The organism is Streptomyces scabiei 87.22 (genome assembly GCF_000091305.1).
Lineage (GTDB): Bacteria > Actinomycetota > Actinomycetes > Streptomycetales > Streptomycetaceae > Streptomyces > Streptomyces scabiei.
Genome location: NC_013929.1, coordinates 2,706,839 through 2,764,168, shown reverse-complemented (window position 1 = coordinate 2,764,168; position 57,330 = coordinate 2,706,839). Strand labels below are relative to the sequence as shown.

General features: G+C 71.3%; 48 protein-coding genes and 1 riboswitch. Of the genes, 31 read left to right on the top strand and 17 right to left on the bottom strand.

The genetic code is table 11. The annotated features are described in order from the left end of the window. Nucleotides 1–800: 800 nt before the first annotated feature. The 3 genes from SCAB_RS48375 (at nt 801) to SCAB_RS11525 (ending at nt 4,249) form a co-directional block, all read left to right on the top strand. A complete protein-coding gene (locus SCAB_RS48375) occupies nt 801–2,345 on the top strand; it encodes an RNA polymerase sigma factor (RefSeq protein WP_041670560.1) in 1,545 nt (514 codons plus the stop codon). A gap of 43 nt (nt 2,346–2,388) precedes the next feature. Then, nucleotides 2,389–3,263 (top strand): IS5 family transposase gene (locus SCAB_RS44705; protein WP_397962628.1). Its coding sequence is split into 2 segments (ribosomal slippage): nt 2,389–2,778 and nt 2,781–3,263, totalling 873 coding nucleotides; the frame shifts between segments, so codons are not numbered across the junction. 170 nt (nt 3,264–3,433) lie between these two features. Beyond that, a complete protein-coding gene (locus SCAB_RS11525; protein ID WP_013000245.1) occupies nt 3,434–4,249 on the top strand; it encodes a S1 family peptidase in 816 nt (271 codons plus the stop codon). Nucleotides 4,250–4,375: 126 nt separating this feature from the next. Here the strand turns inward: SCAB_RS11525 and SCAB_RS11520 are convergent, their stop codons facing one another. Continuing rightward, complete coding sequence (locus SCAB_RS11520; RefSeq protein WP_013000244.1) at nt 4,376–4,606, bottom strand: DUF7455 domain-containing protein; 231 nt, start codon at nt 4,604–4,606, stop codon at nt 4,376–4,378. A gap of 469 nt (nt 4,607–5,075) precedes the next feature. Between SCAB_RS11520 and SCAB_RS11515 the strand changes: the two genes are divergently transcribed. From SCAB_RS11515 to SCAB_RS11505, 3 genes are all read left to right on the top strand, one after another. Next, nucleotides 5,076–7,196 (top strand): DNA gyrase/topoisomerase IV subunit B, encoded by a 2,121-nt coding sequence (locus SCAB_RS11515; protein WP_013000243.1) that lies wholly within the window; start codon nt 5,076–5,078, stop codon nt 7,194–7,196. A 222-nt stretch (nt 7,197–7,418) separates the two neighbouring features. Then, the gene (locus SCAB_RS11510; protein ID WP_013000242.1) at nt 7,419–7,952 is read left to right on the top strand and encodes a DUF485 domain-containing protein; all 534 of its coding nucleotides are present in this window, start codon (nt 7,419–7,421) and stop codon (nt 7,950–7,952) included. Next, nucleotides 7,949–9,541 (top strand): solute symporter family protein, encoded by a 1,593-nt coding sequence (locus SCAB_RS11505; RefSeq protein ID WP_013000241.1) that lies wholly within the window; start codon nt 7,949–7,951, stop codon nt 9,539–9,541. Before SCAB_RS11510 ends, SCAB_RS11505 begins: the two co-directional genes overlap by 4 nt. A gap of 34 nt (nt 9,542–9,575) precedes the next feature. Here SCAB_RS11505 and SCAB_RS11500 read toward each other — a convergent pair whose 3' ends face one another. The 5 genes from SCAB_RS11500 to SCAB_RS11480 all read right to left on the bottom strand — a co-directional run bounded on the left by SCAB_RS11500 (nt 9,576) and on the right by SCAB_RS11480 (nt 14,249). After that, a complete protein-coding gene (locus tag SCAB_RS11500; protein WP_013000240.1) occupies nt 9,576–10,256 on the bottom strand; it encodes a response regulator in 681 nt (226 codons plus the stop codon). Continuing rightward, nucleotides 10,253–12,019 (bottom strand): ATP-binding protein, encoded by a 1,767-nt coding sequence (locus SCAB_RS11495; RefSeq protein WP_049875694.1) that lies wholly within the window; start codon nt 12,017–12,019, stop codon nt 10,253–10,255. Before SCAB_RS11495 ends, SCAB_RS11500 begins: the two co-directional genes overlap by 4 nt. A gap of 117 nt (nt 12,020–12,136) precedes the next feature. Beyond that, nucleotides 12,137–13,075 (bottom strand): sucrase ferredoxin, encoded by a 939-nt coding sequence (locus tag SCAB_RS11490; RefSeq protein WP_013000238.1) that lies wholly within the window; start codon nt 13,073–13,075, stop codon nt 12,137–12,139. A 145-nt stretch (nt 13,076–13,220) separates the two neighbouring features. Continuing rightward, entirely contained in the window at nt 13,221–13,457 is a 237-nt protein-coding gene (locus SCAB_RS11485; RefSeq protein WP_037724008.1) for a hypothetical protein, read from the bottom strand. 234 nt (nt 13,458–13,691) lie between these two features. Beyond that, nucleotides 13,692–14,249 carry a DUF6082 family protein gene (locus SCAB_RS11480; RefSeq protein ID WP_013000236.1) on the bottom strand — a complete coding sequence of 186 codons (558 nt, stop codon included), beginning with the start codon at nt 14,247–14,249 and terminating at the stop codon, nt 13,692–13,694. A 720-nt stretch (nt 14,250–14,969) separates the two neighbouring features. On the opposite strand from SCAB_RS11480, the gene SCAB_RS11475 reads away from it, so the two are divergent. Beyond that, a complete protein-coding gene (locus SCAB_RS11475; RefSeq protein ID WP_041670557.1) occupies nt 14,970–16,115 on the top strand; it encodes a CobW family GTP-binding protein in 1,146 nt (381 codons plus the stop codon). Nucleotides 16,116–16,125: 10 nt separating this feature from the next. Here SCAB_RS11475 and SCAB_RS11470 read toward each other — a convergent pair whose 3' ends face one another. Further along, nucleotides 16,126–18,582 (bottom strand): DNA gyrase/topoisomerase IV subunit A, encoded by a 2,457-nt coding sequence (locus SCAB_RS11470; protein WP_013000234.1) that lies wholly within the window; start codon nt 18,580–18,582, stop codon nt 16,126–16,128. A 382-nt stretch (nt 18,583–18,964) separates the two neighbouring features. Between SCAB_RS11470 and SCAB_RS11465 the strand changes: the two genes are divergently transcribed. The 4 genes from SCAB_RS11465 to SCAB_RS11450 all read left to right on the top strand — a co-directional run bounded on the left by SCAB_RS11465 (nt 18,965) and on the right by SCAB_RS11450 (nt 23,816). After that, nucleotides 18,965–20,341, top strand: coding sequence for a M16 family metallopeptidase (locus tag SCAB_RS11465; protein ID WP_173402861.1), 1,377 nt, complete (start codon nt 18,965–18,967; stop codon nt 20,339–20,341). Continuing rightward, on the top strand, nt 20,338–21,726 hold the full coding sequence (locus SCAB_RS11460; protein WP_013000232.1) for a M16 family metallopeptidase: 1,389 nt from the start codon (nt 20,338–20,340) through the stop codon (nt 21,724–21,726). The genes SCAB_RS11465 and SCAB_RS11460 overlap by 4 nt, the downstream gene beginning before the upstream one ends. Before the next feature lie 213 nt (nt 21,727–21,939). Then, nucleotides 21,940–22,109: riboswitch (cyclic di-AMP (ydaO/yuaA leader) on the top strand. Between the two features lie 13 nt (nt 22,110–22,122). After that, a complete protein-coding gene (locus SCAB_RS11455) occupies nt 22,123–22,911 on the top strand; it encodes a M23 family metallopeptidase (protein WP_013000231.1) in 789 nt (262 codons plus the stop codon). 200 nt (nt 22,912–23,111) lie between these two features. Continuing rightward, complete coding sequence (locus SCAB_RS11450; protein ID WP_013000230.1) at nt 23,112–23,816, top strand: GntR family transcriptional regulator; 705 nt, start codon at nt 23,112–23,114, stop codon at nt 23,814–23,816. A 175-nt stretch (nt 23,817–23,991) separates the two neighbouring features. On the opposite strand, the gene SCAB_RS11445 is transcribed toward SCAB_RS11450, so the two are convergent. Further along, the gene (locus SCAB_RS11445; protein WP_013000229.1) at nt 23,992–24,273 is read right to left on the bottom strand and encodes an HPr family phosphocarrier protein; all 282 of its coding nucleotides are present in this window, start codon (nt 24,271–24,273) and stop codon (nt 23,992–23,994) included. A gap of 190 nt (nt 24,274–24,463) precedes the next feature. Between SCAB_RS11445 and SCAB_RS11440 the strand changes: the two genes are divergently transcribed. The 4 genes from SCAB_RS11440 (at nt 24,464) to SCAB_RS11425 (ending at nt 29,998) form a co-directional block, all read left to right on the top strand. Further along, a complete protein-coding gene (locus SCAB_RS11440; RefSeq protein WP_013000228.1) occupies nt 24,464–27,358 on the top strand; it encodes a bifunctional acetate--CoA ligase family protein/GNAT family N-acetyltransferase in 2,895 nt (964 codons plus the stop codon). 156 nt (nt 27,359–27,514) lie between these two features. After that, nucleotides 27,515–28,102: a DUF5998 family protein gene (locus tag SCAB_RS11435; protein WP_013000227.1), complete on the top strand. Its 588-nt coding sequence runs from the start codon at nt 27,515–27,517 to the stop codon at nt 28,100–28,102. After that, nucleotides 28,102–29,289 (top strand): alkaline phosphatase family protein, encoded by a 1,188-nt coding sequence (locus SCAB_RS11430; RefSeq protein WP_013000226.1) that lies wholly within the window; start codon nt 28,102–28,104, stop codon nt 29,287–29,289. The genes SCAB_RS11435 and SCAB_RS11430 overlap by 1 nt, the downstream gene beginning before the upstream one ends. Nucleotides 29,290–29,350: 61 nt before the next feature. Then, entirely contained in the window at nt 29,351–29,998 is a 648-nt protein-coding gene (locus SCAB_RS11425; RefSeq protein ID WP_020114136.1) for a thymidine kinase, read from the top strand. A gap of 57 nt (nt 29,999–30,055) precedes the next feature. Here SCAB_RS11425 and SCAB_RS11420 read toward each other — a convergent pair whose 3' ends face one another. Continuing rightward, the gene (locus SCAB_RS11420) at nt 30,056–30,850 is read right to left on the bottom strand and encodes a VOC family protein (protein ID WP_037724015.1); all 795 of its coding nucleotides are present in this window, start codon (nt 30,848–30,850) and stop codon (nt 30,056–30,058) included. Between the two features lie 322 nt (nt 30,851–31,172). Between SCAB_RS11420 and SCAB_RS11415 the strand changes: the two genes are divergently transcribed. Beyond that, nucleotides 31,173–32,000, top strand: coding sequence for a sulfurtransferase (locus tag SCAB_RS11415; RefSeq protein WP_013000224.1), 828 nt, complete (start codon nt 31,173–31,175; stop codon nt 31,998–32,000). A gap of 199 nt (nt 32,001–32,199) precedes the next feature. Here the strand turns inward: SCAB_RS11415 and sepH are convergent, their stop codons facing one another. The 3 genes from sepH to SCAB_RS11400 form a co-directional block, all read right to left on the bottom strand. Continuing rightward, nucleotides 32,200–33,237, bottom strand: coding sequence for a septation protein SepH (sepH, locus tag SCAB_RS11410; RefSeq protein ID WP_013000223.1), 1,038 nt, complete (start codon nt 33,235–33,237; stop codon nt 32,200–32,202). A gap of 418 nt (nt 33,238–33,655) precedes the next feature. Further along, the gene (locus SCAB_RS11405) at nt 33,656–34,975 is read right to left on the bottom strand and encodes a D-arabinono-1,4-lactone oxidase (RefSeq protein ID WP_013000222.1); all 1,320 of its coding nucleotides are present in this window, start codon (nt 34,973–34,975) and stop codon (nt 33,656–33,658) included. Continuing rightward, on the bottom strand, nt 34,935–36,176 hold the full coding sequence (locus SCAB_RS11400; RefSeq protein ID WP_013000221.1) for an MFS transporter: 1,242 nt from the start codon (nt 36,174–36,176) through the stop codon (nt 34,935–34,937). Before SCAB_RS11400 ends, SCAB_RS11405 begins: the two co-directional genes overlap by 41 nt. Before the next feature lie 150 nt (nt 36,177–36,326). Between SCAB_RS11400 and SCAB_RS11395 the strand changes: the two genes are divergently transcribed. Next, nucleotides 36,327–37,457: a ferrochelatase gene (locus tag SCAB_RS11395; RefSeq protein WP_013000220.1), complete on the top strand. Its 1,131-nt coding sequence runs from the start codon at nt 36,327–36,329 to the stop codon at nt 37,455–37,457. Between the two features lie 8 nt (nt 37,458–37,465). Then, nucleotides 37,466–38,284, top strand: coding sequence for an inositol monophosphatase family protein (locus SCAB_RS11390; RefSeq protein ID WP_013000219.1), 819 nt, complete (start codon nt 37,466–37,468; stop codon nt 38,282–38,284). A 110-nt stretch (nt 38,285–38,394) separates the two neighbouring features. Here the strand turns inward: SCAB_RS11390 and SCAB_RS47685 are convergent, their stop codons facing one another. Continuing rightward, complete coding sequence (locus SCAB_RS47685) at nt 38,395–38,559, bottom strand: hypothetical protein (RefSeq protein ID WP_005481595.1); 165 nt, start codon at nt 38,557–38,559, stop codon at nt 38,395–38,397. 418 nt (nt 38,560–38,977) lie between these two features. On the opposite strand from SCAB_RS47685, the gene SCAB_RS11385 reads away from it, so the two are divergent. The 4 genes from SCAB_RS11385 to SCAB_RS11370 all read left to right on the top strand — a co-directional run bounded on the left by SCAB_RS11385 (nt 38,978) and on the right by SCAB_RS11370 (nt 42,563). Next, nucleotides 38,978–39,631 carry a response regulator transcription factor gene (locus SCAB_RS11385; protein WP_013000218.1) on the top strand — a complete coding sequence of 218 codons (654 nt, stop codon included), beginning with the start codon at nt 38,978–38,980 and terminating at the stop codon, nt 39,629–39,631. 6 nt (nt 39,632–39,637) lie between these two features. Then, on the top strand, nt 39,638–40,900 hold the full coding sequence (locus tag SCAB_RS11380) for a sensor histidine kinase (protein WP_013000217.1): 1,263 nt from the start codon (nt 39,638–39,640) through the stop codon (nt 40,898–40,900). Nucleotides 40,901–41,302: 402 nt separating this feature from the next. After that, the gene (locus SCAB_RS11375) at nt 41,303–41,599 is read left to right on the top strand and encodes a DUF4193 domain-containing protein (RefSeq protein ID WP_005481602.1); all 297 of its coding nucleotides are present in this window, start codon (nt 41,303–41,305) and stop codon (nt 41,597–41,599) included. A 13-nt stretch (nt 41,600–41,612) separates the two neighbouring features. Beyond that, the gene (locus SCAB_RS11370) at nt 41,613–42,563 is read left to right on the top strand and encodes a hypothetical protein (protein WP_013000216.1); all 951 of its coding nucleotides are present in this window, start codon (nt 41,613–41,615) and stop codon (nt 42,561–42,563) included. 55 nt (nt 42,564–42,618) lie between these two features. Here SCAB_RS11370 and SCAB_RS11365 read toward each other — a convergent pair whose 3' ends face one another. Beyond that, nucleotides 42,619–43,080 carry a DUF3093 domain-containing protein gene (locus SCAB_RS11365; RefSeq protein WP_013000215.1) on the bottom strand — a complete coding sequence of 154 codons (462 nt, stop codon included), beginning with the start codon at nt 43,078–43,080 and terminating at the stop codon, nt 42,619–42,621. 112 nt (nt 43,081–43,192) lie between these two features. On the opposite strand from SCAB_RS11365, the gene SCAB_RS11360 reads away from it, so the two are divergent. The 7 genes from SCAB_RS11360 to SCAB_RS11330 all read left to right on the top strand — a co-directional run bounded on the left by SCAB_RS11360 (nt 43,193) and on the right by SCAB_RS11330 (nt 49,843). Continuing rightward, nucleotides 43,193–43,777 (top strand): PaaI family thioesterase, encoded by a 585-nt coding sequence (locus tag SCAB_RS11360; RefSeq protein WP_013000214.1) that lies wholly within the window; start codon nt 43,193–43,195, stop codon nt 43,775–43,777. Then, nucleotides 43,774–44,307, top strand: coding sequence for a dUTP diphosphatase (gene dut, locus SCAB_RS11355; protein ID WP_013000213.1), 534 nt, complete (start codon nt 43,774–43,776; stop codon nt 44,305–44,307). The genes SCAB_RS11360 and dut overlap by 4 nt, the downstream gene beginning before the upstream one ends. Nucleotide 44,308: 1 nt before the next feature. Further along, nucleotides 44,309–45,088 (top strand): DUF3710 domain-containing protein, encoded by a 780-nt coding sequence (locus SCAB_RS11350; RefSeq protein ID WP_013000212.1) that lies wholly within the window; start codon nt 44,309–44,311, stop codon nt 45,086–45,088. A 228-nt stretch (nt 45,089–45,316) separates the two neighbouring features. Beyond that, a complete protein-coding gene (locus SCAB_RS11345) occupies nt 45,317–47,959 on the top strand; it encodes a sensor histidine kinase (RefSeq protein WP_013000210.1) in 2,643 nt (880 codons plus the stop codon). After that, a complete protein-coding gene (locus SCAB_RS11340; protein WP_013000209.1) occupies nt 47,956–48,639 on the top strand; it encodes a response regulator in 684 nt (227 codons plus the stop codon). Before SCAB_RS11345 ends, SCAB_RS11340 begins: the two co-directional genes overlap by 4 nt. Nucleotides 48,640–48,682: 43 nt before the next feature. After that, entirely contained in the window at nt 48,683–49,081 is a 399-nt protein-coding gene (locus SCAB_RS11335) for an OB-fold nucleic acid binding domain-containing protein (protein WP_005481623.1), read from the top strand. Nucleotides 49,082–49,084: 3 nt separating this feature from the next. Then, complete coding sequence (locus tag SCAB_RS11330) at nt 49,085–49,843, top strand: DUF3159 domain-containing protein (RefSeq protein WP_013000208.1); 759 nt, start codon at nt 49,085–49,087, stop codon at nt 49,841–49,843. A gap of 81 nt (nt 49,844–49,924) precedes the next feature. Here SCAB_RS11330 and SCAB_RS11325 read toward each other — a convergent pair whose 3' ends face one another. Together SCAB_RS11325 and SCAB_RS11320 are read right to left on the bottom strand one after the other, a co-directional pair. After that, on the bottom strand, nt 49,925–50,602 hold the full coding sequence (locus SCAB_RS11325; RefSeq protein ID WP_013000207.1) for a potassium channel family protein: 678 nt from the start codon (nt 50,600–50,602) through the stop codon (nt 49,925–49,927). Then, on the bottom strand, nt 50,602–51,273 hold the full coding sequence (locus SCAB_RS11320; protein ID WP_013000206.1) for a potassium channel family protein: 672 nt from the start codon (nt 51,271–51,273) through the stop codon (nt 50,602–50,604). Before SCAB_RS11320 ends, SCAB_RS11325 begins: the two co-directional genes overlap by 1 nt. A gap of 472 nt (nt 51,274–51,745) precedes the next feature. On the opposite strand from SCAB_RS11320, the gene SCAB_RS11315 reads away from it, so the two are divergent. Continuing rightward, nucleotides 51,746–53,851, top strand: a complete 2,106-nt coding sequence (locus tag SCAB_RS11315) for an APC family permease (RefSeq protein WP_013000205.1) — start codon at nt 51,746–51,748, stop codon at nt 53,849–53,851. Nucleotides 53,852–53,960: 109 nt separating this feature from the next. Then, a complete protein-coding gene (locus SCAB_RS11310) occupies nt 53,961–55,289 on the top strand; it encodes a class I SAM-dependent RNA methyltransferase (protein WP_041669082.1) in 1,329 nt (442 codons plus the stop codon). Nucleotides 55,290–55,562: 273 nt separating this feature from the next. Here SCAB_RS11310 and SCAB_RS47680 read toward each other — a convergent pair whose 3' ends face one another. Further along, nucleotides 55,563–56,738, bottom strand: coding sequence for a hypothetical protein (locus SCAB_RS47680; protein WP_231884973.1), 1,176 nt, complete (start codon nt 56,736–56,738; stop codon nt 55,563–55,565). Between the last annotated feature and the right edge of the window lie 592 nt (nt 56,739–57,330).

Sequence of the window (57,330 nt, the reverse complement as noted above, 5' to 3'; positions counted from 1 at the left end):
GGCGGACCCGTGCCGCCGGGCCCCAGCGAATCCTCCCAGGGGTTCGGCGGGGCCCGGCGGCGCGACCGGGACGCGATTCCTCCTGGTCCGTGCGGTACCAGGACCGTCCCGAGCGTCGGACCGCGTGCATCGCCCGGCGACCGCCCGACTATCGCCCGGTGCGTCGCCGGACCGGCCACCGGGTGAATCGCCGGTGAGTCGTCGGACCGGTTCCCTCCACGGGGGTCGACAGGTGCCGGGGGATCGGCGAGAGTGGCGAGGTCCACCGGAACGGCGGGTTCGACCGGAACGGTGCGGTCGACCGGAGTGGTGAAATTCGGCGGGTGCGCCGCCCCCGGCGAGAGCACCGGGGCCGGGTGAGGCGCCGGAACCGGCCGGCCGCAGAACCGGCGCGCGAGCCCACCGAGGGGAAGCGCTCCCGCCCGGCGGCTGCCGCGAATAAGGCCCGCAGGACTTGGCCGGGACGATGATCCGGGTCACGGAGTTCATTCCGGAATCGTTCGGGTACCAGTCCTAACAGAACCGGTTGTGGCCTCGATCGATCGCCTCTGCCAGTGTCTGACCGCTTTTGCGCGCTTACGGGGTGTGACTCGGGCCACGCAGATTGGGCGTAACGCTCGTGGGAACAACGCGATGACCTAAGAGGCGACAGTCGCGGAGGGAATACGGACGCCGTTCATGGCGCTGTGCATCTCCCCGGCCCCCGCCCGCACCGTCGGCCCACTCCCAAGCCGGTGGTCGGCTCCGGTCCGTAATGGACGGGGCCGGAAGCCGTTTTCCAACGTTCCGAGAGGTTGTTCGTGTCGGCCAGCACATCCCGTACGCTCCCGCCGGAGATCGCCGAGTCCGTCTCTGTCATGGCGCTCATTGAGCGGGGAAAGGCTGAGGGGCAGATCGCCGGCGACGATGTGCGTCGGGCCTTCGAAGCTGACCAGATTCCGGCCACTCAGTGGAAGAACGTACTGCGCAGCCTCAACCAGATCCTCGAGGAAGAGGGTGTGACGCTGATGGTCAGTGCCGCGGAGCCCAAGCGCACCCGAAAGAGCGTCGCAGCGAAGAGTCCGGCCAAGCGCACCGCCACGAAGACGGTCGCGGCGAAGACGGTGACCACCAAGAAGGCCACTGCCGCAGCCGCTCCCGCGGAGCCCGTGGCCGACCCCGCCGGCGAGGACGTCGCACCCGCCAGGAAGGCCGCCGCCAAGAAGGCGGTCGCCAAGAAGGCGGCCCCCGCCAAGAAGACCGTAGCCGCCAAGAAGACGGCGGCGAAGAAGACCACCGCCAAGAAGGACGACGCCGAGCTCACCGAGGAAGAGGTCCTCGAGGAGGCACCCGCCGGCAAGCCCGGCGACGAGCCCGAGGGCACCGAGAACGCCGGTTTCGTGCTCTCCGACGAGGACGAGGACGACGCGCCCGCCCAGCAGGTCGCCGCCGCCGGTGCCACCGCCGACCCGGTCAAGGACTACCTCAAGCAGATCGGCAAGGTCCCGCTGCTCAACGCCGAGCAGGAGGTCGAGCTCGCCAAGCGCATCGAGGCCGGTCTGTTCGCCGAGGACAAGCTGGCCAACGCCGACAAGCTCGCCCCCAAGCTCAAGCGCGAGCTGGAGATCATCGCCGAGGACGGCCGCCGCGCCAAGAACCACCTCCTGGAGGCCAACCTCCGCCTGGTGGTCTCCCTGGCCAAGCGCTACACCGGCCGCGGCATGCTCTTCCTGGACCTGATCCAGGAAGGCAACCTCGGTCTGATCCGCGCGGTCGAGAAGTTCGACTACACCAAGGGCTACAAGTTCTCCACGTACGCCACCTGGTGGATCCGTCAGGCGATCACCCGCGCCATGGCCGACCAGGCCCGCACCATCCGTATCCCGGTGCACATGGTCGAGGTCATCAACAAGCTCGCGCGCGTCCAGCGCCAGATGCTCCAGGACCTGGGCCGCGAGCCCACCCCGGAGGAGCTGGCCAAGGAACTCGACATGACCCCCGAGAAGGTCATCGAGGTCCAGAAGTACGGCCGCGAGCCCATCTCGCTGCACACCCCGCTGGGCGAGGACGGCGACAGCGAGTTCGGTGACCTCATCGAGGACTCCGAGGCCGTCGTCCCGGCCGACGCGGTCAGCTTCACGCTCCTGCAGGAGCAGCTGCACTCCGTGCTCGACACGCTCTCCGAGCGCGAGGCGGGCGTCGTCTCCATGCGTTTCGGCCTCACCGACGGTCAGCCGAAGACCCTCGACGAGATCGGCAAGGTGTACGGCGTCACGCGCGAGCGCATCCGCCAGATCGAGTCCAAGACGATGTCGAAGCTGCGGCACCCGTCCCGCTCGCAGGTGCTGCGCGACTACCTCGACTAGGGTGCGTTTCAGAAGTGGATCTTGATGTGTCAAGATCCACTTCGTGGGACGGCATGATCTGACGAATGCACAATGGGCGAAGCTGGAGCCCTTGCTCCCGGCCGGCAAGAAGCCCGGACGGCCACCGGTGCACACCAAGCGGCAGTTGATAGACGGCATACGCTGGCGCACCCGCGCCGGTGCTCCGTGGCGGGACGTGCCCGAGCGGTATGGCCCGTGGGAGACGGTCTACGGTCTGTTCCGGCGCTGGCAGCGGGACGGCACCTGGCACCGCATCTTCGAGCAGCTGCAGGCCCGGGCCGACGCCGAGGGGCTGATCACCTGGGACGTCTCGGTGGACTCCACCATCGCCCGCGCCCACCAGCATGCGGCCGGTGCCCGCAAAAAGGGGATCTGCAGATCGAGCCGCCAGGTGGTGTGTTCATCGAGCCCGATGACCACGGGCTCGGACGATCCCGGGGTGGGCTGACCACCAAGCTGCACCTGGCGGTCGAGCAGGCCCAGAAGCCGATGGCGCTGGTCATCACGGCTGGACAGCGTGGTGACTCGCCGCAGTTCCAGGTGGTCCTGGGCCGTATCCGGGTGCCCCGGCTCGGGCAGGGCCGCCCGCGCACCCGGCCGGACAAGGTGCGTGCCGACAAGGCGTACGGCTCCCGCGCGAACCGCGACTACCTGCGCAAACGTGGCATCCGCTGCACGATCCCGGAGAAGCGCGACCAGATTGCCAACCGCAAGAAACGCGGTTCCCACGGCGGCCGCCCGCCCAAGTTCGACAAGGACGACTACAAGCAGCGCCACGCAGTGGAGTGCGGAATCAATCGCCTGAAACGGCACCGTGCGGTCGCCACGAGATACGACAAGCTCGCCGTCCGCTACGAAGCGACGGTGCTGGTCGCAGCCATCAACGAGTGGCTATGACCAGCACTTTCAAAACGCACCCTAGGGACGGCACGGCACCCGCCGATCCGTCGCTCCCGCAGGCCCGGTTCCCCCGAAGGGGCCGGGCCTTCGGCGTGTGTGCGGCTGCGGAAGCCGATCTGGTGGATCACTCTGGGTGTGCCATCCCTGTCCCGGAGTGAGGAGCACGCATGCGTCGATCGTTCGCCCGACTGCTGGCCGTCGCGGCCACCACGGCCGTCATACCGCTGGCGGCACCGCCGCCGGCGTCGGCCGAGGTCGTCATCGGTGGTCATCCGGTAGAGATCTCCCAGGCGCCCTGGACGGTGGCCCTGGCCAGCCGTGACCGGTTCGGAGGTACACGGGCAGGACAGTTCTGCGGCGGTGTCGTGATCGGCCGCTCGACCGTCCTGACGGCCGCCCACTGCCTCAGCGAGAGCGTGCTGGGCGGCCCTCCGGAGCGTGTCGGCGACCTGAGGGTCATCGCGGGCCGCGCCGAGCTGCAGTCCGCCGAGGGCCAGGAGATCGCGGTGAGCGGTGCCTGGGTCGATCCGGCGTACGACCCCTACACGAACGCCGGGGACTTCGCGGTGGTGACGCTGGCCTCGCCCCTGCCCGAGACCTCGGTCATCGGGCTGGCGGAGGCCGGCGACCCCGCCTACGGGCCCGGCACGCCGGCCGCGGTCTACGGCTGGGGGGACACCACCGGTGCCGGGGACTACGGCCGGAGCCTGCGGGCCGCGCCGGTGCAGGTGCTGGCCGACGAGGTCTGTGAGAAGGCCTACCCGGGCAGCGCGGACGGGCGGTACCTGTCCGGGTCCATGGTGTGCGCCGGGGAGCAGGACGGCGGCCGGGACGCCTGTCAGGGGGACAGCGGAGGGCCGCTGGTCGCCCAGGGGAAGCTGATCGGCCTCGTCTCCTGGGGGAGCGGCTGTGGGCTTGCCGGAAGCCCGGGTGTCTACACCAGGGGCTCGTACATCGCCCGGGTGCTCACGGGAAGCCGCTGAGGGGCGGCTCACGGCCCCGCGGCGGGCGGGTGCGGAACGAGAGAGGGCGGCCACCCCGTGGGTACGGGAGTGGCCGCCCGGTCACCGGCCTCGAGCCGGTGGCGGCTCGTCGTCAGGTGCGAAGCGTCAGCGCTCGTCCTCTTCTGCGGTCGCGGGAGCGGCCGTGAGCCGCTCCGTCTCGTCCTGTATCTCCGCGGCGATCTTCTTGAGCTCCGGCTCGAACTTGCGGCCGTGGTGGGCGCAGAACAGCAGCTCTCCACCGCTCAGCAGGACGACGCGCAGGTAGGCCTGGGCGCCGCAGCGGTCGCATCGGTCAGCGGCCGTCAGCGGGGTCGCGGGGGTCAGAACAGTAGTCACGTCGCCTCTTCTCTAGCTCGACGAGCTGTCGTACCAGGGTCAACATCCAACCAGGCCGAAAACGTTCCCGCTCGCGGCTTTAACTCGAAAAAATCTTTCCGGGCCGACTGTCTGCTGCCGGTTGGCGGCGAATGAGCCGTAGTGCGTGTCTTCGTGTCGTACGGGCTTCGCGCTGTCTGTCGGTGGTTCTGGTGGTCGTTCTATCGGTTGTACGGTCCTCCCGGCTGGGTTGCCGGTTGTTCAAGAGGACGTGCCCGGAGCCTAAATGGTTCATGCCTCGAAGGGAACGTGATATGTACTTCACCCCATCGAGGGATCGAACGCGTATGCGAGTCTGGACTACCCTGAGTTTCGCCACGAGGGTGGCGTTACAGCGGCTCTACCAGGGCTCGGTACCCTCGAACCGGCAACAGAGCCCGGCCCCTTACCCAAAAGGGCCTCACCTGAAATTCAGCGAGGAGCGAACCGCGTGACCGCCGATACGTCCGTGCCGTCCACAGCGCTGCTGACCGGAGCAGACCGGGACGGTTCCAACTACACCGCGCGGCACCTGCTCGTCCTCGAGGGGCTCGAGGCCGTGCGGAAGCGCCCCGGGATGTACATCGGCTCGACCGACAGTCGAGGCCTGATGCACTGCCTGTGGGAGATCATCGACAACTCCGTGGACGAGGCCCTCGGGGGCTACTGCGACCACATCGAGGTGATCCTCCACGACGACGCCTCGGTCGAGGTGCGGGACAACGGCCGGGGCATCCCGGTCGACGTCGAGCCCAAGACCGGCCTGTCCGGTGTCGAGGTCGTGATGACCAAGCTGCACGCCGGCGGCAAGTTCGGCGGCGGCTCGTACGCCGCCTCCGGCGGTCTGCACGGTGTGGGCGCCTCCGTGGTGAACGCGCTCTCCGCCCGCCTGGACGTGGAGGTGGACCGCAACGGCAGCACCCACGCCATCAGCTTCCGGCGCGGAGTGCCCGGCGCCTTCGCGGGCATCGGGCCGGACGCCAAGTTCGAGACCGGCGGGCTGCGCAAGGGCAAGCGGATCCCCAAGACGCGCACCGGCACGCGCGTGCGCTACTGGGCCGACCGCCAGATCTTCCTCAAGGACGCCAAGCTCTCCCTGGAGCACCTGCACCAGCGCGCCCGGCAGACCGCCTTCCTCGTCCCCGGGCTGACGATCGTCGTCCGGGACGAGTTCGGCCTCGGTGAGGGCGGCAGCAAGGGTGAGGAGTCGTTCCGCTTCGACGGTGGCATCAGCGAGTTCTGCGAGTACCTGGCGTCCGACAAGCCCGTCTGCGACATCCTCCGCTTCTCCGGGCAGGGCACCTTCAAGGAGACCGTGCCGGTCCTCGACGAGCACGGCCAGATGACCCCCACCCAGGTCACCCGCGAACTCGGCGTCGACGTCGCCATGCGCTGGGGCACCGGCTACGACACGACTCTCAAGTCGTTCGTGAACATCATCGCCACCCCCAAGGGCGGCACCCATGTGGCGGGCTTCGAGCAGGCCGTGGCCTCCACCATGAACGAGGTGCTGCGCGCCAAGAAGATGCTGCGCGTCGCCGAGGACGACATCGTCAAGGACGACGCCCTCGAAGGTCTCACGGCCGTCGTCACCGTGCGTCTCGCCGAACCTCAGTTCGAGGGTCAGACCAAGGAGGTCCTCGGGACGTCCGCGGCCCGCCGTATCGTCGCGCAGGTGATCGCCAAGGAGCTCAAGGCGTTCCTGACCTCGGCCAAGCGTGACGCCGCCGCGCAGGCGCGGGTCGTCATGGAGAAGGCGGTCGCCGCCGCGCGGACGCGCATCGCCGCACGTCAGCACAAGGACGCGCAGCGGCGGAAGACGGCGCTGGAGTCCTCGTCGCTGCCCGCCAAGCTCGCCGACTGCCGCAGCGACGACGTGGAGCGCAGCGAGCTGTTCATCGTCGAGGGAGACTCGGCGCTCGGTACGGCCAAGCTCGCGCGGAACTCCGAGTTCCAGGCGCTGCTGCCGATTCGCGGCAAGATCCTCAATGTCCAGAAGTCGTCCGTGACCGACATGCTCAAGAACGCCGAGTGCGGCGCGATCATCCAGGTCATAGGGGCAGGGTCCGGACGTACGTTCGATATCGACGCGGCGCGCTATGGCAAGATCATCATGATGACCGACGCCGATGTGGACGGCTCGCACATCCGGTGCCTGCTGCTGACCCTCTTCCAGCGGTACATGCGGCCGATGGTCGAGGCGGGGCGCGTCTTCGCGGCCGTGCCGCCGCTGCACCGGATCGAGCTGGTCCAGCCGAAGAAGGGGCAGGACAAGTACGTCTACACGTACTCGGACCGCGAGCTGCGCGACCGGCTGCTGGAGTTCCAGAGCAAGGGCGTCCGGTACAAGGACTCCATCCAGCGCTACAAGGGCCTCGGCGAGATGGACGCGGACCAGCTGGCGGAGACGACCATGGACCCGCGTCACCGGACGCTGCGGCGGATCAACCTGTCGGACCTGGAGGCCGCTGAGCAGGTGTTCGACCTGCTGATGGGCAACGACGTCGCCCCGCGCAAGGAGTTCATCTCCAGCTCGGCGGCCACGCTGGACCGGTCGCGCATCGACGCCTAGGTGTATACACCCGCAGGGCTTCGTCGGAGGGCGTCCGGGCCGGTCCCGGGCGCTCTTCCTCGTGTGGGGGCCGGAGTGCTCCGCAGGTGTGTCGTCCCTCCCGGCCGCCGCGGGTGCGGAGGCTCGTCCCGGGTGGGGGAGGCTGGCCGGTGCTTCACCTGATGGGGTGAACAATCGCGCAGAGGCACGCCAGGGGTCTTTCCGCTCTGTCCATGCTTGGGCATGCAGTCAAGCACCGGCCGTCCCCGCCGACGCGAGGGTGGTTCTGAGAACCCGGTTGAGCAGCACGAGGGACACGGCCTCGCCGACGAGGACGTGCGGTTCGACGATCCCTGGTACGACGCGCTGGCCTCCGGCTGGGGCGAGCTGGACGGCACGGACGGGCCCGCCCCGACCGCGGCCGGGGCGCGCGGGGGCGGGGACGCGGCGGAGGTCTACCTGGAGGTCCAGCGGAGCGCCGCCTTCCAGGAGGTGCGCAGCCGCTACCGCAGGTTCGTGATCCCCGGCGTCGCCCTCTTCTTCGGCTGGTACGTGGCGTACGTGGTGACGGCGACCACGGCCCCCGGTCTGATGGCCCGGCCGGTGGCGGGTTCGGTGAACGTGGCGATGCTGGCGGGGCTTGGACAGTTCCTCACGACGTTCCTGTTCACCTGGGCGTACGCGCGGCACGCCAGGCTGCGCCGGGACCGGGCGGCGCTCGATCTGCGCTGGGACACCCAGGAGTTGACGCGTGGCCTCCGAGGGGGCGTCCGATGACCACCGACCACCAGATGCTGGCGCTGCTGCTGTTCAGCCTGTTCGTGGCGGTCACGTTGGGCATCACCACCTGGGTCAGCCGTCACCGGCACGGCTCGGCGGAGGAGTTCTACGCCGGGGGGCGGTTGTTCTCCCCCATGGAGAATGGTTTTGCCATCGCGGGCGACTACATGTCCGCCGCGTCCTTCCTCGGTATCTCGGGGCTCATCGCCCTCTTCGGGTACGACGGGCTGCTCTACTCGGTGGGCTTCCTGGTCGCCTGGCTCGTGGTGCTGTTCCTGGTCGCCGAACTGGTGCGCAACTGCGGGCGGTTCACGCTCGCCGACGTGGTCGCGGCCCGGATGAGCGAGCGGCCGGTGCGGATCGCCGCGGGAACCTCCTCGGTGACCGTGTCCGTTCTGTACCTGGTGGCGCAGATGGTGGGAGCGGGCACCCTCGTCGCGCTGCTGCTGGGGGGAGAGAGCGGGGCTGCACAGGCCTGGACGGTCATCGGGGTCGGCGCGCTCATGGTCGTCTACGTGTCACTGGGAGGGATGCGGGCCACCACCTGGATCCAGATCGTGAAAGCCGTCCTGCTCATGGGCGGGGCGGTCGCGCTGACCGTGCTCGTCCTGGTGCGGTTCCACGGCGACTTCGACCAGTTGCTGCGGACGGCCGCCGAGCGCAGCGGACACGGCGACGCGTTCCTCGCCCCCGGGCTGAAGTACGGCGGTGACTGGGTCTCGCGCTTCGACTTCATCAGCCTCGGACTCGCGCTGGTGCTGGGCACGGCCGGTCTGCCGCACATCCTGTCGCGCTTCTACACGGTGCCCACCGCACGGGCCGCGCGCCGCTCGGTCGTCTGGTCGATCGGCCTCATCGGCGGCTTCTATCTGATGACGATCGTGCTCGGCTTCGGCGCGGCGGCCGTGGTCGGCCCGGAGGCCGTACGCAGCTCCAACGCGGCCGGCAACACGGCGGTGCCGTTGCTCGCTCTCGATCTGGGCGGCGGCACGAACTCCACCGGTGGAACGGTCCTGTTCGCGGTCGTCGCCGCCATCGCCTTCGCCACGATCCTCGCGGTCGTCGCCGGCATCACCCTCGCGTCGTCGGCGTCCGTCGCCCACGACCTGTACGCCTCGCTGCGGCGCAGACGTTCGAAGCCGCGCAGCGAGGTCGCCGTGGCCCGGACAGCCGCCGTCGGTGTCGGCATGGTCGCCATCGTGCTGGGGCTGCTGGCCAAGGATCTCAACGTGGCCTTCCTCGTGGGCCTTGCCTTCGCGGTGGCCGCCTCCGCCAACCTGCCCGTGCTGCTCTACTCGCTGTTCTGGCGCGGCTTCACCACACGCGGCGCGGTGTGGTCCGTGTACGGCGGGCTGGTCCCCTCCCTGGTCCTCGTGCTGCTCTCGCCGGTCGTGTCGGGCAGCGCCGACTCGCTCTTCCCCGGCCTCGACTTCCAGGTCTTCCCCCTGCAGAACCCCGGCCTCGTCTCCATCCCGCTGGGCTTCCTCGCGGGCTGGCTCGGCACGGTCCTGTCGGCCGAACCGCCGGACGAGGCCAAGCACGCGGAGACAGAAGTGCGTTCGCTGACGGGCGCCGGGGCGGTGTGAGCGGTGGGCAGGCCCCCCGGCGGTTCACGGGTGCTCAGGGGCGGGTCGCCCACTCGTAACGGTGTTCCGGGCGGCCGGCGTCCCCGTACTTGAGGGTCAGCCGGGCCCGTCCCGTGCGTTCCAGGAGCTTCAGATAGCGCTGGGCGGTCTGGCGGCTCAGTCCGGTCCGCTCGGCGATCTCCTGGGCCGACAGCGGCCCCTCGGCGCTCATCAGGGCGCGGCGCACCAGCTCGGTGGTGGTGGCGGAGTGGCCCTTGGGCAGGTCCGGCTCGCCGCCCGCCGAGAGCGCGCCGAAGATCCGGTCCACCTCCGCCTGTTCGGCCTCACCGCCGCCGTCCAGGGTGCGCCGCAGCTCCGCGTACGCCTCCAGCTTGGCCCGCAGCCCGGCGAACGCGAACGGTTTGACCAGGTACTGCAGCGCGCCTTGGCGCATCGCGGCCTGAACGGTCGAGACGTCGCGGGCCGCCGTCACCATGATCACGTCGCACTGGTGGCCCCGGCGCCGCATCTCCTGGACCACCACGAGCCCCGTGTCGTCCGGCAGATAGTGGTCCAGCAGCACCAGGTCGACGTGCGGCAGCGCCTCCAGGCGGTGCAGCGCCTCGGCCGCGCTGTGGGCCACCCCGGCGACGTGGAAACCGGCGACCTTCGCCACATAGGCGGCGTTGACGCGGGCGACCCTGGTGTCGTCGTCCACGATCAGGACCTCGATCATCGCGGCTCCTTGTCGGCTGTGCCGGCGGCTTCGGGCTCCCGCGCGGAGCCCGGCCGCCCGTCGTGGCCGGCGCCCGGCCCGTCCCGCCGCGCCGGTCCGTCCTCTGGCGCCACGGGGGCGGGTGCCGCCGAGGGCGCCGGTGTCACCAGGCCGTGCTCCGCGAGTGCGTCGGGCAGGACGACGGTGAACTCCGCGCCGCCGCCCGCCGCCTCCGTGACCCGGGCAGTGCCCCCCTGCCGCTCGGCCAGCCGGCGCACCAGGGAGAGCCCGATGCCGCGCTCGCGATGGGCGGGCGGAGTCTTGGTGGACCAACCCTCGGTGAAGATCAATTCCCTCTTGTCGGGAGGCACTCCGGGGCCCGTGTCGCGGACCCGGAGGACCGCCGTACGCCCCTCGGTCCGCAGATCGACCTCCACGCGCGCGCACGGCGTGCCCGCGACGGCGTCCAAGGCGTTGTCGACGAGGTTGCCGACGACGGTGACGAGCCCCCGCGGGTCGATCAGCCGGTCCGGCAGCATCGTGCCGTCCGCGATCGAGAGGGCGACCCCGCGTTCGGCGGCGACGGTGGCCTTGCCGACCAGCACCGCGGCGAGCAGCGGATCGTGGATCTTCTCGGTGACCTGTTCGGCGGTGGCCCGGTGCTCGCCGACGACCTCGCCGACGAACTCGACGGCCTCGTCGTACATCTCCAGTTCGAGCAGGCCGAGGAGGGTGTGCATCCGGTTGGCGTGCTCGTGGTCCTGGGCGCGCAGGGCGTCCGTCAGGCCGCGTGTGGAGTCCAGCTCGCGCCCCAGCTGCTCCAGCTCGGTGCGGTCGCGCAGGGTGGCGACGGCGCCGCCGTCGTCGGTGGGCATACGGTTGGCGACCAGCACCCGCTGTCCGCGTACGGTCAGCAGATCGGTGCCGGTGACCCGTCCCGCCAGCACGTCCGTCGTACGGCCGGCGCCGAGCGCGTCGTCGAGCGAGCTGCCGACCGCCTCGTCGCCTATCCCCAGCAGCCGCCGCGCCTCGTCGTTCAGGAGGCGTACGCGCCCGGCGCGGTCCAGAGCGACCACGCCCTCCCGGATGCCGTGCAGCATCGCCTCGCGCTCCGCGAGCAGCCCCGCGATATCGGAGAAGGCCAGGTCCCGGGTCTGACGGTGGACCCGCCGGGAGATCAGATACGCGGCCAGCGCCCCGACCGCCATGGCGCCGCCGGCGTACGCCAGGAGCCCGGGGATCGCGTGGAACAGCCGGTCGCGCACGCTGTCGTACTCGATACCGACCGAGACGGCGCCGACGATCCTTCCGTCGGCGTCCCGCAGCGGCACCTTGCCCCGGGCGGAGCGTCCCAGGGTCCCCGAGTCGATCTCCATGACCTCTTTCCCGGCCAGGGCGCGGCGCGGGTCGGTCGAGACGAGCCCGCCGATCTCCGTCGGGTCGGGGTGCGACCAGCGCACGCCGCGCCGGTCGAGCACGACCACGTACTCGGCTCCGCTGGCCTTCCTGATCCGCTCGGCCTCGACCTGCACGGGGCCGGTCACGGACGGCCGGGTCGACACCAGGTCCCGCGCCATCTGCGGCTGGGCCGCCGTGGTCTGCGCGATCGCGAGGGCGCGGCGCATCGCCTGGTCGTCCAGCTGCTGGCTGAGCGGCGCCAGGAACAGCCCGGTCGCGAGGACGGCGACACCGGCGGCGATCGCGACCTGCATCAGCAGGACCTGCGAGAACACCCGCCGCGGCATGCCGAACCGCAGGCGGCGTGCGAGGGGAGCGGGACTCATACCCATGACCGTACGTGGACGGGGTGGGCCGGTCGTAGTGGGGTGTGGCGCGGATCTCAGTACCGGGGCGTTCGTACGGTGATCCCGGCGGGCAGCGGATGTGGGCGCGCCGGACGGCTAGCGGCCGACCGCCGCGGGCGACAGTTCCCGTACGGCCAGGACGTCCATCCTCGCCGGGGAGCCCAGCGGGGAGCCGCAGCTCTCCGGGCGGGGCGGCTGGGCGGGGCCCTGGGAGACGGCGACGGTCCAGCGGCGGCCGTCGGCGTGGGCGACGGTCACGTCCCAGTGGGGTGCCGTGCCGTCCGTGCGCAGGATGGTGAGCGCGTCGGCCGCGTCCTCGCCGGTCTCGGTGCGCACCGCCAGTTCGGCGGCCTGGCCGGGGCGCTCCCAGGCGGAGCTGCCACGGCATCCCTCGGTGACGACGCGGCCGTCCCGTACGCCCTGGAGGACCTCCTTGACGTGGTGGGCCTCCGCGCGGCCGTACACGTATCCGAAGGGGAGGACGAGCACGGTGGGGGAGAAGCGGTGACCACCCAGATGGGTGACCTCCCAGGTGCCCTCGACCCCCGAGGCGGCCAGTTCGGCGGCGAGCGGCCGGCCGAGGAGGGCGCAGCAGCGGTCGCGCTTGCCGTTGGTGCAGACGAGCGCGAGCGGGCCGTCGGTGTGCGGCCGGCCCCGCAGGACCGTCCCGAAGGACCGGTGGTCACCCCGTCCGAGGGCGGCGAGATCGAGGCCGAGCAGCTCACGGGGGTCGGACGTCGTGGCGGTGTACAGCCAGACGTTGCCGGGGACGGTGTGGGCCACGTACACACGGCGCTCGCGGACCTCACGGCGGTCGGCGTGGCGACCGGGACGCCGGATGAGCGCCACGCGTACGCCGGTGCCCTCGGCCGCGGCTTCGAGGGCGCGGCCGAGCACGGGGTCGAGGTGGCTGGAGGTGAGCGCGTTGACGCCCCAGGGGCCGGACTGTTCCAGCAGCAGCCATGTCCTCGCCGTGGCGGCGGTCCCGGCGAGGGGCTCGCCGAGAAGTCGGGACGCGGATGTGCACGTACTCACAGAGGTGAGCCTAACCTGACTTGCGTCCGCGTGGCGCCGGGGCGGACCGAAGGAGTGCCGGCGGGGGTGCCGCAAGGGGGCTGTGCGAGAGGAACGGCGGCGCGAGGGGCCCGCGCTGTAGTGCAGGCGAGCCCCCGTTTCAGGATCAGGCGTCGGGGATGTCCGACTTTGCCCGGATGAGAGTGTCGCGGCTGATGACCACGATCCTCTCGTAGTCAGCGCGCGAGGCGTCGGCAGGAAGCTCGGGGTCGAGTTTCTCTGTCCGGTCGGTCCCGATCACTGCGAAGTTGCCATCCTGCAGTTCGAAGATGTCTGGGCATGTCTGCCCCGCGGCACTGCCCCTCTCCCGAGGGGAGGCACCGATGCGGCGCACGATTTTCAACGGGTTCGATCCTTGGGTCATGAGTAGTGACAGCGATGTTGAGCGGGCCAAACTTAGCCTCATGAGGCCTCCTGATGCGCCCGCGTCCCGGGGGCGCGGGAGTGAAGGCGGGGGCGGGGGTCGCACCCTGGCGAGCGAGCGCCGTGGGGGGTGAGCGGCACGGGCATGGGCGTCACGGGCGCGGGCGTCACGGGGACGTGGGCCTCGGCGGTGAGCGTCCCGGGAACGAGGGGCTCATTCCGCGGGCGGCTCGCCCACGACCCACCACTCGTCCGTGTCGGCCTCCTCCAGGTCGCTGATCAGCGCGTCGACCATCCTGCCGATCTCCGACTCCTCCGAACCCTCCTTGAGGCTCGACCGGTGATGACGCGTGGCGGCCCAGTAGTCGCGCATCAGGGCGCTCTGAAAGATGCCGCGCAGATGTCCGTACAGCTCCGCCCGGCTGAAGACACCCACGCGGTAGCCCTGGAGGACGTGGCTGTAGAGGAGGTTGGCGAAGAGGTACTGCCGCTGTCTGTCGGTGGACAGCTCGTCCTCGTAGGCGTTCAGGACGGGCAGCAGCGTCGGGTCCGCGGCCGCCTTCATGACCAGGTCGACGTTGTGCCGCTGGTAGGCGATCAGGGCGGCGTGCCGCTGGGCCTCCCGCTCCAGCCCTTCCAGCCGGTCCAGACGGCGGAGTACCGCGCGGACGCGCCGCTCCACGGCGAGCGCGCCCAGTGCTCCCACCGCGAAGGCGAGGCCCGCTGCCGCGGCGGGACCGAGTCCGCGCGCCCCAGGATTCTGTGTGGTCATGTCAACCCCCGGTTCAGGCGGCCGTCCGCCGGTCGTCGGTGCGGGGCGACGGGATGGGACCGGCGAGCGCTGGGCGGCGCTTGCCGCCTCCCAGTGTCGCCGAGCGGCAGTGGCCGGCCGGGAGGCGGAGAAGAGGCGCACGGAGGGATGTGCGGGTCGCGCGGACCGGCGCCATGCCCAACGTGTGCCCCTCGGGCGCCGCTGACAAGCGCGCACTCCACACAGGGCGTTCGGCCCCACTCGTATCCTGGGGCGCCTGCAAGAACGCACGGGAGCTGGGCTGTTCCGGTGGGAACCGGTCCCTGAGCCCGCCCCGTACGGTGGTCGGCCGTGAGCCGGCGCACGCAACGACGGGAGAGAGGGAGCGCGTTGAGCCAGTCGTCGAGCCAGGGGGCGCACACGCGACCGGAGCCGGAGCCCGGAGCGCGCCCTGAGTCCGCGCCCGGGGCCGAGTCGGCAACCGGGTCCGAGTCGGGACGCGGGCCGGTGTCAGGGCTCGGGCCTGAGCCGGCAGCCGGGCCTGAGCCGGCAGCCGGGCCTGAGTCGGCAACCGGGCTTCAGCCCGTGCCAGGACGCGGACCGGGACCCGTGCCGAGCCCGGACCCCGTGTCGAGCCCGGACCCCGTGTCGAGCCCGGACCCCGTGTCGAGCCCAGGATCGGAGGAAGGTGTGAGCCCGCACGGTTCGCGTGGCCCGGACGACCTGAAGGGCTTGGACGGCCTGGACGAACGGCACGGCTCGCAGAGTCCCCCGCAGATCCCCGTCGTCGTCCTCGCCGGATTCCTGGGCTCCGGTAAGACCACGTTGCTCAACCACCTCCTCCACCGCAGCGGCGGCAGCCGCATCGGCGCCGTCGTCAACGACTTCGGGGCGATCGAGATCGACGCCATGGCGGTCGCCGGCGCGCTCGGGGACTCCACCGTGTCGCTCGGCAACGGATGTCTGTGCTGTGCCGTCGACGTCGCCGAACTGGACGAGTACCTGGAACGGCTGGCCGCTCCCGCCGCCGGGATCGACGTCATCGTCATCGAGGCGAGCGGGCTCGCCGAACCGCAGGAGCTCGTGCGGATGGTGCTCGCCAGCGAGAACCGCCGGGTGGTGTACGGCGGGCTCGTCGAAGTCGTGGACGCGGCCGAGTTCCCGGAGACCCGGCAGCGGCATCCCGAGATCGACCGGCACCTCGCCCTCGCCGACCTGGTCGTCGTCAACAAGCTCGACCGGGCAGGGGAAGGGGAACGGATCCTTTCGCTCGTCCGCTCCCTCGCCGACCGCGCCGCCGTGGTGCCCGCCACCTACGGGCGCGTGGACCCCGAGTTCCTGTTCGACTGCCGGCCCTCCGAGGAGCGCCTCGGCCAACTCTCCTTCGACGACCTGCACCGACACGACCTCGACGATTCAGAGGATCACGACGACCACGACGGGGACGGCGCCCGGGACGGGCACGCCGGCCATCTGCACACCGGCTACGACAGCGTCTCCTTCGTCTCCGAGGTGCCGCTCGATCCGCGTCGGCTCATGGAGTTCCTGGACGGGCGTGCCGAAGGGCTCTACCGGATCAAGGGGTACGTCGACTTCGGTCCCTACGACCCGCGCAATCGCTACGGCGTGCACGCCGTCGGGCGGTTCCTGCGGTTCTACCCCGAGCCCTGGGCCGACGACGAGAACGGACCCGGTGAAGGCCGTAGGCTCACGCAGCTCGTGCTCATCGGCGCCGGCATCGACGCCCCCGCCCTGCGCAAGGAGTTGGAGGCGTGCAGGAGGGACGACGACGCCCCGCAGGCTGACGAGCACGGCATGTGGGGCGTCCTGCGCTACGTCAAGGAGGCCGGGGCCGAAGACCCCGAGACCTCCTACGACGACCTGTGAGGCCCCGCGCTCACACCGGCCCGGCCACCGACGCCACCGTCTTGCCCAGGGACACGCCCGAGCCGTCGCGGCGCGGGTCCATCTCCGGCAGGTCGGCGGGGGTGCCGTTCTTCTGGGCGGCGCGGGCCGGAGCGGGGCCCGCCCAGGCGATGGAGAGGCAGTCCTCGCCCTTGAGGAATCGCTGGCAGCGGACGCCGCCCGTGGCACGGCCCTTGCGGGGGTACTGGTCGAACGGGGTGAGCTTGGCGGTGGTCTGGACGGAGTCGTCGAGGGTGCCGCGGGAGCCCGCCACCGTGAAGACGACCGCGTCCACGGCCGGGTCGATGGCGGTGAAGGAGATGACCTTCGCGCCCTCGGTGAGCTTGATGCCGGCCATACCGCCGGCCGGGCGGCCCTGCGGGCGGACCTGTGCGGCCTGGTAGCGCAGCAGCTGGGCGTCGTCCGTGATGAAGATCAGGTCCTCCTCGCCCGTGCGCAGCTCGACGGCGCCGACGATCCGGTCGCCCTCCTTGAGCGAGATGACCTCCAGCTCCTCCTTGTTGGACGGGTAGTCGGGGACCACACGCTTGACGACACCCTGCTCGGTGCCGATGGCCAGGCCGGGCGAGGACTCGTCGAGCGTCATCAGACAGACGAGCGTCTCGCCGTCCTGAAGGGTGAGGAACTCCGCCAGCGGGGCGCCGCCCGACAGGTTGGGGGCCGCCGAGGTGTCCGGCAGCTGCGGCAGGTCGACCACGTTCAGGCGCAGCAGGCGGCCGGTGGAGGTCACCGCGCCCACCTCGCCCCGGGCCGTCGCCGGGACCGCCGAGACGATGACGTCGTGCTTGGTGCGCCTGCCGTCCTCGTCCGCCGTGAAGGGCTCGGCGCTCGCCGTCCGGGCCAGCAGACCGGTCGACGACAGCAGCACCCGGCACGGGTCGTCCGCGACCTGCAGCGGGACCGCGGCCACCTGGGTGCCCGAGGACTCCAGCAGCACGGTGCGGCGCTCGGTGCCGAACTTCTTCGCCACGGCGGCCAGTTCGCCGGAGACCAGCTTGCGCAGCTCCGCGTCCGACTCCAGGATGCGGGTCAGCTCGGCGATCTCGGTGTTGAGCTTCTCCTTCTCGGACTCCAGCTCGATGCGGTCGAACCGGGTGAGGCGGCGCAGCGGGGTGTCGAGGATGTACTGCGTCTGGATGTCCGACAGGGCGAAGCGCTCGATCAGGCGCTCCTTGGCCTGGGCGGAGTTGTCGCTGGAGCGGATCAGCCGGATGACCTCGTCGATGTCCACCAGCGCGGTGAGCAGACCCTCGACCAGGTGCAGACGGTCGCGCCTCTTGCCGCGGCGGAACTCCGAGCGGCGCCGGACGACCTCGAAGCGGTGGTCGAGGTAGACCTCCAGCAGCTCCTTCAGACCCAGGGTGAGGGGCTGGCCGTCGACCAGGGCCACGTTGTTGATGCCGAAGGACTCCTCCATCGGCGTCAGCTTGTAGAGCTGCTCCAGGACGGCCTCCGGCACGAAGCCGTTCTTGATCTCGATGACCAGGCGCAGGCCGTGGGCGCGGTCGGTGAGGTCCTTGACGTCGGCGATGCCCTGCAGCTTCTTCGCGCCGACCAGGTCCTTGATCTTGGCGATCACCTTCTCCGGGCCGACGGTGAACGGCAGTTCGGTGACGATCAGGCCCTTGCGGCGGGCCGTCACGTTGTCCACCGTCACCGTGGCGCGGATCTTGAAGGTGCCGCGGCCCGTGGCGTACGCGTCCCTGATGCCGGAGAGGCCGACGATCCGGCCGCCGGTGGGCAGGTCGGGGCCGGGGACGTGCTTCATCAGCGTGTCGAGATCGGCGTTCGGATACCGGATGAGGTGGCGGGCGGCCGCGATGACCTCGCCCAGGTTGTGCGGCGGCATGTTGGTGGCCATGCCGACGGCGATGCCGGACGCGCCGTTGACCAGCAGGTTGGGGAAGGCGGCGGGCAGGGCCACCGGCTCCTGCTCCTGGCCGTCGTAGTTCGGGGAGAAGTCGACCGTGTTCTCCTCGATCGACTCCGTCATCAGGCTGGTCGCGTCGGCCATCCGGCACTCGGTGTACCGCATGGCGGCCGGCGGGTCGTCGTTGCCCAGCGAGCCGAAGTTGCCGTGGCCGTCGACCAGGGGGAGCCGCATGGAGAAGGGCTGCGCGAGGCGCACCAGGGCGTCGTAGATGGAGGAGTCGCCGTGCGGGTGCAACTTACCCATGACCTCGCCGACCACGCGGGCGCACTTCACATAGCCGCGGTCGGGACGCAGGCCCATCTCGTTCATCTGGTAGACGATCCGGCGGTGCACCGGCTTCAGACCGTCACGGGCGTCGGGCAGGGCTCGGGAGTAGATGACCGAGTACGCGTACTCCAGGAAGGAGCCCTGCATCTCGTCGACGACGTCGATGTCGAGGATCCGCTCCTCGAACGCGTCGTCGGGCGGCGGGGTCTTCGTGCTGCGGCGGGCCATCGCTGCCGGCTCCTCTTTTTCTGGTCGCTCACCTACGGGGCGCTCACGTCTCCGGCTCACTCTCGGCGAGACGTGAACGGGACTGACGCGCACCATTGTGGACTGCCGCACCGACAACCCCGACACGACCCGGCGCCGACCGCCGGGCACGGCCTCGTGGGACCGCGACGTCAACAGCGTGCGCCGACCTTAACCACGGACCGCGGGCCGCAACCCCGGTCTCGCTCTCGGCGTACCGCGCCCGGGAACTTCTCCGGGGGTCCGCGCGCTTGCATACAGTGGCGGGACCGGCAGGAAACAGCGGTTTCCGCGACGATTTCCACGACGGACACGACCGCGGATCCCGCGCACACAGCACAGCGATCGAAGGGACGTATCGCCCATGGGTCACACGGCCACAGCCGAGGCCGGCTCCGAAGGCCTGACAGTGAGGGAGCACCGCCTGGACAACGGCCTGCGCGTGGTGCTCTCCGAGGACCACCTGACCCCCGTCGCCGCGGTGTGCCTCTGGTACGACGTCGGTTCGCGCCACGAGGTCGCGGGCCGTACGGGCCTCGCCCACCTCTTCGAGCACCTGATGTTCCAGGGCTCGGGCCAGGTGAAGGACAACGGCCACTTCGAGCTGGTCCAGGGCGCCGGCGGTTCGCTGAACGGCACCACCAGCTGGGAGCGCACCAACTACTTCGAGACCATGCCCACCCACCAGCTTGAGCTGGCCCTGTGGCTGGAGGCCGACCGCATGGGCAGCCTGCTGCTCGCGCTCGACCAGAAGAACCTGGACAACCAGCGGGCGGTCGTCCAGAACGAACGCCGCCAGCGGTACGACAACGTGCCCTACGGCACCGCCTTCGAGAAGATCTTCCGCCTGGCCTACCCCGAGGGCCACCCCTACCGGCACACGCCCATCGGCTCGATGGACGACCTGGAGGCCGCGAGCCTGGAGGACGCCCAGCAGTTCTTCCGGACCTACTACGCGCCCAACAACGCCGTCCTGTCGATCGTCGGCGACATCGACCCGGAGCAGACCCTCGCCTGGGTGGAGAAGTACTTCGGCTCGATCCCCGCGTACGACGGCAAGCCCGCGCCCCGTGACGGCGCGCTGCCCGACGTCATGGGCGAGCAGCTGCGCGAGGTGGTCGAGGAGAACGTGCCCGCGCGCGCGTTGATGGCCGCCTACCGGCTGCCGGAGGACGGCACCCGCGCGTGCGACGCCGCCGACCTGGCCCTGACCATCCTCGGCGGCGGCGAGTCCTCCCGCCTCTACAACCGGCTCGTACGCCGCGACCGTACGGCCGTGACGGCCGGCTTCGGCCTGCTGCGGCTGGCCGGCGCGCCCTCCATGGCGTGGATGGACGTCAAGACCTCCGGCGACGTCGAGGTGCCGGTCATCGAGGCGGCCGTCGACGAGGAGCTCGCCCGGTTCGCCGCGGAGGGCCCCACGGCCGAGGAGATGGAGCGCGCCCAGGCCCAGTTGGAGCGCGAGTGGCTGGACCGGCTCGGCACGGTCGCGGGCCGCGCCGACGAACTGTGCCGCTACGCGGTCCTGTTCGGCGACCCGAAGCTCGCCCTCACCGCCGTCGACCGGGTCCTGGAGGTGACGGCCGACGAGGTCCAGGAGATCGCCAAGGCCCGCCTGCGGCCCGACAACCGCGCGGTGCTCGTGTACGAGCCCGTCGCCGGCGAAGAGGACGCCGAAGAGGAGGCCGCCGGGACGGAGGCCGTCGAGACCACCGACGAGAACGAGGAGTCGGCGAAGTGACCGAGCTCGCGAGCATGGAGTTCCACCAGCAGCCCCAGGCGGGCGAGGCCCGCCCCTGGGCGTTCCCCGCGCCCGAGCGCGGCACTCTGCCCAACGGCCTGACCGTGCTGCACTGCCACCGCCCCGGCCAGCAGGTCGTCGCCGTCGAGGTCGTCCTCGACGCGCCCCTGGACGCGGAGCCGGCCGGCCTCGACGGCGTCGCCACCATCATGACCAGGGCGTTCTCCGAGGGCACCGACAAGCACACGGCCGAGGAGTTCGCGGCCGAGCTGGAGCGCTGCGGCGCCACCCTCGACTCGCACGCCGACCACTCCGGCGTACGACTGTCCCTCGAAGTGCCCGTGTCGCGGCTGGAGAAGGCCCTGGGGCTGCTCGCGGACGCCCTGCGGGCCCCCGCGTTCGACGACGGCGAGATCGAGCGTCTGGTGGCCAACCGGCTCGACGAGATCCCGCACGAGACCGCCAACCCGGGCCGGCGGGCCGCCAAGGAGCTCTCCCGGCAGCTGTTCCCGGCCACGTCCCGCATGTCGCGTCCCCGCCAGGGCACCGAGGAGACCGTGGAGGGCATCGACTCCGCGGCCGTACGCGCCTTCTACGAGCGGCACGTGCGTCCCGCGACGGCCACCGCCGTGGTCGTCGGCGACCTCACCGGGGTCGACCTCGGCACGCTGCTCGGGGACACCCTGGGCGCCTGGACCGGCTCCCCGGCCAAGCCCAGCGTCGTACCGGCGGTGACCGCCGACGACACCGGGCGCGTGATCATCGTGGACCGGCCCGGCTCCGTGCAGACCCAGTTGCTCATCGGCAGGGTGGGCGCCGACCGGCACGACCGTGTGTGGCCGGCCCAGGTGCTCGGCACCTACTGTCTCGGCGGCACCCTCACCTCCCGGCTGGACCGCGTCCTGCGGGAGGAGAAGGGATACACCTATGGCGTGCGCGCGTTCGGCCAGGTGCTGCGCTCCGCCCCCGACGGCTCGGGCACGGCGATGCTCGCCATCAGCGGCTCCGTCGACACGCCCAACACCGGCCCGGCGCTGGACGATCTGTGGACGGTGCTGCGCACCCTGGCCGCCGAGGGGCTGACCGACGCCGAGCGCGACGTGGCCGTGCAGAACCTCGTCGGGGTCGCCCCCCTCAAGTTCGAGACGGCCGCGGCCGTGGCGGGCACGCTGGCCGACCAGGTCGAGCAGTACCTGCCGGACGACTACCAGTCGACGCTGTACCGCCAACTCGCCGCCACGGGCACGGTGGAGGCCACCGCGGCCGTCGTGAACGCCTTCCCGGTGGACCGCCTGGTGACCGTCCTCGTCGGGGACGCCGCGCAGATCGAGGAGCCGGTCAGGGCCCTCGGAATCGGCGAAGTCACCGTCGTACCCGCCGAGTAGGGAACCGGGGAGAAACCGGACGTAGGACACGCACGAGTGAGGCCCTGGTGACGGAAGAGTCACCAGGGCCCTCTTTTGTCCGTTTGATGGCGGAGGTTGTGTGTCTGACCTGTGGCGTAGCTAACAAATCCTGTGATCCGTTTGTTATTTCGAAGACGGCCCACTTAGCGTCGGTCCGGCTGTTCGTCAGATGTTCGCCGCAGCCGCGGCACCGGACAGTCATCGCCGAGTCCCGAGGCGCGAGCCTGGGGAGCCGGGGACCCACCGAAGTCCCTGGGGTGAATCGGGTGCCCTTCGCGAGCCACGCGAAACGGGGGGCAGCCGTAGGAGACCTTCCTGCTCCGAACCCGTCAGCTAACCCGGTAGGCGAGAAGGAAGGAAAGGATCAGCCACTTCATGGCGTTCACCCGCGCCCCTGGCAAGCACCGCCGTCCCGGCCGTGTGTCGCGCACGACCACGAGGAACGTGGGCGTAGCCGCTCTCACCACCACCGGTGTCATCGGCACCCTTGCCGGCCCCGCGCTCGCCGCGGAGGAGCCCGCCGTCGAGCAGACCGGCCTGAACCAGGTCATCGTCCTCGGTGACACCGTCGCCGACCAGGTGGACGCCCAGGCCATCGCCCAGCAGCAGGCCGCCGAGGTGGCCGAGGTCAAGAAGAAGGCGCAGGAGGAGGCCCGCAAGGCCGCCGCCGAGAAGGCCGAGCAGGAACGTGCCGCCGCCAAGGAGCGCGAGGAGATCAAGGCCCGCGCCGCCCGCGCGGCCGAGCGCGAGCGCCTCAACACCTACGTCTCGCCGATCACCGGCTCCTACATCTCCACCGGCTACAAGGCCGGCGGCGCCGTCTGGTCCTCCGGCAGCCACACCGGCGTCGACTTCCACGCCGCCACCGGCACGGCCGTCCTGGCGGTCGGCTCCGGCACCGTCGTGGAGGCGGGCTGGGGCGGCGCCTACGGCAACAACATCGTCATCCGCATGACCGACGGCACGTACACCCAGTACGGCCACCTGTCGTCCATCGGCGTCTCCGTCGGCCAGACGGTCACCCCCGGCCAGCAGATCGGCCTCTCCGGGGCGACCGGCAACGTCACCGGCCCGCACCTGCACTTCGAGGCCCGCACCACGGCCGAGTACGGCTCGGACATGGACCCCGTCTCCTACCTGCGCGCGCACGGTGTGAACGTCTGACACCTCGCTCCACGCCTTCGAAGGCCCCGGCTCACGAGCCGGGGCCTTTCGCGTTGCGTGAACCTCTTGTGATGCACCTCCTGTCCAAAAAATATCCCTGGATTCCGGTCCGCCATCGGAAATTCCGTCCCGCTGCAATAGAGTCGCTGGAAGACACGTCAATCATCGACGTTTCACGGGGATTAATGCGGAGGTCGGTCATGCGTATTCCGGCGCATTCGGTATGCACGGCGATCCGGGACGACATCGTCGCGGGTGTCTACGAGCGCGGCGGCCGCCTCACCGAGGAACTGCTCGCCCGCCGGTACGGCGTCAGCCGGGTCCCCGTGCGCGAGGCGCTGCGCACGCTGGAGGCCGAGGGCTTCGTGGTGACCCGGCGCCACGCGGGCGCGTGCGTCGCCGAGCCGACCGAGCAGGAGGCCGCCGACCTGCTGGAGATGCGCATGCTGCTGGAGCCGCTGGGTGCCGCCAGGGCCGCCCAGCGCCGCACGGAGGCGCACCTCAAGGTGTTGCGCGGCCTGGTCAGACTGGGCCAGGAGCGGGCCAGGAGGGGCACCAGCGAGGATCTGCGCTCCCTGGGCGGCTGGTTCCACGAGACGCTCGCACAGGCGTCCGGCAGCCCCGCCCTGACCTCGACACTCGCCCAGCTGCGGCACAAGATCGCCTGGATGTACGCGGTCGAGGCGCCGGCCGACCCGGTGGAGTCCTGGGCGGAGCACGGCGGGATCGTGGACGCCGTCGCGCGCGGGGACAGCGACCGGGCCCGCACGATCACGTCCCTGCACACCGAGCGCGCCACCGCCGCGCACCGGTTCCGATTTCCGGGCGGGGCCGGCGGGCCCGACCGCCCGGACCGTGTGAGGACTTCGCAACACCCCGTAAACACGCCGAGCCTGCGGCATTAACACGGAAGCCGTATACAAAGAGGCAAGAATTCCGTGGGGCATTATTTCTGCTGCCCGCAGAACGAAAAGAGAACGAAAAGGCGAAGGGCCCGCCCGATAAATCGGACGAGCCCTCCACTTGTGTACGGCCGGCCTTTCGGGCCATTTCCGTTCGGGCCGGCGGTCACCCGGTGCTTCAGACCGTCTCGGGGAGTTCCTCCAGCCCCTCGGCCACGAGCTTCGCCAGGCGGTCGAGCGCGGCGTCCGCGCCCTCGGCGTCGGAGGCGAGCACGATCTCCTCGCCGCCCTGGGCGCCGAGGCCCAGGACCGCCAGCATGGAGGCCGCGTTGACGGGGTTCCCGTCGGCCTTGGCGATCGTCACGGGGATACCGGAGGCCGTGGTGGCCCGGACGAAGATGGATGCGGGTCGGGCGTGGAGGCCCTCGGCCCAGCCGACGTTGACGCGGCGCTCAGCCATGTGATGCTGCCCTTCAGGTGTCTCGGGTGGTGCAGAGTGGTCTGGACCGGGTTGTCTAGACCAGTTTCCCATATGGCGCGACGGAGTGGAACGGGCCCACGGCCTGGCCACGAACCGGCTCTCGCGCTTCTGTTGTGCTTCCCCGGGCTGCCCCGCGCCACAGCCGGACGCGAGCCGTACTCTGGGGCCCATGCAGACCTCGTCGGACCGGCACGAGTACCCCGCCCACTGGGAGGCCGACGTGGTGCTGCGCGACGGCGGCACCGCACGCATCAGGCCCATCACCGTCGATGACGCCGAGCGTCTGGTCAGCTTCTACGAGCAGGTCTCGGACGAGTCGAAGTACTACCGCTTCTTCGCGCCGTACCCTCGCCTGTCCGCCAAGGACGTCCACCGCTTCACTCACCACGACTTCGTGGACCGGGTGGGGCTCGCCGCCACGGTCGGCGGCGAGTTCATCGCCACCGTACGCTACGACCGCATCGGCCCCGACGGAATGCCCGCGTCCGCCCCCGCCGACGAGGCGGAGGTCGCCTTCCTCGTCCAGGACGCCCACCAGGGCCGCGGCGTCGCCTCCGCTCTCCTCGAACACATCGCCGCCGTCGCCCGCGAACGCGGCATCAGACGCTTCGCCGCCGAGGTGCTTCCCGCCAACAGCAAGATGATCAAGGTGTTCACCGACGCCGGGTACCAGCAGAGGCGCAGCTTCGAGGACGGCGTCGTCCGCCTGGAGTTCGGTCTGGAGCCCACCGACCGCTCCCTCGCCGTGCAGCGCGCCCGGGAGCAGCGCGCCGAGGCCCGGTCCGTGCAGCGCCTGCTCGCCCCCGGCTCGGTCGCCGTCGTCGGCGCCGGGCGCACACCGGGGGGAGTGGGCCGCGGCGTGCTCGCCAACCTCCGGGCCGCGGGCTTCACCGGGCGGCTGTTCGCGGTGAACAGGGCTCTCGGCGAGGACGAGAAGGACATCGACGGGGTGCCCGCCCACCGCTCCGTCACCGACATCGGGGAGCCCGTCGACCTCGCGGTCGTCGCCGTCCCCGCCGCACACGTCCCCGAGGTCGTGGCCGAGTGCGGGGAACACGGCGTGCAGGGGCTCGTCGTCATCTCCGCCGGGTACGCCGAGAGCGGCCCCGACGGGCGCGAGCGCCAGCGCGAACTGGTGCGCCAGGCACGCACCTACGGCATGCGCATCATCGGCCCCAACGCCTTCGGGATCATCAACACCGCCCCGGACGTTCGGCTCAACGCCTCGCTCGCCCCCGAGGCGCCGCGCTCCGGGCGCATCGGCCTCTTCGCCCAGTCCGGCGCCATCGGCATCGCGCTGCTGTCCCGGCTGCACCGGCGCGGGGGAGGGGTCACCGGTGTCACGGGCGTCTCCACGTTCGTGTCGTCCGGCAACCGCGCGGACGTCTCCGGGAACGACGTCCTGCAGTACTGGTACGAGGACCCGGACACCGATGTCGTCCTCATGTACCTGGAGTCCATCGGCAACCCGCGCAAGTTCACCCGTCTCGCCCGGCGCACCGCGGCGGTCAAACCGCTGGTGGTGGTGCAGGGAGCGCGCCACGGTTCCGCGCCCCAGGGGCACGCCGTCCGCGCCACCGAGCTGCCGCACACCACCGTGTCCGCGTTGCTGCGGCAGGCCGGGGTGATCCGGGTCGACACGATCACGGAACTGGTCGACGCGGGGCTGCTGCTGGCCCGGCAGCCGCTGCCGGCGGGGCCCCGGGTGGCGATCCTCGGGAACTCCGAGTCGCTGGGAATGCTCACGTACGACGCCTGCCTCTCCGAGGGGCTCCGCCCGCTCCGGCCGCTGGACCTGACGACCGGGGCCTCGGCGGCGGACTTCCACGCGGCCCTGTCCCGGGTGCTCGCCGACGACACGTGCGACGCGGTGGTGGTCACGGCCATACCGACACTGGGCCAGACGTCTCCGGGGGACGCGGCCCTGGCCGAGGCGCTGCGCTCGGCCGCCGCCGCGAACCCCTCGAAGCCGGTGCTCGTCGTCCATGTCGAGCTGGGCGGGCTGGCCGAGGCACTGTCGGCGGCGGCCAGCACGGCACCGCGGGCAGGCGACCGGGCGCCCGGCACGGCACCGCAGGCAGGCGACGGGACGCCCGGCATCGAGGGTCCCGCCCCCCTGCCGTGCGCGCTGCCGGCCGCCGCCGAGGTGCGGGCGACACCGGAGACGGGAGAGGCGACGGGCGCCACGACCGAGCCCCCCTCCCGGCTCATCCCCGCCTACCCGGCCGCCGAGCGGGCCGTCCGCGCGCTCTCCGAGGCCGTCCACTACGCGCAGTGGCGGCGGGACGCGGCGGAACCGGGACGGGTGCCCGCGTACGAGGACATCGACGAGAAGGGGACGGCCGAGCGGATCGACGCGCTGCTGTCCACGGGCGAGGGGCGCACGCTCGGCGCCGAGGAGGCGGGCGCGCTGCTCGGGCGGTACGGCATCCGCCTGCGGCAGGCGCGGCCCGCCCTCACCCCCGACGAGGCGGCCCGGGCGGCCGAGGCCATCGGCTACCCCGTCGCGCTCAAGACCACCGCCCCGCACCTGCGGCACCGGGCCGACCTCGGCGGCGTCCGGCTCGACCTGGCGGACGAGGAGCAGCTGCGCCGGGCGTACTCGGAGCTGACCGAGTTGTTCGGGAGCCCCGGGGAACTGCGGCCGGTGGTGCAGGGCATGGCCCCGCGCGGGGTCGACACGATCGTCCGGACGGTGGTGGACCCGGCGGCCGGAGCCGTGCTCTCGTTCGGGCTCGCGGGGCCCGCCTCGCAGTTGCTCGGCGACATGGCCCACCGCCTGATTCCGGCCACCGAACGGGACGCGGCCTCACTGGTCCGGTCGATCAGGACGGCGCCGCTCCTCTTCGGCTGGCGGGGCTCCGCCCCCGTCGACACGGACGCGCTGGAGGAGTTGCTGCTGCGCGTCTCCCGGCTGGTCGACGACCATCCCGAGGTCGTGGCGGTCTCCCTCGAACCCGTCGTCGTCGCCCCGCACGGTCTGAGCGTCCTCGGCGCCACCGTCCGGCTCGCCCGCCCGCCCCTGCGCGACGACCTCGGCCCGAGGACGCTGCCGGTCTACTGAGGGACGCGCGTCGCGGGAGCACCGGGGACGACCCGCGACCCGCGGGAGGTCGGCGCGCGGCTGCCCGCATTGATCCGTCTGCTTGATCCGTCCACGACATAACGGAGACGGCAGAGCGGTCCCTCGCAGTCAGTGCGCCCCCGTAGGATGGACATCATGGCCAAGACCAGTACGACGACCCAGGGGCTGCGTGCGGCGATCGAGCGCAGCGGCTACTACCCGGCCCTCGTGGCCGAGGCGGTGGAGGCCGCTGTCGGCGGCGAGGCCATCAAGTCGTACCTGGTCCACCAGGAGACGACGTTCGACGCGAACGAGGTGCGGCGGCATGTCACCGTCCTCGTCCTCACGGGCAACCGCTTCATCGTCAGCCACACCGACGAGCAGGCCGCGGACACCACCTCACCGACCCCGTACGCCACGACCTCGACCGAGTCGGTGAAGATCGGCCGGATCTCGTCGGTCGTGCTCAGCCGTGTCGTCGCCAACCCCGAGTCGTACACGCCGGGCACCCTGCCCCGCGAGGTCGTCCTGACCATCGGCTGGGGTGCCGTCTCCCGCATCGACCTGGAGCCCGCCGCCTGCGGCGACCCCAACTGCGAGGCGGACCACGGCTACACGGGCAGCTCGACGGCGGACGACCTCAGCCTGCGCGTCAGCGAGGCCGGGGACGGCCCGGAGACCGTGCGCCAGGCCCTCGCCTTCGCGCAGTCCCTCTCCGAGGCCACCGCGGACACCGCCCGCTGATGGCCCTGCCCACCTGGGACGACCCGGAACCCCTCACCCTCGGCTCCGCCCCCGTCCCCGCGTACGGGACCGGCTCGCTCGCCGATCTCCTGCCCACCCTCGCGGCGGGCATGGGGGTTCCCGGTACGACCGCGTCGATACCGGAGCTGACCCCCGCCGACCGGGCCTGCGTGTTCCTCGTCGACGGCCTGGGCTGGGAGCAGCTGAGGGCGCACCCCGACGAGGCGCCCTACATGAACGCGCTGCTGGCGTCCTCGCGCGGTGGCACCGGCCGCCCCCTCACCGCGGGATACCCCGCCACCACCGCCACCTCCCTCGCCTCCGTGGGCACCGGCCTGCCGCCGGGCGCGCACGGACTGCCCGGCTACACGGTCCGTGACCCGCGGACCGGGGAGCTGATGAACCAGCTCCGCTGGCAGCCGTGGACGGAGCCGAAGGTGTGGCAGCCGTACCCCACGGTCTTCCAGCTAGCCGACCGGGCGGGTGTGCACACCGCCCAGGTCACCTCCCCTGCCTTCCAGAACACCCCCCTCACGAAGATCGCGCTGAGCGGCGGCACCTTCCACGGCCGGCTCTCCGGCGACGACCGCATGGACGTGGCCGCGGAGCAACTGGCCGCCGGGGACCGCGCGCTGATCTACACCTACTACTCCGAACTGGACGGCGCGGGACACCGCTTCGGCGTCGACTCGGACCCCTGGCGCGGCCAGCTCATGCACGTCGACCGGCTCGTCCAGCGCCTGGCCGAGCAGCTCCCGCCGCGCACCGCCCTGTACGTCACCGCGGACCACGGCATGCTCGACGTCCCGTTCGACGAGCAGCACCGCATCGACTTCGACGAGGACTGGGAGCTGCGGGCCGGGGTCGCCCTGCTGGGCGGCGAGGGCCGGGCCCGCCATGTGTACGCGGTACCGGGGGCGGAGACGGACGTGCTGACCTGCTGGCGCGAGGTGCTGGGCGAGCAGTTCTGGATCGCCTCGCGCGACGAGGCGATCGCGGCGGGCTGGTTCGGACCGCGGATCGACGACCGTGTGTACGCCCGCATCGGCGACGTGGTCGCGGCGGCACACGACGACGTCCTGATCACCGCCTCCGAACGGGAGCCCAAGGAGTCGGCGATGGTCGGCAACCACGGCTCGATGACCCCCGCGGAACAGCTGGTCCCGCTCCTCGAAGTACGCTCCTGACGCCCTGTCCGCCACCCGGCCCCACCCGTCGCCGTCCATGCCGAAAGGTGCTCAACTCACCATGCCCGAGCTGGTGTTCTTCTCCGGAACCATGGACTGCGGGAAGTCGACGCTGGCCCTCCAGATAGAGCACAACCGTTCGGCGCGCGGCCTCCAGGGCATGATCTTCACGCGGGACGACCGCGCGGGCGAGGGCAAGCTGTCGTCGCGGCTCGGCCTGGTCACCGACGCCGTGGAGGTCGAGGACGGGCAGGACCTCTACGCGTACCTGGTCGACCACCTCTCCCAGGGCCGTCGTGCGGACTACGTGATCGCGGACGAGGCCCAGTTCCTCGCCCCCGAGCAGATCGACCAGCTCGCCCGCGTCGTGGACGACCTGAGCCTGGACGTGTACGCCTTCGGCATCACGACCGACTTCCGCTCCAAGCTCTTCCCCGGCTCCCAGCGCCTGGTGGAGCTGGCCGACCGCGTCGAGGTCCTCCAGGTGGAGGCCCTGTGCTGGTGCGGCGCCCGTGCCACCCACAACGCCCGCACCATAGGCGGCCAGATGGTCGTCGAGGGTGCCCAGGTGGTCGTCGGCGACGTCAATCAGCCCGACGACATCGGCTACGAGGTGCTCTGCCGTCGTCACCACCGCCGCCGGATGACGGCGGCCTCCGCGCACGCGAGCGCCCTCGCTCCGGACGTCCTCCCCGTCGAGACGGTCTGACGGGACCGGTGGGAGCCCCCGGGATCACCCGATCGGGCGACGGACGCGGCGGGCGGTTCAGCGCTGGGTGTGCACCACGGCGAACTTCGCGCCCTCCGGATCGGCCAGTGTGGCCACCGGGCCGTGCGGGGTGTCGTGGGTGGGGTCGAGGACCCGCCCGCCGAGTTCGATGACACGGTTGGCGGCCTCGTCGGGGTCCGCCACCTCGAAGTAGGTCAGCCAGTGCGGACCCCGGTCCCGGGGGAGCGCGTCGCCGACTCCGTGGATGCCGGCGACGGAGCGGCCCGCGACGCGCAGGGTGAGGTAGTCGTCGTCGGCCGAGACCAGGGGCTCCTCCTCGTAGCCGAACGTCGTCTCGTAGAACTTGGCGACCAGCGAGCTGTCGACGGTGAGGAGCTCGTCCCACGCAGGGGTGCCGGGGACTCCGCCGATGTCCGCTCCGAGGTGCTCCGCGGCCTGCCAGACGCCGAAGACGGCCCCCGCGGGATCGGAGGCGATCACCAGGCGGCCCGCCTCGCCGGCGTCCAGCGGACCGACGCCGACCGTGCCGCCGCAGTGCCGTACGGTCTCCGCGGTCCGGTCCGCGTCGTCCGAGGCGAAGTACGGCGTCCAGGCGACGGGCAGATGGCGGTCGGGCGGGAGCTGTCCGATGCCCGCCACCTGGCGCCCGTCGAGCAGGGCCCGCACGTACGGGCCGAGCTGCTGGGGGCCGGGCTGGAACTCCCAGCCGAACAGGGCCCCGTAGAACTCCTGGGTCGTGGCCGTCCCGTGCACCATCAGGCTCACCCAGCAGGGCGTGCCCGGTGGATACGCGGCGCCGCTCAGGCCGGCCGACCCCCGTGCCTCGGTCATCGTCACTCTCTCCTCGGCCCCTCGCGGTGGCCGTGTCCGTCCGCCCTCGGGACGCGTGTACCGCGTCCGCGCGCGATCACGCCCCGTGCCGATGCTCGCACCACCCATGGCGTGCCGGACCCGCGCCGCACCGCCGCGCGCGGCCTGCGTGCCCGAGGATGCCGGACGATCCGGTACCGGGCGCCGTCCGCGGCGCGGCCGTGCGAGGTCCATCGGCTGTACGGCATGTGTCCGATCCCGTACACCCGGTGATCGGCATCGCCCGGCGGGCAGAGTAGCCGGACCCGGGCGACGCGGCCACCCCGTACGCGAGGATGGAGCCATGAACGCCATCATCTCCGCCGCCGACCTCGCCGGCGAACTGGCGGGCCCCCGTCCGCCGGTCCTCCTGGACGTCCGCTGGCAGTTGGGCGGCCCGAACCTGCGTCCCGAGTACGACAGGGCCCACATCCCGGGAGCCGTCTTCGTCGACCTGGACGCCGAGCTGGCCGGCCCGGCGGGCTCCGGCGGCCGTCACCCGCTGCCCGACACCGGCGCCTTCGGCGCGACGATGCGGGCGGCCGGGGTCAGCGCCGACCGCCCCGTCGTCGTCCACGACGGCGGCCTCAACTGGGCCGCCGCGCGCGCGTGGTGGCTGCTCGGCTGGGCGGGGCACCCCTCGGTACGGGTCCTGGACGGCGGTCTGGCGGCCTGGGAGGGCCCTCTGACGGCCGAGGTCCCGCAGCCCGCGCCCGGCACCTTCGAGCCCGCCCCCGGCGCGCTGCCGCTGCTCGACGCGGACGGCGCCGCCGAGCTGGCCCGCACCGGACTGCTGCTGGACGCCAGGGCCGCCGAGCGCTACCGCGGTGACGTGGAGCCCATCGATCCGGTCGGCGGCCACATCCCGGGTGCGGTGTCCGCCCCCACCACGGAGAACGTGGCCGAATCCGGCCGCTTCCGGTCCGCCGCCGAACTCGCCGACCGCTTCAAGGGGCTCGGCGCGAGGCCCGGCACCGAGGTCGGCGTGTACTGCGGCTCCGGTGTCTCAGGGGCCCACGAGGTGCTGGCCCTGGCGGTCGCCGGCATCCCGGCGGCGCTGTACGTGGGCTCGTGGTCGGAGTGGTCCCGGGACGGGAGCCGGCCGGTCGCCACCGGCCCCGACCCCCGGTGAGCGGGCGCTGACGGAATGCCGAGGGGCCCGCGTCTGAACGACGCGGGCCCCTCACCCGTATGAATAACCGATCCTGCACCAACAAAAAACACCATCGGACAGCGTCGGCGACGACGCGGACAGGACACCGCCGGAGACACAGACGAGCACACCGGTCCATCGGGGCGACCGGTCCGACCCCCTCACCGCCGCAGGTCCGTTACTCCTGTTTCTTGCGCCGCGTCCCGAACACGATCTCGTCCCAGCTCGGCACCGCCGCGCGGCGGCCCGGGCGGACGCCGTCCGCCTCGGCCTGCCGGTCGGTGGCGCCGATCAGCCGGTCGCGGTGGCCGTTGACCGACCGCGGCATGAGGACGTCCGCGTACGCGGAACCGGCCGAGGCCGCGGGGGCCGCGGACTCCTCCTCCGCCACCTCCTCGACGGAAGCGGACTCCTCCTGCGGTTCGAGGGAGGGCAGTTCGGGCACCACCAGGTCGCCCCGGTAGCTGGGAACGGCCTCCAGGATGCTGGTCAGCGAGTCGCGCTCGCTCACCAGGTCCTCGTCGGACTCGGGCGGCGGCCCCGGCAGGGCGGGACGGTCCGCCTGGCGGTCCAGGGGGCGGTCGCGGGGCAGCCGGGCGATCCTCGGCACGAACGGGAAGCTCGGCTCGGGCGTCCCGAGGTCGTCGGACTCGCCGATCAGCGAGCGTGCCTCGTCGTCGACGGCCTGGACGAGCCGCCTGGGCGGGTCGTACGTCCAGCTCGCCGAGTGCGGTTCACCGGCGACGCAGTACACGAGCAGCACTTCCCAGGTGCCGTCGTCCCGGCGCCAGGAGTCCCACTGGACGGTGTCCTTCTCGGCGCCGCGCAGCAGCAGCCGCTCCTGGACGGCCTCGCCGAGCTGGGGTCCGGCCGCGTTCTCTCCAGGGCGGCGGACCGGGGTCTTGCGGGCCCGCTCCGCCATGAAGGCGCGCTCGGCGAGGACGGGGCCCTCGAACCGGCGCACCCGGTCCACGGGGATGCCGGCGAGCTGCGCGACCTCCTCGGCCGTGGCACCCGCGCGTATCCGCGCCTGGATGTCACGGGGGCGGAGATGGCTCTCCACCTCGATCTCGATCTGACCGAGGCGAGGACGGTCGCCGCGCACGGCGGCACGCAGCCGCTCGTCGATCGGCAGCGTGTACTCCGTGGAATCGGCAGCCTTCAGCACCAGCCGTGTGCCGTCATTGGAGACGGCCACGACACGCAGTTCGGGCATGGGGACCTCCCGGGTGGTGCCTGCCGACGTCACGTGCGTCGCTGCTTCCGCTAGTCGAGTGTTCCGCTAGTCGAGTGTGGCCTGCCCGGGTGCAGCCTGCCACAACCTTGCCTGATTGCCCGGCGTGTCGAGCGTGGGCCCGAGATCGCCGTTATGGCACGGTTATCAATTCGCAACGCTAAGTGACGAACCTCATCACCCTGTGCAACGGTCCCCCTCCCGGCGGTCCTTGGAGGCCCCGGACACCCTGGCGGGAGTCCGGACCCAGGGCTCGCAACAGTACTCCATTCGGGCCACTTGCGTGGATCGGCACGCCGCCCGACTTTCTCGTGGGTGACGTCAATCGGCCGCGGGAGCAGACCTTTTCGTGACCTCGGGAGGGACGCGCTTCACGCGATCACCGGCATCCCCGACCCGGCTAGGCGCCCAGCACCCGGCGCAAGTAGTCGTTCTGGAAACGCCGTTCGGGGTCCAGCCGGTCACGCAGTGCGGTGAACTCGCCGAACCGGGGGTAGACCTTGGCGAAGTAGTCCGAGTCGCGGGTGTGCACCTTGCCCCAGTGCGGCCGCCCCTCGTGCGCGGTGAAGATCCGCTCGGCGGCGGTGAAGTACGCCTGATAGGGCGTGCCCTTGAACATGTGGACGGCGACGTAGGCGCTTTCCCGGCCGGAGGCGGTGGAGAGCGCGATGTCGTCGGCCGGCGCCGTGCGCACCTCGACGGGGAAGCTGACGCGCAGCTTCGAACGGTCGACCATCGCCTTGACTTCACGCAGCGTGTCCACCAGGGCCTCGCGCGGCACGGCGAACTCCATCTCCACGAACCGCACCCGGCGCGGGGAGGTGAAGACCTTGTAGGGGATGTCGGTGTAGGTCCGCGCGGACAGGGCGCGGCTGGAGATCTGCGCGATCGTCGGGATGGTGGCGGGGACCGCCTGGCCCACCCAGTTGGCCACCTGGAAGACGCCGTTGGAGAGGAACTCGTCCTCGAACCAGCTGTTCAGCTGGGGGACGGGCTTCTCGGGGCCCGCGCTGCGGTTGTTGCGCTTGGTGTTGGTGTTGCCGGTGTGCGGGAACCAGTAGAACTCGAAGTGCTCGTTCTCGGCGTGCAGTTCGTCGAACTCGGCCATGACCTTCTCGAACGGCATCGGTTCCTCGCGCGCCGTGAGCAGGAAGATCGGCTCCACGGCGAAGGTGATCGCGGTGACGATGCCGAGGGCGCCGATGCCGACACGGGCGGCGGCGAACACGTCGGGGTTCTCGGTCGGCGAGCAGGTGAGGACCGAGCCGTCCGCGGTGACCAGTTCGAGTCCCCGGATCTGGGCGGCGATCGAGGCCGAGTCCCGGCCCGTGCCGTGCGTTCCGGTGCTGGTGGCGCCGGAGACCGTCTGCTCCATGATGTCGCCCATGTTCGTGAGCGACAGCCCCTCGCGCGCGAGGGCCCTGTTGAGCCGCTTGAGCGGGGTGCCGGCGGCGACCGTGACGGTCATGGCCTCACGGTCGATCTTCCGTATGCCCGTCAGCAGTTGGGGACGGATCAGCACGCCGTCGGTCGCGGCGGCGGCCGTGAACGAGTGGCCCGTGCCGACGGCCTTCACCCGCAGGTCGTCCTCGGCGGCCCGCCGTACGGCCGCGGCGAGTTCCTCGACCGTGGCGGGCGTGACCTCCCGCACGGGCCGGGCGGTGACGTTCCCCGCCCAGTTACGCCACGTGCCGCTCTTGCCGATCACTGTGGTGCTCATGGGGCCCTCCCCGCCTAGGAGCCGGCCTGCGCAGCCGGCGGTACCCGAGGAAACCCACCGCGACCGCGACGGCTCCGGACGCCGCCGGAACCACGTACCCCGCCCGCGCCCCGGCGGCGTCGATCACCCAGCCGGAGACCGAGGAACCGAGCGCCACCCCGACCGCGAGCCCGGTGCCCACCCAGGTCATGCCCTCGGTCAGTTGCGTGCGTGGTACGTGCTCCTCGATCAGGGACATCGTCGTGATCATCGTGGGTGCGATGGACAGTCCGGCGACGAAGAGCGCCACGGCCAGGAACGGCAAGTTTCCGACCAGTAGGAGGGGGATCATACTCACGGCCATGGCGCACACGCCCAGCAGCCACCGTCGTTCCGCCGCCCCGGCGAAGCGCAACAGCCCGAAGACGACGCCCGCGGCGCAGGAACCGGCCGCGTACACGGCCAGGACGACGCTCGCGGCGGCCTTGTGACCGCGCTCCTCGGCGAATGCCACCGTGACCACGTCGACGGCCCCGAAGATCGCTCCGGTGGCCACGAAGGTGGCCACCAGGACCTGCAGTCCGGGCGAGCGCAGCGCCGAACGGCCCCGGTCGTGCCGGTCGCGCGGATGCGGCGCCGGTTCGGTCGCCCGCTGGGCGGTGAGCCAGAAGACGCCGGCCGCCAGGAAGCAGGCCGCCAGCAGCGGGCCCGCCTCCGGGAACCACGCGGTGGACAGCCCGATGGAGATGATCGGCCCGAAGATGAAGCAGACCTCGTCGACGACCGACTCGAAGGAGTACGCCGTGTGCAGCTGCGGGGTGTCCCGGTACAGGGCCGCCCAGCGTGCCCGGGTCATCGCGCCGAGGCTCGGCACACAGCCGATACCGGCCGAGCAGACGTACAGCACCCAGTCCGGCCAGGAGCGGTGCGCGGCGAACAACAGCGCGGCCGACGCGGTCAGCGCCACCAGCGTCGCCGGGCGCAGCACCCGCCGTTGTCCGTACTGGTCGACCAGCCGCGAGATCTGCGGGCCGAGCACGGCGGCGGACAGCGCGATGGTCGCCGACAGCGCGCCCGCCAGGCCGTACCGTCCGGTGAGCTGGGAGATCATCGTGACCACGCCGATGCCCATCATGGACAGCGGCATCCGCCCGAGAAGACCCGCGGCGGTGAAGCTCTTGGTGCCGGGGGCGGCGAACAGGGCGGTGTACGGGCTGGGCACGGGGTCTCCGGTCGGTCCGGTAGGCGGAGGAGAGGCGTCCGCGTAAGGCGTGACCGCGGTCGGTACAGCTTACGGGTGAGGTCACCCTAAGTCATCCTCGGGTGCAGGCCGGGATCCCGGCCGTCGGCGCCGGGTGGCAGGATCGACGACATGCCACACGCGCACGACGCCACCCCCTACGACGCCCTGCTCCTGCTCTCGTTCGGCGGCCCGGAGGGCCCGGACGACGTGGTCCCGTTCCTGGAGAACGTGACACGAGGGCGCGGCATCCCCAAGGAACGCCTCAAGGAAGTCGGACAGCACTACTTCCTGTTCGGCGGGGTCAGTCCGATCAACGCCCAGAACCGTGCCCTGCTCGACGCCCTCCGCAAGGACTTCGCCGAGCACGGGCTGGACCTGCCGGTCTACTGGGGCAACCGCAACTGGGCTCCCTATCTGACCGACACGCTGCGTGAGATGGCCGCCGACGGCCGCCGCCGCGTGCTGGTCCTCACCACCAGCGCGTACGCCTCCTACTCGGGCTGCCGCCAGTACCGCGAGAACCTCGCCGACTCGCTCGCCGCGCTGGAGGCCGAGGGACTGGAGCCGCCGAGGATCGACAAGATCCGGCACTACTTCAACCACCCGGGCTTCCTGGAACCCGTGATCGACGGCGTCCTGCGGTCGCTCGCCGACCTCCCCGAGGACGTGCGCGACGGCGCGCACCTCGCCTTCTGCACGCACTCCATCCCGAACGCCTCGGCGGACACCTCCGGCCCGGTCGAGGACCACGGGGACGGCGGTGCCTACGTCGCCGAGCACCTGGACGTCGCGCGGCTCGTCGTCGACGCCGTGCGCGAGCGGACCGGCGTGGAGCACCCCTGGCAGCTCGTCTACCAGTCCCGCTCCGGCGCCCCGCACATCCCGTGGCTGGAGCCCGACATCTGCGACCACCTGGAGGAGCGGCACGCGTCCGGGGCCCCGGCCGTCGTGATGGCACCCATCGGGTTCGTCTCGGACCACATGGAGGTCCTGTACGACCTCGACACCGAGGCCATGGCCAAGGGCCGGGAACTGGGGCTGCCGGTCCGCCGCTCCGCCACGGTGGGCGCCGACCCGCGGTTCGCCGCCGCGATCCGGGACCTGGTCCTGGAGCGGGCGGCGGTCGAACGCGGCGAGGACGCGGTCGCCCCGTGCGCCCTCGGCACGCTCGGCGCGAGCCACCACCTGTGCCCGGTCGGCTGCTGTCCGGCCCGCGCACCCAGGCCCGCAGCCGCGGGCGCCGACAGCCCGTACGCGTGAGGAGCACCGTGACCGACCAGCCAGAGCACCCCGAGGGACTGCGCGCCGAACTGCTGGAGACCGCCCTGGAGGCGGCCCGCCGCGCGGGAACCTTCCTGCGCGACGGCCGCCCCGCCGACCTGGGCGTCGCCGCCACCAAGTCCAGCGCGGTCGACGTCGTCACCGAGATGGACATCGCCTCCGAGAAGCTGATCACCGGCCTGCTGGCCGAGCGCAGGCCGCTCGACGGCGTGCTCGGCGAGGAGGGCGCCAGCGTCGAGGGCACCAGCGGTGTCCAGTGGGTGATCGACCCCATCGACGGCACCGTCAACTACCTCTACGGACTGCCCAGCTGGGCCGTTTCCATCGCGGTCCGGGTGGACGGCGAGACGGTCGTGGGCGTGGTCCACGCCCCGGAGCGGGGCGAGACCTTCCGGGCCGTCCTCGGTGCGGGCGCGTACCTGAACGACCGTCCCGCGCGCGTGCGCCCCGCCCCGGAGCCGGCGCTGGCCCTCGTCGGCACCGGTTTCGGCTACCGCGCCGAACGCCGGGCCCGGCAGGCCGACGTGCTGCGCGAACTGATCCCGTACGTGCGGGACATCCGGCGCGGCGGCTCGGCCGCGATCGACCTGTGCGACGTGGCCGCGGGCCGCCTGGACGCCTACTACGAGCGGGGCCTCAACCCCTGGGACTACGCGGCGGGCGACCTCATCGCCCGGGAGGCGGGCGCCCTGACCGGTGGCCGCCCCTCGGAGCCCCTCTCGCCCGAGCTGACCGTCGCCGCCCCACCCGGCCTCTTCGAGGTCCTCCAGACCCGCCTGGAGGACCTCGGCGCCTGGCACGACTGAGCGGACGCGAAAAAAGCGGCGGGCCCCCGGCCTGGATCTGGCGGGGGCCCGCCGTGTGCGTGCGGGCTGGGGCAGTGGGCCGGGAGAACCGGACGCCCAGGGCGGTGACCCTAGGCGCCGACCTCCACGCCGTGGTCGGCGGCGAGACGGCGCAGGTCGTCGAGCTCGCCCTGCTCCACCTCGGCGAGGAAGTCGTCGCCCTCGTCGCGAGCCCTGGTCAGGTCGGACTCGGTCGTCCTTATGCGCTGCAGAAGTCCTGCGGTGAAAGCGTCCATGCTGCGCCCCCTCGTCCTGGGTCGTGGGTCGATGGCACGGGGGTGTGCCGTTCGGAAGGGGCGATCACGTCTCCTGTGGATGCCCAGCGCCACCCGGGCCGGGAGGCGACGGTGCCGGACACCCACGCCCGCTCCTGCGGAAAAGCGGATTGCCGCGTACCGCATGGTGGTGCGGCACAAGCGGAGCGTGATCGCGGGGTGTAAAGCCGTCCTCCCCCCGGTCTCCCGGACGGAAACCTCGGCCGGACGAAAAAATCCCGCGTTCGGCGCCCCGCGCCCGCGGCCTTCCCGCCGAAGGGCCGCCTTACAGCCGACTTACGGCTGAAAAAGGCAGGATGGAGGTCCACACACCCACGCACACCCCGCCCGTGCGCGCCCTCGGCGCGCTACGCGGGTGGACACAGGAAGGACAAGCGACGTGCGCGTACTCGTCGTCGAGGACGAGCAGCTGCTCGCCGATGCGGTGGCCACCGGACTGCGCCGGGAGGCCATGGCCGTCGACGTCGTGTACGACGGTGCGGCCGCCCTGGAACGCATCGGCGTCAACGACTACGACGTGGTCGTCCTCGACCGCGACCTCCCCCTCGTCCACGGCGACGACGTCTGCCGCAGGCTCGTCGAGCTGGGCCTGCCCACGCGCGTGCTGATGCTGACCGCGTCCGGCGACGTCAGCGACCGCGTCGAGGGCCTGGAGATCGGCGCCGACGACTATCTGCCCAAGCCCTTCGCCTTCAGCGAGCTGATCGCACGTGTACGGGCCCTCGGCCGGCGCACGAGCGTGCCGCTGCCGCCGGTCCTGGAGCGGGCCGGGATCAAGCTGGACCCCAACCGCCGCGAGGTCTTCCGGGACGGCAAGGAGGTCCAGCTCGCGCCGAAGGAGTTCGCCGTGCTGGAGGTGCTGATGCGCAGCGAGGGCGCGGTCGTCTCGGCGGAACAGCTCCTGGAGAAGGCCTGGGACGAGAACACCGACCCGTTCACCAACGTCGTACGGGTGACGGTCATGACGCTGCGCCGCAAGCTGGGCGAGCCCCCGGTCATCGTCACCGTGCCCGGCTCCGGCTACCGGATCTGATCCGCCGTGGCCCCCGCCCCGGCGCCGCCCCAGGCGCCCCCGAAGCCCACCTGGGACCCCCGGCGGGCGCAGAACCCGCTGCCCTGGCTGCGCCCGACCATCCGGATAAGGCTCACGCTGCTGTACGGCGGCATGTTCCTGATCGCCGGGATCCTGCTGCTGTCGATCATCTATCTGCTCGCCGCCCAGGCCGTGAGCACCGGCAACACGCCGGTGTTCAAGATCGAGGGGGGCGACAACATCAGCGTCTCCAGCGCCCTGTGTCCCACGGTCGACGCCAACACGGCCCCGACCAACCTCAAGCTCGACGACTTCAACGCGGCGATCTCCGCCTGCATCGACGACCACCGCCAGAAGGCCCTGGACACCCTGCTCAGCCGTTCCCTGCTGGCCCTGCTCGGGCTTGCGGTGATCGCGTTCGCGTTCGGGTACGCGATGGCGGGCCGGGTGCTCGCGCCGCTCGGCCGGATCACCCGCACCGCCCGCGCGGTGGCCGGCTCGGACCTGTCGCGCCGGATCGAGCTGGACGGTCCGGACGACGAGCTGAAGGAGCTGGCGGACACCTTCGACGAGATGCTGGACCGGCTCCAGCGTGCCTTCACCGCCCAGCAGCGGTTCGTCGGGAACGCCTCGCACGAGCTGCGGACACCGCTCGCGATCAACCGCACCCTGCTGGAGGTGCACCTCTCCGATCCGGGCGCGCCGACCGAGCTGCAGCAGCTGGGCAAGACGCTGCTCGCCACCAACGAGCGCAGCGAGCAGCTCGTCGAAGGTCTGCTGCTGCTGGCCCGCAGCGACAACCAGATCGTCGAGCGCAAGCCCGTGGACCTCGCCGAGGTCGCCTCCCGGGCCATCGACCAGGTGCGCTCCGAGGCGGAGGCCAAGAAGGTGGAGATCCGCGGCGAGTGGGCCCCCGCGGTCGTCCAGGGCAACGGCGTCCTGCTGGAGCGCATCGCCCTGAACCTGGTCCAGAACGCCGTCCGGTACAACGTGCCGGGGCCGGGCGGCTGGGTGGAGGTCACGACGGAGCTGCAGCACGGACAGGCGGTCCTGGTGGTCACGAACACCGGGCCCGTGGTCCCGGCGTACGAGATCGACAATCTTTTCGAGCCGTTCCGGCGGCTGCGTACGGAGCGCACGGGCAGTGACAAGGGCGTGGGCCTCGGCCTGTCGATCGTCCGGTCCGTCGCCCGCGCGCACGGCGGCCATATCGCCGCCCGGCCACGTGAGGGAGGGGGACTCGTGATGCGCGTGACCCTGCCCGTCTGAGAAAATGGCCCCGGTTTCCAGGACGTGTTCGCTTTGCGCGGAATTTTCGGGGCACCTGATCGAATCGGTCGTGCACGACCGATGTGTGATCGATCACATGGGCGAATTTCCGGCCATCTACCGAGCGTGATCATGTGGCCTCCGGAAAGCCGGGATAATCCGGGTTTTCAGGGGTTGAGATCACGGGAAGTACATGCTGAAGCGCCTTTGATAAGCAGCCTCCGGACCGTGTACGGTCCCGTTCGCCATCCAAGCCGATCACTCTTGAGGAGTCCGGTTGGGTGTCGATTGAGTAACAGACCTTGATGTGAGGCAAAATCTCCGCCTCAGGTCGGGCACAAGTCCGGCCTCTCACGCGTTACGTGCGGGAGACACCGCAGACACCCAGAGGGGGAGAGCGACATGGCAACGGATTACGACACCCCACGCAAGACCGACGACGACGTCGACTCGGACAGCCTGGAAGAACTCAAGGCTCGCCGGAACGACAAGTCGACGTCCGCCGTGGATGTAGACGAGTTCGAGGCCGCGGAAGGCCTGGAACTGCCCGGGGCCGACCTCTCGAACGAGGAGCTGGCCGTCCGGGTACTGCCCAAGCAGCAGGACGAGTTCACCTGCATGAGCTGCTTCCTGGTGCACCACCGCAGCCAGCTGGCCCGCGAGAAGAACGGTCAGCCCATCTGCCGCGACTGCGACTGAGGCGGGGTCGGCCGTGACCGGCTCGACCCCTCCTTGGAAGCGCCGCTCCCGCAAGGGGGCGGACCCGGGGCCCCACGACGGCTCCGACGGCGTGCGTGACGACGAGCGGGGCTCCTCCGACCAGGGAGCGGCCTCGCTCGAACGTGCGTCCGACATGGCGTCGGGGGGCGCCACGGATGAGCAGGGGCGCCTGCCCGTACCGGTGGAGGTTCCGGCGCCGGTCGCCGACCGGCGCGCGGCCGTCGTCCGCGCAGGACTGAAAGAGGGCCTGAAGGTCGGGGCCCGCAAGAGCGGTGACCGGGCCAGAGCGGGGCTCGCGTACATCACCGACCGGATCATCGAGATCGCCCCGCGGATTCCCGTACGCGATCTCGCGGCTCTGCGCGCCCAGTTCCCGGGACTGGGGCCCGAGCAGATCGCCGACAAGCTCGTCGCGGGGGCCGCCTACGCCACGTCCACGGTGGGCGCGGGCGTCGGGGCCGCCGCGATGCTGCCCGCGCCGCCCGCCATGCCCGCGGAGCTGGCCGCCGAGATCACCGGGGTCGCCGCGATCGAGCTCAAGCTCATCGCCGAACTGCACGAGGTGTACGGGGCGCGGCCCCCGGGGAATCTGCGGCAGCGCAGCACCGCCTACCTGAACTCCTGGTCCTCGGAACGCGGCATCGACGTGACCAGACCCTCCACGGTCAACTCCGCGCTCGGCGGACAGATGAAGCGGCAGCTGCGGCAGCAGATCATGAAGCGGATGGTGCGCGACCTGCCGAACCTGATGCCGTTCCTGGTCGGCGCGGCGGTCGGGGCGGTCATGAACCACCGGGACACCAGACGCCTCGCGGAGCGCATCCGCAAGGACCTGCGGCGCACACAGGTGCCGTGGGAGGCGCTGCCGGAACTCGCGCCGCTGGAGAAGCCCGCCGACCCCCTGACGATCGGGGAGTTGCCGAAGGAACTCGGCGGCGGCTGAGCCCCCGGCGGTAAGAGTTCGGCGAGAAAACGCCCCTGCCGGAGCCCGCGGCGCGCTACGCCGGCGTCCTCGCCGCCTCCAGGGCGGCCACCAGGCGCTCCGGTTCGCGCGTCGACAGGTACACGTACGGGGTCGGGTCGGCCGGGTCGGTGACCGGGACGCGCAGGGCGGTGGGAACGTACGCGCGCAGAAGCATGAACGCGTGGGGGTTGGCCTTGTACGTGCGCCAGGCCTGGGCCTCCTCGCGGTCCAGGATCTCCGGCTCGCCCAGGGCGCTCACCGGGATCTTCGCCTCGCCCGCGATCAGGGAACCTCCGACGACGCGGATGCGGACCGAGCCGTAGGAGCTGGCGACGACCGCCGCGACCGCCGTGCCGCCGGCGAACCCGCCCAGGAGGGGGAGGGTGCCGAAGGGCAGCAGGATGAGGGCCATCGAGACGCCGACCAGCAAGCACACGAGCCACCAGGAGCGGGGCGCGGTGAGGCGTTCTTCGTACGGCGGGGCGGGGGGCTGCATGGTGTCTAGCTTGGCACGGGCGCCCTCGGGCCCGGGAAGAGGGGCGAGCGAGGGGAAACCCTGCCCGTAGGGACGGTGGCCGGAGGCTGACGGGCGGGTAAGGTCTGCGCCTGTGAGAGGTACTTCCGCGGCCCTGCGACCCCCGGCGGACGCCCAGGCGCCCGTACGGCATCCCGAGGCGCCCGCCCCCGGTGAGTCGCTCGGCGCGCACTACGGGCAGTGTTTCGGCTGTGGCGGTGAGCAGCCCCACGGGCTGCACCTGGAGGCGACGGCCGGTGAGGGCGTCACCCTCACCGCCGAGTTCACGGTGCGGCCCGCGCACCAGGGGGCGCCCGGCCTCGCGCACGGCGGGGTCCTGGCCAGCGCCCTGGACGAGACCCTCGGCTCCCTCACCTGGCTGCTGCGCACCATCGCGGTGACCGGGCGGCTGGAGACGGACTTCCTGCGGCCCGTTCCCGTCGGCACCGTGCTGCATCTGCGGGCCGAGGTGACGGCGGTGGCGGGACGGAAGATCTTCGCGACGGCGGAAGGGCGCATCGGCGGTCCCGACGGCGCCCTGGCCGTCCGCGCCGACGCGCTGTTCGTCGAGGTGAAGGTCGACCACTTCATCGACCACGGGCGCAGCGAGGAGATCCAGGCGGCCATGAACGACCCGGACCAGGTCCGGCGGGCCCGCGCCTTCGAGGTGAACCCGTGAGTGACGGCCGTACCCCCGTGGACGTCCTGATCCGGCGCGTCGACCCCGATGTGCCGCTGCCGGACTACGCGCGGCCCGGTGACGCGGGAGCCGATCTGCGCACCACGCAGAGCCGGGAGCTGAAGCCCGGCGAACGGGCCGTACTGCCCACGGGAGTTTCCATCGCACTCCCGGAGGGGTACGCGGCCTTCGTACACCCACGGTCCGGCCTCGCCGCCCGCTGCGGCGTCGCCCTGGTGAATGCCCCGGGGACGGTTGATGCCGGGTACCGTGGGGAGATCAAGGTGATCGTGGTGAATCTCGACCCGCACGAAGCCGTGCGGTTCGAACGCTTCGACCGGATTGCCCAACTGGTCGTCCAGCAGGTCGAGAAGGTGCGCTTCCACGAGGTGGCGGAGCTTCCCGACTCGGCGCGGGCCGAGGGGGGCTTCGGGTCCACCGGCGGTCATGCCGCCGTGGGCGGCACAACAAGCGGCACAACGGGTGGGAATCGATACGCTTCGGTCGTATCCGACCGGGAAGGACAGTGACGTGTTCGGACGTCGCAAGAAGAAGGGTTCCGCCGAGGACGCGGCGGACGCGGCGAGCGAGGCCGAGCAGGTCGACGGCGTCGCTGGGGACGCCGACACCGAGGCGGACGAGGTCGGGCGGGAGCGCGTGCGGCTCGAACCGGAGCCCCGCCCCGACGGGCCGTGGGACAGCACCGAGGTGCGCGAGCCCGGCGAGGGCCGGGTGGACCTCGGCGGCATCTTCGTGCCCGGAGTCGACGGCATGGAGCTGCGGGTCGAGGTAGCGGGCGACGCGATCGTCGCGGCGACCGTCGTGCTGCGCGACAGCGCGGTCCAGCTGCAGGCCTTCGCCGCGCCCAAGCGCGAGGGCATCTGGGGCGAGGTCCGCGAGGAGATCGCCTCCGGCATCACCCAGCAGGGCGGTGTCATCGACGAGGTCGAGGGTCCGCTCGGCTGGGAGCTGCGCGCCCAGGTGCCGGTCCAGCTGCCGGACGGCACCGGCGGCTTCCAGGTCGTCCGGTTCGTCGGCGTGGACGGGCCCCGCTGGTTCCTGCGCGGGGTCATCTCCGGCCGGGGCGCGGTGGAGCCGCAGACCGCCGGGCTGCTGGAGCAGATCTTCCGGGACACGGTCGTCGTCCGCGGCGAGGGCCCGATGGCCCCGCGCGACCCGATCGTCCTGAAGCTCCCGAACGACGCGCAGATGGTCCCCGAGGGCGTCCAGCAGGACGAGCAGGCGGGTTCCCGCTTCTCCGGAGGCATGGGGCAGCTGCAGCGCGGACCCGAGATCACCGAGGTGCGCTGAGCGTTCACCGCTCGGCCGGACCGCTAAGAGCTGACCGCTACGGGCTGTGAAGGGGCCGTACTCCCCGGTGGAGTACGGCCCCTTCGTCGTGCCCGCGGCCCTCGGCCCCGGGGCGCGTCAGGGTTGCGTCAAGGAGCGGCTCCGGCGCGTCTCCCGTCCCCTTTGCCGTGATTATTGGCCGTAGGGTCGACGCTGCGTAGGCGGCGGTCACGGGAAGACAATGGGGACATGGGACGCGGAAAGCTCCGGATCTACCTCGGCGCGGCACCGGGCGTCGGCAAGACGTACGCGATGCTGTCCGAGGCGCACCGCCGGATCGAACGCGGCACCGACTGCGTGGTGGCCGTCGTGGAGCACCACGGCCGGCCGCGCACCGAGGTGATGCTCCACGGTCTCGAACAGATCCCGCGCCGGGAGCTGGCCCACCGGGACGCGGTCTTCACCGAGATGGACGTGGACGCCGTCCTCGCCCGGCGTCCGCGCGTCGCCCTCGTGGACGAACTGGCCCACACCAACGTGCCCGGCTCCCGCAACGACCGGCGCTGGCAGGACGTCCAGGAACTGCTTGCGGCCGGCATCGACGTCGTGTCGACCGTCAACATCCAGCACCTGGAGTCCCTCGGTGACGTCGTCGAGTCGATAACGGGCGTACGGCAGCGCGAGACCGTCCCCGACGAGGTGGTCCGGCGGGCCGACCAGATAGAGCTGGTCGACATGTCCCCGCAGGCCCTGCGGCGGCGGATGGCGCACGGCAACGTCTACCAGCCCGACAAGGTCGACGCGGCCCTGTCGAACTACTTCCGCCCCGGGAACCTGACCGCGCTGCGGGAGCTCGCGCTGCTGTGGGTGGCGGACCGGGTCGACGAGTACCTGAACGCCTACCGCAGCGAGCACCAGGTCTCGCGGATCTGGGGATCGCGCGAGCGGATCGTGGTCGGGCTGACGGGAGGCCGCGAGGGGCGGACCCTGATCCGGCGGGCCGCCCGGCTCGCCGAGAAGGGCGCGGGCGGCGAGGTCATGGCCGTCTACATCGCCCGCAGCGACGGGCTGACCTCCGCCTCGCCGAAGGAACTCGCCGCCCAGCGCACCCTCGTCGAGGACCTCGGCGGCACCTTCCACCACGTCGTCGGCGACGACATCCCCGCGGCGCTGCTGGCCTTCGCGCGCGGGGGCAACGCCACCCAGATCGTGCTCGGCGTCTCGCGCCGCAAGAGCTGGCAGTACGTGTTCGGACCGGGCGTCGGCGCGACCGTCGCCCGGAACTCCGGACCCGACCTGGACGTCCACCTCATCACCCATGACGAGGCGGGCAAGGGACGCGGGCTGCCCGTCGCCCGGGGCGCCCGGCTCGGCCGGGTCCGGATGATCTGGGGCTGGCTGGTGGGGACGGCCGGACCGCTGCTGCTCGCGCTGGTGCTGGTCGCCTCCTCGACCGACCTGGGGCTCGCCAACGACATGCTGCTCTTCCTGTCGCTGACGGTCGCCGCCGCCCTGCTGGGCGGTCTGCTGCCCGCCCTCGCCGCCGCCGTGCTGGGGTCGCTGCTGCTCAACTGGTTCTTCACGCCTCCCGTCCACACCCTGACCGTCGACGACCCCACGAACATCGTCGCCATCGTGGTCTTCATAGGGGTCGCGGTGGCGGTGGCCTCCGTGGTGGACCTCGCGGCCCGGCGTACCCACCAGGCGGCCCGGCTGCGCGCCGAGTCGGAGATCCTGTCGTTCCTCGCGGGCAGTGTGCTGCGCGGCGAGACCAGTCTGGAGGCGCTCCTCGAACGGGTCCGGGAGACCTTCGGGATGGAGTCGGTGGCCCTGCTGGAGCGCGGGAGCGACGTGGAGCCGTGGACCTGCGCGGGCAGCGTGGGACCCCGGCGGGTGGACCGCCCGGAGGCCGCGGACGTGGACATGCCGGTCGGCGACCACATGGCGCTCGCCCTCTCCGGGCGCGTCCTGCCCGCCGAGGACCGCCGGGTGCTGGCCGCGTTCGCCGCGCAGGCCGCCGTCGTACTGGACCGGCGGCGCCTGCAGCAGGAGGCGGGCCGGGCCAGGGAACTCGCCGAGGGCAACCGCATCCGCACCGCGCTGCTCGCCGCCGTCAGCCATGACCTGCGCACCCCGCTGGCCGGGATCAAGGCCGCCGTCTCGTCCCTGCGCTCCGACGACGTGGCCTGGTCGCCGGAGGACGAGGCGGAACTGCTCGCGGGCATCGAGGAGGGTGCCGACCGGCTCGACCACCTCGTGGGCAACCTCCTCGACATGTCCCGCCTGCAGACCGGCACCGTCAGCACACTGATCCGCGAGATCGACCTCGACGAGGTGGTGCCGATGGCCCTGGGCGGGGTGCCCGAGGGCAGCGTCGGGCTGGAGATCCCCGAGAGCCTGCCCATGGTCGCCGTCGACCCCGGACTGCTGGAGCGGGCGGTCGCCAACATCGTCGAGAACGCCGTCAAGTACAGCCCGCCCGGTACGCCCGCCCAGGTCTCCGCCAGCGCCCTAGGCGGCCGCGTCGAGGTCCGGGTCACCGACCGGGGCCCCGGCGTCCCCGACGAGGCCAAGGAGCGCATCTTCGCCCCCTTCCAGCGCCACGGGGACGCTCCGCGCGGGACCGGTGTGGGACTGGGCCTGGCGGTCGCCCGCGGCTTCGCCGAGGCGATGGGCGGCACGCTGGACGCCGAGGACACACCGGGCGGGGGACTGACCATGGTCCTCACGGTGCGGGCCGTGCAGAAGGCCCCCGGGCCCGATACGCCCCCGCCGTCGGGCACCGGCCCGGCCCTGCACACGTCTACGGGGGCAGACGCCGCCCCGACGGGGGGCACGGCCGCCGACGCACCGGTCGGCACGGCCGCATCGGCAGAGAGGCGGGGCATATGACCCGGGTGCTCGTGGTCGACGACGAGCCGCAGATCGTGCGGGCCCTCGTGATCAACCTCAAGGCACGCGCGTACGAGGTGGACGCGGCCCACGACGGCGCGACCGCCCTCGCACTCGCCGCCGCGCGCCACCCCGACGTCGTGATCCTCGACCTCGGGCTGCCCGACATGGACGGCGTCGAGGTGATCGACGGACTGCGCGGCTGGACCCGGGTGCCGATCATCGTGCTCTCCGCCCGCCACACCTCCGACGAGAAGGTCGAGGCACTGGACGCCGGGGCCGACGACTACGTCACCAAACCCTTCGGCATGGACGAACTGCTCGCCCGGCTGCGCGCCGCCGTCCGGCGCGCCGAGCCCGTCGGGGGCGAGGAGGGCGACGTGATCGTCGAGACCGGCGACTTCACCGTGGACCTGGCCGCCAAGAAGGTGAACCGGGACGGCAGGGACGTCCGGCTGACCCCCACCGAGTGGCACCTCCTGGAGGTACTGGTCCGCAACACCGGGCGCCTGGTCGGCCAGAAGCAGCTGCTCCAGGAGGTCTGGGGGCCTTCGTACGGGACGGAGACCAACTACCTCCGGGTCTACATGGCCCAGCTGAGGCGCAAGCTGGAGCGCGATCCTTCGCGGCCGAGGCACTTCATCACCGAGGCGGGGATGGGGTACCGCTTCGAGAAGTAGCCGGGGGTACGGCTTCGTCGGCGGGCCCCGGTACGCTTTTGTCATGAGTGCTGTTCCTCGTTCCGAGAAGCCGGCGGGCCGGTTCCGGCGCATGCTCGACCGGCTCTCCTCGTCCCAGACGGACCTGGAGTCGGAGGAGCTGCGCGAGGACGCGGACACCGCGGGCTGCACCCGCATCTGTGACTGCCACGACCGACAGATCGTGACGGTTACTGGTACCTTGCGCACGGTCACGCTGCGCCCCCGGGCCGGTGTCCCCGCCCTGGAGGCCGAGCTGTTCGACGGATCCGCCGCGCTGGACGTGGTGTGGCTGGGCAGGCGCTCCATCGTCGGGATAGAGCCGGGGCGCAAGCTGATCGCATCCGGCCGGGTCTCGATGAGCCGGGGCCGCAGGGTGCTGTTCAACCCGAAGTACGAACTCAGACCCCTCGGACGGGAGTAGCCGGTGACGTCGCTCGACAAGCCGACGGAAGACGCCCAGCACGGCGTCCAGGACGCACAGAGCGGACAGGACGGCTCGCAGGACTCCAGGGCGGTGACGGAGGCCGCGCTGTTCGAGGCGTTCGGTGGCGTGCGCGGCATGGTCGAGACCGTGCTCCCCGGCCTGCTCTTCGTCTCCATCTTCACGATCAACAAGAACCTGCACTTCGCGGCCCTGGCAGCCCTCGCCGTCTCGGTCCTGCTGGTCGTGGTGCGGCTCGTCATGAAGGACACCGTCAAGCACGCCTTCAGTGGTGTCTTCGGGGTCGCCTTCGGCGTGGTCTTCGCGATGATGACCGGCAACGCCAAGGACTTCTATCTGCCGGGCATGCTGTACACGCTGGGCCTCGGCCTCGCGTACATCGTCACCACGCTGGCCGGGGTGCCGCTGATCGGACTGATGCTCGGCCCGGTCTTCAAGGAGAACCTGTCCTGGCGGACCCGGAACCCGGGCCGCAAGAAGGCGTACGCCAAGGCGAGTTACGCGTGGGGGGCGATCCTGCTCGCCAAGTGCGCGATCCTCTTCCCGCTCTACTGGTGGGCCGACACCACCCAGCTGGGCTGGGTGCTCATCGCCCTGAAGATCCCGCCGTTCCTGCTCGCGGTGTGGCTGACCTGGATCTTCCTCGCGAAGGCGCCGGCGCCCATCGACGTGTTCGCCGAGATGGAGGCGGAGGAGCGGGCCGAGGAGGAGCGGAAGGCCGCGGCGCGGGCCGGCGAGTAGGCATCCGGCGTTGCCGGAAGGCGGACGAAGACTCGGGGCGCCCGGACATCTCCGGGCGCCCCGAGTCCGTATCGCACCCTGCTAGCCGGCCGCGTCCTCGCGGCGCACCGACAGCAGGTCCTCCAACTGCTCCTCGCGGGCCTGGGCGGCCACGAACAACAGTTCGTCGCCTGCCTCCAGGGAGTCGTCCGCGGTGGGGGTGAGGACCCGGGTGCCCCGGATGATCGTGACCAGGGAGGTGTCCTCCGGCCACTCGACCTCGCCCACCTGCGTGCCGGCCAGGGCCGACTCTGGCGGCAGGGTCAGCTCGACCAGGTTCGCGTCACCGTGGCTGAAGCGCAGCAGCCGGACCAGGTCACCGACACTGACCGCCTCCTCGACCAGGGCCGACATCAGACGCGGGGTGGACACGGCCACGTCCACGCCCCAGGACTCGTTGAACAGCCACTCGTTCTTGGGGTTGTTGACGCGGGCGACGACGCGCGGGACGCCGTACTCCGTCTTCGCCAGCAGCGAGACGACCAGGTTGACCTTGTCGTCGCCGGTCGCGGCGATGACGACGTTGCAGCGCTGCAGCGCCGCCTCGTCCAGGGACGTGATCTCGCAGGCGTCGGCCAGCAGCCACTCCGCCTGGGGGACGCGCTCGACCGAGATCGCGGTCGGCGCCTTGTCGACGAGAAGGACCTCGTGGCCGTTCTCCAGCAGCTCGCCCGCGATCGAACGGCCGACCGCTCCGGCTCCGGCAATGGCGACCCTCATCAGTGACCGCCCTCCTCGTCGGGGCCCTCGGCGAAGGACGCCTCGACCTTCTCCACGTCGTCCGTCCGCATCATCACGTGCACGAGGTCGCCCTCCTGCAGCACCGTCTGGGAGGTCGGCAGAACCGCCTCGCCCAGGCGGGTGAGGAAGGCGACGCGGACGCCGGTCTCCTCCTGCATCTTGCTGATCTTGTGGCCCACCCAGGCCGACGAGGCGTGCACCTCGGCGAGCTGGACACCGCCAGTGGGGTCGCGCCACAGGGGCTCGGCGCCGGACGGCAGCAGCCGGCGGAGCATCTGGTCGGCGGTCCAGCGGACCGTGGCGACCGTCGGGATGCCCAGGCGCTGGTAGACCTCGGCGCGGCGGGGGTCGTAGATGCGCGCCGCCACGTTCTCGATGCCGAACATCTCGCGGGCGACGCGGGCGGCGATGATGTTCGAGTTGTCGCCGCTGGAGACGGCGGCGAACGCGCCCGCCTCCTCGATGCCCGCCTCGCGCAGGGTGTCGCGGTCGAAGCCGACCCCGGTGACGCGCCGGCCGCCGAAACCGGAGCCCAGACGACGGAAGGCCGTGGGGTCCTGGTCGATCACGGCGACCGTGTGCCCCTGTTGCTCCAGGGTCTGGGCGAGGGTGGAACCCACTCGCCCGCAGCCCATGATGACGATGTGCACGACCGTCCTTCCGGTGTCAATAGCTACTGTTCAGCCGAAACGTCGAAAACAGGGTCTCAGACCGTCGCCCAAGCTACACACGTGCGGTCCACCGGGGGCACCCCCGTGCAGACTCCGGTCACATCGTGGGACGACGCCTGCTGATCCGGCGGACGCTGATCCCCGTCAGGACGCCGAGCCCGAGTAGGGAGGCGAGAGCGCCGATCAGCTCCGCGGTCGCGGCCTGCATGAGGTCTCCAGGGAGTAGAGGGGGGCGAGAACGTCACGGGTTCCGTCGGATACCCGGTCCACACACGGCAGTACAGGGGACGGACGGGATTCGTCATACAGACGTGAGGACGCCGCCCATGAGACCGGAGGATGCGTGACGTGACGCACTTCGCAGCCGTCCGGGGACGGATTTCACCCCGGGGCCCGCCGGGATTTCACCCGGATGTGCCCAGAACCAGCCGGGGCGCTTACGATCCTCTGCGTGTCCAAACTGACCGACGTGCCCAAACGGATCCTGATCGGGCGGGCCCTGCGCAGCGACCGGCTGGGCGAAACGCTCCTGCCGAAGCGCATCGCACTCCCCGTCTTCGCCTCCGACCCGCTCTCGTCCGTGGCGTACGCACCCGGAGAGGTGCTGCTGGTCCTGTCCATCGCGGGCGTGTCGGCCTACCACTTCAGCCCCTGGATCGCGGTCGCGGTCGTCGTGCTGATGTTCACCGTCGTGGCGTCCTACCGGCAGAACGTGCACGCGTACCCGAGCGGCGGCGGCGACTACGAGGTGGCGAACACCAACCTCGGCCCCAAGGCCGGTCTCACCGTCGCCAGCGCGCTCCTCGTCGACTACGTCCTCACCGTCGCCGTGTCGATCTCCTCGGGCGTGGAGAACCTCGGTTCGGCCATCCCCTTCTTCGTCGAGCACAAGGTGCTGTGCGCGATCGGCATCATCGTGCTGCTCACGCTGATGAACCTGCGCGGGGTGAAGGAGTCGGGCAAGCTCTTCGCGATCCCGACCTATGTGTTCGTCGTCGGTGTCTTCCTGATGATCGCCTGGGGCGCGTTCCGCGGGCTGGTCCTCGACGAGACCATGCGGGCGCCGACCGCCGACCTGGCGATCAAGCCCGAGCACCAGGGCCTCGCCGGTTTCGCGCTCGTCTTCCTGCTGCTGCGCGCGTTCTCCTCCGGCTGTGCCGCCCTCACCGGGGTCGAGGCCATCTCCAACGGCGTCCCCGCCTTCCGCAAGCCCAAGTCGAGGAACGCGGCCACCACGCTCGCCGCGATGGGCCTGCTCGCCGTCACCATGTTCTGCGGCATCATCGGCCTCGCCATGGCCACCAAGGTGCGGATGGCGGAGAACCCGGCGAAGGACCTGTTCCGCGACGGCACCCCGGTCGGCGACTCGTACGTGCAGAACCCGGTGATCTCCCAGGTCGCCGCCGCCGTCTTCGGGGACGGCACGTTCCTCTTCGTGGTGCTCGCCGCCGCCACCGCCCTGGTGCTGTTCCTGGCCGCCAACACCGCCTACAACGGCTTTCCGCTGCTCGGTTCGATCCTCGCCCAGGACCGCTATCTCCCGCGTCAGCTGCACACCCGCGGCGACCGCCTCGCCTTCTCCAACGGCATCGTGCTCCTCGCGGGCGCCGCCGTGCTCCTGGTGTGGATCTACGGCGCCGACTCCACGCGCCTGATCCAGCTGTACATCGTCGGGGTGTTCGTCTCCTTCACGCTCAGCCAGACCGGCATGGTCCGGCACTGGAACCGCCATCTGCGCACGGAGAAGGACCCGGCCAAGCGGCGCCACATGGTCCGCTCCCGCGCGATCAACACCTTCGGCGCCTTCTTCACCGGGCTGGTCCTGATCGTCGTCCTCGGCACCAAGTTCACGCACGGCGCCTGGGTGGCCCTGCTCGGCATGGTGATCTTCTACGCGACGATGACGGCCATCCGTAAGCACTACGACCGGGTCGCCGCGGAGATCGCCGCGCCGGACGGCCCGAGCGACGACGTCGTCCGGCCGTCGCGGGTCCACTCCGTGGTGCTGATCTCCCGGATCCACCGCCCCACCCTGCGCGCCCTCGCCTACGCCAAGCTGATGCGGTCCCACACCCTGGAGGCGCTCAGCGTCAACGTCGACCCGGTGGAGACCAAGGCGCTCCAGGAGGAGTGGACGCGGCGCGGCATCGACGTACCGCTGAAGGTCCTCGACTCCCCGTACCGCGAGGTCACCCGGCCGGTCATCGAGTACGTCAAGGGGCTGCGCAAGGAGTCGCCGCGGGACGCGGTGTCGGTGATCATCCCCGAGTACGTGGTCGGTCACTGGTACGAGCACCTGCTGCACAACCAGAGCGCGCTCCGGCTCAAGGGCCGGCTGCTGTTCACGCCGGGTGTCATGGTCACCTCCGTGCCCTACCAACTGGAGTCCTCCGAGGTCGCCAAGCGCCGGGCGCGCAAGCGGCAGGAGTGGAGCGCGCCGGGTTCGGTCCGGCGTGGACCGGCGCACGAGCGGCCGAAGGAGTCCTCGGGCAAGGCGTCGGCCAAGGCATCGAACAAGCCCTCGTCCTCGGGCAAGGGGCCGGCGGACAAGGGCTGACGCGCGCCCGGCCCGGCGTTCGTGGTCGGCGGCCGGACGGCACCCACGTAGACTGGTGGGCTGTTGTCCGGCCGTTGTCGCGTTCCCCATCCTCTGGAGTCACCCCACCATGCAGGCAGAACCGAAGAAATCGCTGGTGGGAGAGGAGTACGAGGTCGAGGTCGGCCCCGTCGCCCACGGTGGCCACTGCATCGCGCGGACGTCCGAGGGCCAGGTCCTCTTCGTACGGCACACGCTGCCCGGCGAGCGGGTCGTGGCGCGGGTGACCGACGGCGAGGAGGGCGCGCGTTTCCTGCGGGCGGACGCGGTCTCGGTCCTCACGGCCTCCAAGGACCGCGTCGAGGCCCCCTGCCCCTACGCCGGCCCCGGCCGCTGCGGCGGCTGCGACTGGCAGCACGCCAAGCCGGGTGCCCAGCGGCGCTTCAAGGGCGAGGTCATCGCCGAGCAGCTGCAGCGGCTCGCGGGCCTCACGCCCGAGGAGGCCGGCTGGGACGGCACGGTCATGCCGGCCGAGGGCGACAAGGTCCCGGCGGGCGAGGTCCCGGCCTGGCGCACGCGCGTGCAGTACGCGGTGGACGCCGACGGCCGGGCCGGACTGCGCAGGCACCGCTCGCACGAGGTCGAGCCGATCGACCACTGCATGATCGCCGCGCCGGGCGTCTCCGAGCTGGGTATCGAGAAGCGCGACTGGGCGGGCATGGCCTCCGTCGACGCGATCGCCGCCACCGGGTCGCAGGACCGCCAGGTGATCCTCGAACCCCGGCCGGGTGCGCGGCTGCCCCTGGTGGAACTCGACAAGCCGGTGTCGGTGATGCGGGTCGAGGAGAAGGACGGGGGAGTGCACCGCGTGCACGGCCGCCCCTTCGTCCGCGAGCGCGCGGACGACCGGACGTACCGGGTCGGCAGCGGCGGCTTCTGGCAGGTCCACCCCAAGGCCGCGGACACCCTCGTCAAGGCGGTCATGCAGGGCCTGCTGCCGCGCAAGGGCGACATGGCGCTGGACCTCTACTGCGGGGTGGGCCTGTTCGCGGGCGCCCTCGCCGACCGCGTCGGCGACAAGGGTGCCGTCCTCGGCATCGAGTCCGGCAAGCGCGCGGTCGAGGACGCGCGGCACAACCTCGCCGGCTTCGACCGGGTCCGCATCGAACAGGGCAAGGTCGAGGCGGTGCTGCCGCGCACGGGCATCGAAGAGGTCGACCTGATCGTCCTGGACCCGCCCCGCGCCGGCGCGGGCAAGAAGACCGTCCAGCACATGGCATCGCTGGGCGCCCGCCGCATCGCGTACGTGGCCTGCGACCCGGCGGCACTGGCACGGGACCTCGGGTACTTCAGGGAGGGCGGGTACCGGGTGCGGATGCTGCGGGCGTTCGATCTGTTTCCGATGACCCACCACGTGGAGTGTGTCGCGATCCTTGAACCCATCGCAAAGGGCGTCTGACCTGCAGGTTTCCCAGTGTGCGTTATGTGCATTGTGGGCGTTACGGGCGATATCTTGACGCTGAAATGACGCTCGTGACGCTCAAATGACGCTCGTTCTGACGGGATGTCAGGGCTGTGATCGTGCAGGTAGCGCCGGGTGCTGAGCTCGGTTTGTGCGGTCTGGCTTTGCGGAGACTTGAAGAACATCGGTCCGTTTCGCCGTCGCTGGTTGCGGCGGCGGGCGCGCTGCCAGGTGTGGCATCGCGGCTGGCAGCCGGGCTCGAGTGGGTGCTCAGTAGCTGGGTCCGTAGGGGCTCAAGCCCTGCATGAACGGCTTGAGGTCCTCGGCCCGGGGCTCGGGGATTTCCGGCATCAGCGGTGAACCGTTGAGTGGATTCAGGCGTTGTGCGTGTCCCTCGGCCCAGGCGATCCACGCCTCGGCTTCGTCCTTGGCTGGTCCGAGCGGCAGACTCTCGGCGTGGAGTCGGAGTGCGCCAAGGTACTCGACAAGACCCGCTGCGCGCCTCCACGCCGCGTTCTGTGCTTCAAGGTGGCGGGCGCGGTATGCCTCTGCGTATTCGGCCGTGGCCTGACGTTTCACGGCTTCCCATCGCAGGCGCTTCTGCTGGGCCTCCTCCAGGTCAGCCAGACGCTTGCGTTCGGCTTCCTGCCCGCGGAGGCCGACCTCCTGCACGATTTCGGCGAGCTGGTCCTCAAGAGGGCGTGCGGCCGTGTCGGCCCATTCGCCGGCCCTGTGTCGCAGGCCGCCGCTGACGCAGATCCTCAGGCGTTCAGCGGGGGAGTGGTCGTACCGAGGAATCCTGACCCAGGAGTGCTTCTCAGCTTCAGCGAGTTCCTTCTTCGTGGGGATGTGTTCGGTCCGGTCCTGTTCCTGCAGGATGAGGAAATCGCATCTCTGTCCCTGGGCTGTGACGGTGAAGTGGGGAGGGCCGTCCCGCCGGCGATGTGGTGCCGGTGCACTCTCGGCTGTGCCGAATGCGCTGGCGTATCCCAGCCTCTGCGTCGCGGTGAGCAGCGCGTGGATGAGACGGAAGGCTCGACCCTGCACAGACTTGGTCAGCCTCATGGGCTGGGGGTGCTGCTGCAGAGCTTTGACCACCGGGTGCGGAGCGGTGAGCCGTACCGGTACGGGAGTGGGTGGCAGCACGGCCAGTCGCCAGGCGGGGGTGTCGACCAGGCGGATTTCGTATCCATCGCGGCACCAGCCCGCGTGCAGTTCCTTCGTCTCGGGGATCTTTCCCGACCGGCGCGCCGCGGCGACACGGATCGGCCATTTCTCGGTCTCCCGACCACTGGCCTCACGTTTGACGATTCGACCGCCGGCTTCGACGAGCTCTTCCAGGAGCTGCTCCGTGACGGTCTTGGCTTTCTTCCGTGGAAGGGGCCTGGTTCGTTGTGGTGGCACGGGCGCAAGCGACCTGGCGCTGGATTTCTCGCTCTTGGGCATGTTGGGTGACTGGATTCCAGCCCGTGGCGCCGGTGCGGTGTCTTTGCTGCAAGGTTGTTCGGGCGGATGGGATCCGTGGTCCAGGTATTGCTGGCCGGCCTTGGTGAGGGCGACTGACCATTGCCCCTGTCGCTTGGAGACTTTGACTAGTCCGCGGCTGTGCAGGGCTTGGCAGCTGAGTTTGTGCCCGGTTCCTTCCCACACGCCGTCAGGGCAGCCTCGGGCGACCCATTGCAGCACCTGTTGCTGCCGTTCGTTGAGCTGTCGTGGCACCTGAACTCCCCACCGTGCGAATGCCTCACGGGCAATGCTCTCAGCCGCACTCCGCCTGGCGGGTGGAAGAGGAGGGGGTGGCAGGCGGCGATGAAGATTCGGACAGATGTAGGCATGGCCGCCTGTGGTGGCTAGGCTCGCAGTCGTTCGTTGGTGGCCGCCGTGGACGCTTGCTGGTCGGCCCGTGACGGGTGCTGGCCGTTTCGCGATCATCCGAGGAGGTGGCCGCCGGGCGTACGAGTACCCGTACTAGCCTGGCCATCCGTGCTGAGGCGTTCCCGTGTCTCAGGCAGGGGAAGGCTGGTTAGGCGTGTCGGTC

Bases quoted from the DNA above. Each gene is read 5' to 3' on its own strand.
- SCAB_RS11525 (WP_013000245.1), top strand. From the start codon at position 3,434: ATGCGTCGATCGTTCGCCCGACTGCTGGCCGTCGCGGCCACCACGGCC.
- SCAB_RS11510 (WP_013000242.1), top strand. From the start codon at position 7,419: ATGCAGTCAAGCACCGGCCGTCCCCGCCGACGCGAGGGTGGTTCTGAG.
- SCAB_RS11505 (WP_013000241.1), top strand. From the start codon at position 7,949: ATGACCACCGACCACCAGATGCTGGCGCTGCTGCTGTTCAGCCTGTTC.
- SCAB_RS11500 (WP_013000240.1), bottom strand. From the start codon at position 10,256: ATGATCGAGGTCCTGATCGTGGACGACGACACCAGGGTCGCCCGCGTC.
- SCAB_RS11495 (WP_049875694.1), bottom strand. From the start codon at position 12,019: ATGAGTCCCGCTCCCCTCGCACGCCGCCTGCGGTTCGGCATGCCGCGG.
- SCAB_RS11480 (WP_013000236.1), bottom strand. From the start codon at position 14,249: ATGACCACACAGAATCCTGGGGCGCGCGGACTCGGTCCCGCCGCGGCA.
- SCAB_RS11470 (WP_013000234.1), bottom strand. From the start codon at position 18,582: ATGGCCCGCCGCAGCACGAAGACCCCGCCGCCCGACGACGCGTTCGAG.
- SCAB_RS11465 (WP_173402861.1), top strand. From the start codon at position 18,965: ATGGGTCACACGGCCACAGCCGAGGCCGGCTCCGAAGGCCTGACAGTG.
- SCAB_RS11455 (WP_013000231.1), top strand. From the start codon at position 22,123: ATGGCGTTCACCCGCGCCCCTGGCAAGCACCGCCGTCCCGGCCGTGTG.
- SCAB_RS11450 (WP_013000230.1), top strand. From the start codon at position 23,112: ATGCGTATTCCGGCGCATTCGGTATGCACGGCGATCCGGGACGACATC.
- SCAB_RS11445 (WP_013000229.1), bottom strand. From the start codon at position 24,273: ATGGCTGAGCGCCGCGTCAACGTCGGCTGGGCCGAGGGCCTCCACGCC.
- SCAB_RS11440 (WP_013000228.1), top strand. From the start codon at position 24,464: ATGCAGACCTCGTCGGACCGGCACGAGTACCCCGCCCACTGGGAGGCC.
- SCAB_RS11435 (WP_013000227.1), top strand. From the start codon at position 27,515: ATGGCCAAGACCAGTACGACGACCCAGGGGCTGCGTGCGGCGATCGAG.
- SCAB_RS11430 (WP_013000226.1), top strand. From the start codon at position 28,102: ATGGCCCTGCCCACCTGGGACGACCCGGAACCCCTCACCCTCGGCTCC.
- SCAB_RS11425 (WP_020114136.1), top strand. From the start codon at position 29,351: ATGCCCGAGCTGGTGTTCTTCTCCGGAACCATGGACTGCGGGAAGTCG.
- SCAB_RS11420 (WP_037724015.1), bottom strand. From the start codon at position 30,850: ATGACCGAGGCACGGGGGTCGGCCGGCCTGAGCGGCGCCGCGTATCCA.
- SCAB_RS11415 (WP_013000224.1), top strand. From the start codon at position 31,173: ATGAACGCCATCATCTCCGCCGCCGACCTCGCCGGCGAACTGGCGGGC.
- sepH (WP_013000223.1), bottom strand. From the start codon at position 33,237: ATGCCCGAACTGCGTGTCGTGGCCGTCTCCAATGACGGCACACGGCTG.
- SCAB_RS11405 (WP_013000222.1), bottom strand. From the start codon at position 34,975: ATGAGCACCACAGTGATCGGCAAGAGCGGCACGTGGCGTAACTGGGCG.
- SCAB_RS11395 (WP_013000220.1), top strand. From the start codon at position 36,327: ATGCCACACGCGCACGACGCCACCCCCTACGACGCCCTGCTCCTGCTC.
- SCAB_RS47685 (WP_005481595.1), bottom strand. From the start codon at position 38,559: ATGGACGCTTTCACCGCAGGACTTCTGCAGCGCATAAGGACGACCGAG.
- SCAB_RS11375 (WP_005481602.1), top strand. From the start codon at position 41,303: ATGGCAACGGATTACGACACCCCACGCAAGACCGACGACGACGTCGAC.
- SCAB_RS11365 (WP_013000215.1), bottom strand. From the start codon at position 43,080: ATGCAGCCCCCCGCCCCGCCGTACGAAGAACGCCTCACCGCGCCCCGC.
- SCAB_RS11345 (WP_013000210.1), top strand. From the start codon at position 45,317: ATGGGACGCGGAAAGCTCCGGATCTACCTCGGCGCGGCACCGGGCGTC.
- SCAB_RS11340 (WP_013000209.1), top strand. From the start codon at position 47,956: ATGACCCGGGTGCTCGTGGTCGACGACGAGCCGCAGATCGTGCGGGCC.
- SCAB_RS11335 (WP_005481623.1), top strand. From the start codon at position 48,683: ATGAGTGCTGTTCCTCGTTCCGAGAAGCCGGCGGGCCGGTTCCGGCGC.
- SCAB_RS11325 (WP_013000207.1), bottom strand. From the start codon at position 50,602: ATGAGGGTCGCCATTGCCGGAGCCGGAGCGGTCGGCCGTTCGATCGCG.
- SCAB_RS11310 (WP_041669082.1), top strand. From the start codon at position 53,961: ATGCAGGCAGAACCGAAGAAATCGCTGGTGGGAGAGGAGTACGAGGTC.
- SCAB_RS47680 (WP_231884973.1), bottom strand. From the start codon at position 56,738: ATGCCCAAGAGCGAGAAATCCAGCGCCAGGTCGCTTGCGCCCGTGCCA.